The 57,671-nt window shown below is 53.1% G+C and carries 54 protein-coding genes and 2 tRNA genes (2 of these 56 cut by a window edge); 17 read left to right on the forward strand and 39 right to left on the reverse strand.

Annotated features, from left to right (window positions below):
- Nucleotides 1–445: the final stretch of an acetate--CoA ligase gene (gene acs, locus E0F26_RS00250; RefSeq protein WP_279242040.1), read on the forward strand. 1,490 nt of this gene lie to the left of the window's left edge; only the last 445 of its 1,935 coding nucleotides appear in the window; the start codon falls outside the window, past its left edge; its stop codon occupies nucleotides 443–445.
- Nucleotides 446–577: 132 nt separating this feature from the next.
- Here acs and pnp read toward each other — a convergent pair whose 3' ends face one another.
- From pnp to E0F26_RS00295, 9 genes are all read right to left on the reverse strand, one after another.
- Nucleotides 578–2,863, reverse strand: a complete 2,286-nt coding sequence (pnp, locus tag E0F26_RS00255) for a polyribonucleotide nucleotidyltransferase (RefSeq protein ID WP_279242041.1) — start codon at nucleotides 2,861–2,863, stop codon at nucleotides 578–580.
- A gap of 51 nt (nucleotides 2,864–2,914) precedes the next feature.
- Nucleotides 2,915–3,184, reverse strand: coding sequence for a 30S ribosomal protein S15 (gene rpsO / locus E0F26_RS00260; RefSeq protein ID WP_279242042.1), 270 nt, complete (start codon nucleotides 3,182–3,184; stop codon nucleotides 2,915–2,917).
- A 59-nt stretch (nucleotides 3,185–3,243) separates the two neighbouring features.
- Nucleotides 3,244–4,173: a tRNA pseudouridine(55) synthase TruB gene (truB, locus tag E0F26_RS00265; protein ID WP_279243234.1), complete on the reverse strand. Its 930-nt coding sequence runs from the start codon at nucleotides 4,171–4,173 to the stop codon at nucleotides 3,244–3,246.
- A gap of 1 nt (nucleotide 4,174) precedes the next feature.
- Entirely contained in the window at nucleotides 4,175–4,570 is a 396-nt protein-coding gene (gene rbfA / locus E0F26_RS00270; RefSeq protein WP_279242043.1) for a 30S ribosome-binding factor RbfA, read from the reverse strand.
- A gap of 16 nt (nucleotides 4,571–4,586) precedes the next feature.
- Nucleotides 4,587–7,295, reverse strand: a complete 2,709-nt coding sequence (gene infB, locus E0F26_RS00275; RefSeq protein ID WP_279242044.1) for a translation initiation factor IF-2 — start codon at nucleotides 7,293–7,295, stop codon at nucleotides 4,587–4,589.
- Between the two features lie 55 nt (nucleotides 7,296–7,350).
- Nucleotides 7,351–8,850, reverse strand: coding sequence for a transcription termination factor NusA (gene nusA, locus E0F26_RS00280; protein WP_279242045.1), 1,500 nt, complete (start codon nucleotides 8,848–8,850; stop codon nucleotides 7,351–7,353).
- A gap of 3 nt (nucleotides 8,851–8,853) precedes the next feature.
- Nucleotides 8,854–9,411, reverse strand: a complete 558-nt coding sequence (gene rimP / locus E0F26_RS00285; RefSeq protein WP_478210047.1) for a ribosome maturation factor RimP — start codon at nucleotides 9,409–9,411, stop codon at nucleotides 8,854–8,856.
- Nucleotides 9,412–9,490: 79 nt separating this feature from the next.
- Nucleotides 9,491–9,567 (reverse strand) — tRNA-Met (locus E0F26_RS00290).
- Nucleotides 9,568–9,903: 336 nt separating this feature from the next.
- Nucleotides 9,904–10,899: a P1 family peptidase gene (locus E0F26_RS00295; protein WP_279242046.1), complete on the reverse strand. Its 996-nt coding sequence runs from the start codon at nucleotides 10,897–10,899 to the stop codon at nucleotides 9,904–9,906.
- Nucleotides 10,900–11,207: 308 nt separating this feature from the next.
- Here E0F26_RS00295 and E0F26_RS00300 point away from each other — a divergent pair, with 308 nt between their 5' ends.
- Complete coding sequence (locus E0F26_RS00300) at nucleotides 11,208–13,778, forward strand: GcvT family protein (RefSeq protein ID WP_279242047.1); 2,571 nt, start codon at nucleotides 11,208–11,210, stop codon at nucleotides 13,776–13,778.
- A gap of 62 nt (nucleotides 13,779–13,840) precedes the next feature.
- Here E0F26_RS00300 and E0F26_RS00305 read toward each other — a convergent pair whose 3' ends face one another.
- From E0F26_RS00305 to E0F26_RS00330, 6 genes are all read right to left on the reverse strand, one after another.
- Complete coding sequence (locus tag E0F26_RS00305) at nucleotides 13,841–15,856, reverse strand: ASKHA domain-containing protein (RefSeq protein ID WP_279242048.1); 2,016 nt, start codon at nucleotides 15,854–15,856, stop codon at nucleotides 13,841–13,843.
- A 9-nt stretch (nucleotides 15,857–15,865) separates the two neighbouring features.
- Nucleotides 15,866–16,762, reverse strand: coding sequence for a methyltetrahydrofolate cobalamin methyltransferase (locus tag E0F26_RS00310; RefSeq protein ID WP_279242049.1), 897 nt, complete (start codon nucleotides 16,760–16,762; stop codon nucleotides 15,866–15,868).
- Between the two features lie 140 nt (nucleotides 16,763–16,902).
- Nucleotides 16,903–17,208, reverse strand: a complete 306-nt coding sequence (locus tag E0F26_RS00315) for a virulence factor (RefSeq protein ID WP_279242050.1) — start codon at nucleotides 17,206–17,208, stop codon at nucleotides 16,903–16,905.
- A gap of 2 nt (nucleotides 17,209–17,210) precedes the next feature.
- Nucleotides 17,211–17,816, reverse strand: coding sequence for a DUF1638 domain-containing protein (locus tag E0F26_RS00320; protein WP_279242051.1), 606 nt, complete (start codon nucleotides 17,814–17,816; stop codon nucleotides 17,211–17,213).
- A 5-nt stretch (nucleotides 17,817–17,821) separates the two neighbouring features.
- Nucleotides 17,822–18,517 (reverse strand): corrinoid protein, encoded by a 696-nt coding sequence (locus E0F26_RS00325; RefSeq protein ID WP_279242052.1) that lies wholly within the window; start codon nucleotides 18,515–18,517, stop codon nucleotides 17,822–17,824.
- A gap of 24 nt (nucleotides 18,518–18,541) precedes the next feature.
- Complete coding sequence (locus E0F26_RS00330) at nucleotides 18,542–20,083, reverse strand: trimethylamine methyltransferase family protein (protein ID WP_279242053.1); 1,542 nt, start codon at nucleotides 20,081–20,083, stop codon at nucleotides 18,542–18,544.
- 237 nt (nucleotides 20,084–20,320) lie between these two features.
- Between E0F26_RS00330 and E0F26_RS00335 the strand changes: the two genes are divergently transcribed.
- From E0F26_RS00335 to E0F26_RS00345, 3 genes are all read left to right on the forward strand, one after another.
- Nucleotides 20,321–21,430: a glycerol-3-phosphate dehydrogenase/oxidase gene (locus E0F26_RS00335; RefSeq protein WP_279242054.1), complete on the forward strand. Its 1,110-nt coding sequence runs from the start codon at nucleotides 20,321–20,323 to the stop codon at nucleotides 21,428–21,430.
- A 102-nt stretch (nucleotides 21,431–21,532) separates the two neighbouring features.
- Nucleotides 21,533–21,919, forward strand: a complete 387-nt coding sequence (locus E0F26_RS00340) for an MAPEG family protein (RefSeq protein ID WP_279242055.1) — start codon at nucleotides 21,533–21,535, stop codon at nucleotides 21,917–21,919.
- A 49-nt stretch (nucleotides 21,920–21,968) separates the two neighbouring features.
- Complete coding sequence (locus tag E0F26_RS00345) at nucleotides 21,969–22,415, forward strand: nuclear transport factor 2 family protein (RefSeq protein WP_279242056.1); 447 nt, start codon at nucleotides 21,969–21,971, stop codon at nucleotides 22,413–22,415.
- Between the two features lie 72 nt (nucleotides 22,416–22,487).
- Here the strand turns inward: E0F26_RS00345 and E0F26_RS00350 are convergent.
- From E0F26_RS00350 to rlmE, 6 genes are all read right to left on the reverse strand, one after another.
- Nucleotides 22,488–22,573, reverse strand: a tRNA-Leu gene (locus E0F26_RS00350).
- A 14-nt stretch (nucleotides 22,574–22,587) separates the two neighbouring features.
- Nucleotides 22,588–22,956: a preprotein translocase subunit SecG gene (secG, locus tag E0F26_RS00355; protein WP_279242057.1), complete on the reverse strand. Its 369-nt coding sequence runs from the start codon at nucleotides 22,954–22,956 to the stop codon at nucleotides 22,588–22,590.
- Nucleotides 22,957–23,049: 93 nt separating this feature from the next.
- Nucleotides 23,050–24,390, reverse strand: coding sequence for a phosphoglucosamine mutase (gene glmM, locus E0F26_RS00360; protein ID WP_279242058.1), 1,341 nt, complete (start codon nucleotides 24,388–24,390; stop codon nucleotides 23,050–23,052).
- Nucleotides 24,391–24,400: 10 nt separating this feature from the next.
- Complete coding sequence (gene folP, locus E0F26_RS00365) at nucleotides 24,401–25,225, reverse strand: dihydropteroate synthase (protein ID WP_320416191.1); 825 nt, start codon at nucleotides 25,223–25,225, stop codon at nucleotides 24,401–24,403.
- 56 nt (nucleotides 25,226–25,281) lie between these two features.
- Nucleotides 25,282–27,183 carry an ATP-dependent zinc metalloprotease FtsH gene (gene ftsH / locus E0F26_RS00370; RefSeq protein WP_279243237.1) on the reverse strand — a complete coding sequence of 634 codons (1,902 nt, stop codon included), beginning with the start codon at nucleotides 27,181–27,183 and terminating at the stop codon, nucleotides 25,282–25,284.
- A gap of 156 nt (nucleotides 27,184–27,339) precedes the next feature.
- On the reverse strand, nucleotides 27,340–27,963 hold the full coding sequence (gene rlmE / locus E0F26_RS00375) for a 23S rRNA (uridine(2552)-2'-O)-methyltransferase RlmE (RefSeq protein ID WP_279242059.1): 624 nt from the start codon (nucleotides 27,961–27,963) through the stop codon (nucleotides 27,340–27,342).
- 20 nt (nucleotides 27,964–27,983) lie between these two features.
- On the opposite strand from rlmE, the gene E0F26_RS00380 reads away from it, so the two are divergent.
- Nucleotides 27,984–28,343 carry a YhbY family RNA-binding protein gene (locus E0F26_RS00380; protein WP_279242060.1) on the forward strand — a complete coding sequence of 120 codons (360 nt, stop codon included), beginning with the start codon at nucleotides 27,984–27,986 and terminating at the stop codon, nucleotides 28,341–28,343.
- Nucleotides 28,343–28,681, forward strand: a complete 339-nt coding sequence (locus E0F26_RS00385; protein WP_279242061.1) for a hypothetical protein — start codon at nucleotides 28,343–28,345, stop codon at nucleotides 28,679–28,681. Before E0F26_RS00380 ends, E0F26_RS00385 begins: the two co-directional genes overlap by 1 nt.
- Here E0F26_RS00385 and feoB read toward each other — a convergent pair.
- The 5 genes from feoB to carA are packed head-to-tail and all read right to left on the reverse strand — an operon-like array spanning nucleotide 28,678 to nucleotide 35,637.
- Complete coding sequence (gene feoB / locus E0F26_RS00390) at nucleotides 28,678–30,501, reverse strand: ferrous iron transporter B (RefSeq protein ID WP_279242062.1); 1,824 nt, start codon at nucleotides 30,499–30,501, stop codon at nucleotides 28,678–28,680. The genes E0F26_RS00385 and feoB overlap by 4 nt on opposite strands.
- Nucleotides 30,498–30,755: a FeoA family protein gene (locus E0F26_RS00395; RefSeq protein WP_279242063.1), complete on the reverse strand. Its 258-nt coding sequence runs from the start codon at nucleotides 30,753–30,755 to the stop codon at nucleotides 30,498–30,500. Before E0F26_RS00395 ends, feoB begins: the two co-directional genes overlap by 4 nt.
- 22 nt (nucleotides 30,756–30,777) lie before the next feature.
- Nucleotides 30,778–31,254 carry a transcription elongation factor GreA gene (gene greA / locus E0F26_RS00400; protein ID WP_279242064.1) on the reverse strand — a complete coding sequence of 159 codons (477 nt, stop codon included), beginning with the start codon at nucleotides 31,252–31,254 and terminating at the stop codon, nucleotides 30,778–30,780.
- Complete coding sequence (gene carB, locus E0F26_RS00405; RefSeq protein WP_279242065.1) at nucleotides 31,247–34,471, reverse strand: carbamoyl-phosphate synthase large subunit; 3,225 nt, start codon at nucleotides 34,469–34,471, stop codon at nucleotides 31,247–31,249. Before carB ends, greA begins: the two co-directional genes overlap by 8 nt.
- Nucleotides 34,471–35,637: a glutamine-hydrolyzing carbamoyl-phosphate synthase small subunit gene (gene carA / locus E0F26_RS00410; RefSeq protein WP_279242066.1), complete on the reverse strand. Its 1,167-nt coding sequence runs from the start codon at nucleotides 35,635–35,637 to the stop codon at nucleotides 34,471–34,473. The genes carB and carA overlap by 1 nt, the downstream gene beginning before the upstream one ends.
- A gap of 259 nt (nucleotides 35,638–35,896) precedes the next feature.
- Here carA and E0F26_RS00415 point away from each other — a divergent pair, with 259 nt between their 5' ends.
- Nucleotides 35,897–36,721, forward strand: a complete 825-nt coding sequence (locus E0F26_RS00415) for an SDR family NAD(P)-dependent oxidoreductase (RefSeq protein WP_279242067.1) — start codon at nucleotides 35,897–35,899, stop codon at nucleotides 36,719–36,721.
- Nucleotides 36,708–37,943, forward strand: a complete 1,236-nt coding sequence (locus E0F26_RS00420; protein WP_279242068.1) for an MFS transporter — start codon at nucleotides 36,708–36,710, stop codon at nucleotides 37,941–37,943. The genes E0F26_RS00415 and E0F26_RS00420 overlap by 14 nt, the downstream gene beginning before the upstream one ends.
- On the opposite strand, the gene E0F26_RS00425 is transcribed toward E0F26_RS00420, so the two are convergent.
- The 7 genes from E0F26_RS00425 to E0F26_RS00455 form a co-directional block, all read right to left on the reverse strand.
- Nucleotides 37,940–38,374: an acyl-CoA thioesterase gene (locus E0F26_RS00425; RefSeq protein ID WP_279242069.1), complete on the reverse strand. Its 435-nt coding sequence runs from the start codon at nucleotides 38,372–38,374 to the stop codon at nucleotides 37,940–37,942. The genes E0F26_RS00420 and E0F26_RS00425 overlap by 4 nt on opposite strands.
- Nucleotides 38,371–39,519: an iron-containing alcohol dehydrogenase gene (locus E0F26_RS00430; RefSeq protein ID WP_279242070.1), complete on the reverse strand. Its 1,149-nt coding sequence runs from the start codon at nucleotides 39,517–39,519 to the stop codon at nucleotides 38,371–38,373. The genes E0F26_RS00425 and E0F26_RS00430 overlap by 4 nt, the downstream gene beginning before the upstream one ends.
- 3 nt (nucleotides 39,520–39,522) lie before the next feature.
- On the reverse strand, nucleotides 39,523–40,503 hold the full coding sequence (locus E0F26_RS00435; RefSeq protein ID WP_279242071.1) for an NADPH:quinone oxidoreductase family protein: 981 nt from the start codon (nucleotides 40,501–40,503) through the stop codon (nucleotides 39,523–39,525).
- Between the two features lies 1 nt (nucleotide 40,504).
- Nucleotides 40,505–41,683, reverse strand: a complete 1,179-nt coding sequence (locus tag E0F26_RS00440; RefSeq protein ID WP_279242072.1) for an acetyl-CoA C-acyltransferase — start codon at nucleotides 41,681–41,683, stop codon at nucleotides 40,505–40,507.
- 76 nt (nucleotides 41,684–41,759) lie between these two features.
- Entirely contained in the window at nucleotides 41,760–42,677 is a 918-nt protein-coding gene (locus E0F26_RS00445) for an SDR family NAD(P)-dependent oxidoreductase (protein ID WP_279242073.1), read from the reverse strand.
- Nucleotides 42,678–42,702: 25 nt separating this feature from the next.
- On the reverse strand, nucleotides 42,703–43,137 hold the full coding sequence (locus E0F26_RS00450) for a MaoC family dehydratase (protein WP_420887709.1): 435 nt from the start codon (nucleotides 43,135–43,137) through the stop codon (nucleotides 42,703–42,705).
- A 50-nt stretch (nucleotides 43,138–43,187) separates the two neighbouring features.
- Nucleotides 43,188–44,435: an acyl-CoA dehydrogenase family protein gene (locus E0F26_RS00455; protein ID WP_279242075.1), complete on the reverse strand. Its 1,248-nt coding sequence runs from the start codon at nucleotides 44,433–44,435 to the stop codon at nucleotides 43,188–43,190.
- A 277-nt stretch (nucleotides 44,436–44,712) separates the two neighbouring features.
- On the opposite strand from E0F26_RS00455, the gene E0F26_RS00460 reads away from it, so the two are divergent.
- Nucleotides 44,713–45,132 carry a VOC family protein gene (locus E0F26_RS00460; protein ID WP_279242076.1) on the forward strand — a complete coding sequence of 140 codons (420 nt, stop codon included), beginning with the start codon at nucleotides 44,713–44,715 and terminating at the stop codon, nucleotides 45,130–45,132.
- Between the two features lie 23 nt (nucleotides 45,133–45,155).
- On the opposite strand, the gene E0F26_RS00465 is transcribed toward E0F26_RS00460, so the two are convergent.
- Complete coding sequence (locus E0F26_RS00465; RefSeq protein WP_279242077.1) at nucleotides 45,156–45,869, reverse strand: YebC/PmpR family DNA-binding transcriptional regulator; 714 nt, start codon at nucleotides 45,867–45,869, stop codon at nucleotides 45,156–45,158.
- A gap of 163 nt (nucleotides 45,870–46,032) precedes the next feature.
- Here E0F26_RS00465 and E0F26_RS00470 point away from each other — a divergent pair, with 163 nt between their 5' ends.
- The 4 genes from E0F26_RS00470 to E0F26_RS00485 are packed head-to-tail and all read left to right on the forward strand — an operon-like array spanning nucleotide 46,033 to nucleotide 49,668.
- Nucleotides 46,033–47,241, forward strand: coding sequence for an Nramp family divalent metal transporter (locus tag E0F26_RS00470; RefSeq protein ID WP_279242078.1), 1,209 nt, complete (start codon nucleotides 46,033–46,035; stop codon nucleotides 47,239–47,241).
- Entirely contained in the window at nucleotides 47,241–48,032 is a 792-nt protein-coding gene (locus E0F26_RS00475; RefSeq protein ID WP_279242079.1) for a 5-oxoprolinase subunit PxpA, read from the forward strand. Before E0F26_RS00470 ends, E0F26_RS00475 begins: the two co-directional genes overlap by 1 nt.
- Nucleotides 48,033–48,040: 8 nt before the next feature.
- Nucleotides 48,041–48,793, forward strand: coding sequence for a 5-oxoprolinase subunit B family protein (locus E0F26_RS00480; RefSeq protein WP_279242080.1), 753 nt, complete (start codon nucleotides 48,041–48,043; stop codon nucleotides 48,791–48,793).
- The gene (locus E0F26_RS00485) at nucleotides 48,790–49,668 is read left to right on the forward strand and encodes a 5-oxoprolinase subunit C family protein (RefSeq protein WP_279242081.1); all 879 of its coding nucleotides are present in this window, start codon (nucleotides 48,790–48,792) and stop codon (nucleotides 49,666–49,668) included. The genes E0F26_RS00480 and E0F26_RS00485 overlap by 4 nt, the downstream gene beginning before the upstream one ends.
- 47 nt (nucleotides 49,669–49,715) lie before the next feature.
- Here the strand turns inward: E0F26_RS00485 and E0F26_RS00490 are convergent, their stop codons facing one another.
- Nucleotides 49,716–50,093 (reverse strand): hypothetical protein, encoded by a 378-nt coding sequence (locus tag E0F26_RS00490; protein ID WP_279242082.1) that lies wholly within the window; start codon nucleotides 50,091–50,093, stop codon nucleotides 49,716–49,718.
- A gap of 310 nt (nucleotides 50,094–50,403) precedes the next feature.
- Here E0F26_RS00490 and E0F26_RS00495 point away from each other — a divergent pair, with 310 nt between their 5' ends.
- Nucleotides 50,404–51,138, forward strand: coding sequence for a TorF family putative porin (locus tag E0F26_RS00495; protein WP_279242083.1), 735 nt, complete (start codon nucleotides 50,404–50,406; stop codon nucleotides 51,136–51,138).
- A gap of 110 nt (nucleotides 51,139–51,248) precedes the next feature.
- Here E0F26_RS00495 and E0F26_RS00500 read toward each other — a convergent pair whose 3' ends face one another.
- Nucleotides 51,249–53,306, reverse strand: a complete 2,058-nt coding sequence (locus E0F26_RS00500; protein WP_279242084.1) for a DUF3604 domain-containing protein — start codon at nucleotides 53,304–53,306, stop codon at nucleotides 51,249–51,251.
- Between the two features lie 233 nt (nucleotides 53,307–53,539).
- Nucleotides 53,540–54,094: a pyridoxamine 5'-phosphate oxidase family protein gene (locus E0F26_RS00505; protein ID WP_279242085.1), complete on the reverse strand. Its 555-nt coding sequence runs from the start codon at nucleotides 54,092–54,094 to the stop codon at nucleotides 53,540–53,542.
- A gap of 97 nt (nucleotides 54,095–54,191) precedes the next feature.
- Here E0F26_RS00505 and E0F26_RS00510 point away from each other — a divergent pair, with 97 nt between their 5' ends.
- Nucleotides 54,192–55,616, forward strand: coding sequence for a serine hydrolase domain-containing protein (locus tag E0F26_RS00510; protein ID WP_279242086.1), 1,425 nt, complete (start codon nucleotides 54,192–54,194; stop codon nucleotides 55,614–55,616).
- Nucleotides 55,617–55,807: 191 nt separating this feature from the next.
- Nucleotides 55,808–56,005, forward strand: coding sequence for a hypothetical protein (locus E0F26_RS00515; protein ID WP_279242087.1), 198 nt, complete (start codon nucleotides 55,808–55,810; stop codon nucleotides 56,003–56,005).
- Here the strand turns inward: E0F26_RS00515 and E0F26_RS00520 are convergent.
- Together E0F26_RS00520 and E0F26_RS00525 are read right to left on the reverse strand one after the other, a co-directional pair.
- Complete coding sequence (locus E0F26_RS00520; RefSeq protein ID WP_279242088.1) at nucleotides 56,002–57,201, reverse strand: acetyl-CoA C-acyltransferase; 1,200 nt, start codon at nucleotides 57,199–57,201, stop codon at nucleotides 56,002–56,004. The genes E0F26_RS00515 and E0F26_RS00520 overlap by 4 nt on opposite strands.
- A protein-coding gene (locus tag E0F26_RS00525) for an acetyl-CoA acetyltransferase (protein ID WP_279242089.1) crosses the window boundary here: on the reverse strand, nucleotides 57,198–57,671 show its final stretch. It continues 762 nt past the right edge of the window; the window shows 474 of its 1,236 coding nt (coding positions 763–1,236); the start codon falls outside the window, past its right edge; it ends in the stop codon at nucleotides 57,198–57,200. Before E0F26_RS00525 ends, E0F26_RS00520 begins: the two co-directional genes overlap by 4 nt.

The raw sequence follows: 57,671 nt of genomic DNA on the forward strand, positions 1-57,671 counted from the left end.
CGCGCTTCGCGATGCGGACGGCTACCTCCGCATCACGGGCCGCGTCGATGATGTTCTGAACGTATCGGGTCACAGGATGGGTACGGCTGAGGTTGAAAGTGCGCTGGTTCTTCACAGTGACATCTCGGAAGCCGCGGTCGTGGGATATCCACACCCAATTAAAGGCCAAGGGATTTATTGCTACGTGACACCGGTCACCGGTGTTGAAGACAGTCCTGAACTTCGGGCCGAACTAATACAGCTCTGCGTCAAAGAGATAGGCCCGATAGCAAAACCTGATGTCATACAATGGGCGCCGGGACTCCCCAAAACTCGCTCAGGAAAAATTATGCGACGGATCTTGAGAAAGATCGCCGAAAACGAGCTCGACAGCTTGGGCGATACCTCTACCTTGGCTGATCCATCTGTCGTGGCGCAACTCATTACAGGGCGTAGCGACCAATAACACCATCGCGTCAGTTCGGGTCACAGACCACCAACAGAGCAATAGCAACTCGCCAATTCGCACCGCGAAAGTTCAACCAAAAAAAAGGCCCGCATCAGCGGGCCTTTTTAGGTCACAAGTCAGCTAGCGTACTTACTTAGCTTCCTCTTCCTCATCACCATCATCATCAGATGCGTCATCTGATGCGTCATCAGCGCTATTCGCTTCATCGGCATCTACGTCCTCTGCAGGCGCTTCCTCAGCGACGTCAGCTTCAACAACCTCAGCTACCTCTGGCTCAGCAGCCGGCTCGGCAGCCTCTGCTGCTTCCGCTACCGGTGCTTCCTCGGGCGCTTCATCTTCGAGCAGCTCTTTGATAGAGAGCTTGATACGACCACGTTGATCAACGTCAAGACACTTAACCGTCACTTCTTGACCTTCAGTGAGGTAATCGCTCACATTTTCAACACGCTCATTTGCGATTTGAGAAATGTGCAACAAGCCGTCTTTACCCGGAAGGATCGTAATGAACGCACCAAAATCAACGATGCGCGCAACCTTACCTGTGTAAACAGCGCCCACCTCAGCTTCAGCCGTGATGGCCATGATCATTTCAACCGCCGCATCACGCGCCGCCTGATTCTGACCAAAGACTTTTACAGTGCCGTCATCATTGATGTCGACCGTCGCGCCAGACTCTTCTGTGATCTGACGAATGGTTGCACCGCCCTTACCAATAATGTCGCGGATCTTGTCGGAATCGACCTTTAACGCAATCATGCTTGGCGCATTTTCAGACGTAATTTCCCGCGCTGAATCAAGGACCGAATTCATTTGGCCAAGGATGTGTAAGCGCGCATGCAGAGCCTGCTCAAGCGCCACTTCCATGATCTGCTCGTTGATACCTTCGATCTTGATATCCATTTGCAGTGCTGTAACGCCTTCAGCGGTACCCGCTACTTTAAAGTCCATATCACCAAGGTGATCCTCGTCACCAAGAATATCGGTGAGTACGGCAAACTGATTTCCTTCTTTCACCAGACCCATGGCGATACCCGCAACCGGCGCCTTTAAAGGTACGCCCGCGGCCATCATTGCCAGAGAACCTACGCAGACGGACGCCATAGAACTCGAACCGTTTGACTCGGTAATCTCTGATACAACCCGAATGGTGTAAGGGAACTGCTCCTCGTTGGGAAGCACTGCTGCCAATCCGCGACGTGCCAAGCGGCCGTGACCGATTTCGCGACGTCCGGTGAATCCCATGCGTCCCGCTTCACCTACAGAATAAGGAGGGAAGTTGTAATGCAGCATGAATGGATCACGCCGCTCACCCTCGAGCGCATCGATAATCTGTGCATCACGCGTAGATCCGAGCGTTACAGCACCAATGGCTTGGGTCTCGCCACGCGTGAACAATGACGAACCGTGCACGTTATCAAGTACGTCAACTTCACAAGCGATTTGACGAACCGTGCGGCCATCACGACCATCGATACGAGGCTCTCCAGCGAGAATACGCTGACGAACAATGCGCTTCTCGAGCGCTTTAAACTCGTCCTTGATATCGTCTGCAGAGGGACCTTCGTCCGATGCAAGTTGCTCGATAACGGCATCTCGCACCTGTCCGACACGCTCGTAGCGCGCTGCTTTCTCGGTAATGCGGTACGCCTCACCCAAGTCTCCACCAGCGGCCTCTTCAACTTGTGCACGAAGCGCTTCGTTAACCTCAGCGGCTGACCAATCCCAACGCGGCTTACCTGCCTCTGCAACGAGCTCGTCGATCGCCTTAATAACCGTTTGCAGTTCTTGGTGAGCAAACAGTACGGCGCCCAACATTTGGTCTTCCGACAGCTCTTTTGCTTCCGATTCAACCATCAGTACCGCATCGCGTGTACCGGCTACCACCATATCCAGCTTGCTATCTTTCAATGCCGTATAGCTAGGGTTGAGTAAGTAGCCGTCGGCCTCGGTGAAACCAACACGCGCACCGCCAATCGGACCATTGAAAGGGCAACCCGATATCGCTAGGGCGGCTGAAGTACCAATCATCGCGGGGATATCGGGATCCGTCTCCAAATCGGCAGACATGACTGTACAGACAACCTGTACCTCGTTCATGAATCCATCGGCGAACAAGGGGCGAATAGGACGATCGATCAATCGTGATGTCAGCGTCTCTTTTTCGCTGGGTCGAGCCTCACGCTTAAAGAAACCACCGGGAATTTTACCTACCGAATAGGCTTTCTCGATGTAATGGACCGAAAGAGGGAAAAACGCCTGTCCAGGCTTTTCCTTTTGTTCTGCTACGACGGTGCAAAGCACAGACGTTGTGCCCATGGTCACCATAACGGCACCAGAGGCCTGGCGCGCGATACGGCCAGTTTCCAGCGTGACTTCTTGGCCACCATACTGGAACGTTTTTGTAACTACATTCACTTAACTATCTCCAAAATAAATCGGCCGGCATATAGCCGGCCCTAAGTCGTTTTATCGGCGCAAGCCAAGACGCTTAATCAACGATGCGTACCGACTGGTATCCTTGCGCTTCAGGTAATCCAACAGTTTACGGCGCTGGTTAACCATGCGAATGAGACCACGACGTGAATGGTGATCCTGCGCATGCTCTTTAAAGTGCTGCTGTAATTGCTCAATATTTGCGGTCAACAAGGCAACCTGTACTTCCGGTGAACCTGTGTCACCCTCTGCCTGCTTATAGTCTTCTACGATTTGAGCTTTTCGTGCTGCATCTAGTGCCATGATATTTCTCCAACCTGCGTTACGCTTCGCCCACCCGTGCAGGTTTACAGGGGGGTTGATTAATGACTGTCAACAAACAGTCGCTTCGGAGCGACACGTCCATCGTCGAGCATCTCTCCGATGCCCAAAAACGGACCTCCCGCTTCAGCGACGCGCACCATACCATTTAGCGGCGCGTTTCGCACTACTACAGCCTGACCTTGTTTTAGGTAGAAAGCCGCAGAATTCTCAACTTCCACGCGTGGCAAATGATCCACAGCCAACTCTGGATCCATGAGAAATGTATCCAGAGCAGTGGGACCCTCGGCTTCAGCTACTTGAGTCAGTGTGTCGAGACTCACTGCCTGAGCCAGCGCAAAGGGTCCCGTTGCAATCCGTCTCAAGGCGCTCATATGCCCCGGCAATCCGAGTGACGCTGCCAAATCCTCCGATAAGGTCCGAATGTACGTGCCCTTACTGCATCGAACGCTAATAGACGCCTCTGCTCGGGTACCGGCTTGGAAGTTAAAAAGATCGATCTCTCGAATCGACACTGCGCGGCTTTTCCGCTCAACCTCTTTCCCCTGCCGGGCCAACTTATAAAGCGGCTGACCATCGACCTTTAATGCCGAGTACATTGGCGGCACTTGCTCTATATCACCGACAAAACCACTTAGCGCAGTGCTCAAAGCCGCTTCACTCAGAGCAGTTGCGTCAGCTTCAGCTACGATGTCTCCCTCGCTATCACCTGTTGTCGTACTGCAGCCAAACAGCACGCGCGCTTCATAGGCTTTGTCGGAGTCTAGGAGATACTGTGAGAGCTTCGTGGCCTCGCCAAGGCAAATAGGTAAGACGCCGCTCGCAAGTGGGTCTAAATTCCCGGTGTGACCCGCTTTTGCCGCACCGAACAAATGACGAACGCGCTGCAAAACCTGATTCGACGAGGGACCAATCGGTTTGTCCAGCACAAGAATTCCAGTGACCGGTCGACCTTTTCGACGCCGAGCCATCTCAGCTGTCGTCCGCCTCTGCTTCATTGCCGCGAAGCGCGTCTGACGCCCGGGCTCGCCCAAGTAGATCTTCCATGTGTCGGCCGCGGCCAACACTTTCGTCGAACTTGAAAGTGAGTTTAGGCACGGTACGAAGACTCGAACCTTTAGCGACCTCAGTTCGTAAAAAACCAGCCGCTTTGTCTAAGACGCGGGTAACATCGGTAGCCGCCTCAGCGCTTTCAACACCTAGCTTGGTGTAATACACCTTGGCGTAGCGTAGATCGCGACTAACGTCGACCGCAGTAATGTTCACAAACTCTGCACGCGGATCACGAACGCTATGCAACAGGAGCTTTGCAAGCTCCTGTTGAAGGTAATCGGCGACGCGCTCTGTGCGACTGAATTCTTGTGGCAAACCGTTACCTACTTACCTACAAAGAGCGAGCAACTTCATTAACGTCAAATACTTCGATGAGATCACCCACCTTGACGTCCGTGTAGTTCTTCACACCGATACCGCATTCCGTACCATTACGCACCTCGTTCGCATCGTCTTTGAAGCGGCGCAACGACTCTAGCTCACCCTCGTAAATCACAATGCTGTCACGCAATACGCGAATAGGCTTGGAACGGAAAACCGTTCCCTCGGTCACCATACAACCGGCGATTAACCCAAACTTTGGCGATCGGAATACGTCACGCACTTCGGCAATACCCACGATTTCTTCGCGAAGCTCAGGCGAAAGCATGCCTGAGAGCGCAGCCTTAACGTCATCGATAATGTCGTAAATAACGTTGTAGTAACGAACTTCGACACCCTCATTCTCCGCCATACTCCGAGCCTTCGTATCGGCGCGTGTATTAAAGCCAAAAATCACCGCGTTACTGGTCATCGCGAGCGAAACATCTGTCTCGGTAATACCGCCGACGCCGCCGGCAACCACATTGACCTTGACCTCGTCGTTGCCCAGGTCAGAAAGCGACGATTGGAGTGCCTCCAACGAGCCGCGAACATCAGCCTTAATAACGACATTCAGGGTTTGAACCTCTCCAGCCGTCATCGTTTCAAACATGGAGTCCAATTTGGCCGCCTGCTGCCGCGCTATTTTGCTAGAACGCTGCTTTTCTTGTCGGAAATCGGCAATTTCACGAGCGCGCTTTTCGCTCTCAACGGCTACAAAGGGATCACCCGCATCGGGCGTGCCATCGAGGCCCAAAATCTCCACAGGAATACTCGGGCCAGCCACTTTTATTGGCTGCCCGTTCTCATCGAGCATGGCTCTGACGCGACCGTACTGAAGTCCTGCTAAGACAATATCGCCCTGGTTGAGCGTGCCCTGCTGAACTAATAACGAGGCCACGGGACCACGACCGCGATCCAGACGTGACTCAATTACAAGTCCGTTTGCGGGAACATCTGCCGGGGCTTTCAGCTCAAGCAACTCTGACTGCAGCAGCAAAGCTTCAAGCAGCGTATCAATACCCTCGCCTGTGTGCGCAGAGACAGGAATGAACTGCGTATCGCCACCCCAATCTTCAGGAATCACTTCCTTGGCGGACAACTCATTTTTGACGCGATCTGGATCGGCGCCCTCTTTATCCATTTTGTTGATCGCAACGACCAATGGCACACCGGCAGCCCGAGCGTGCTGAACTGCTTCTTCGGTCTGCGGCATGACTCCGTCATCTGCCGCAACGACCAAAACCACAATATCGGTCGACTTTGCACCGCGAGCACGCATGGCGGTAAACGCCGCGTGACCCGGTGTATCGAGGAAGGTGATCATCCCCATATCAGTCTTCACGTGGTAAGCACCAATGTGCTGGGTAATACCGCCCGCCTCGCCCACGGCAACACGTGAGCTTCTGATGTAATCCAAAAGTGACGTCTTACCGTGGTCGACGTGACCCATCACGGTAACCACGGGCGCACGCAACTCTGGCGTACCCTCATGATTCGCCATGGTCTCTTCAAGCCGCTCTTCCAGCTCATCGTCTGACTTTAGCTTGATCCTATGGCCTAACTCCTCAACCACAAGGCTCGCTGTATCCTGATCGACCATTTGGTTGATGGTTGCCATGACACCAAGCTTCATGAGCTCCTTGATAACAACACCGGCTTTCACCGCCATCTGTTGCGAGAGATCGCCCACGCTGATGTTTTCTGGGAGCTCAACGTCGTAAACAATTTTCTCGGTTGGCTGCTCAAACGCATGCTGATTTTGGTCGTCACCCGAACGTCTGCGCTTTCCGCCGCGCCCGCGACCTCTTCCAGACTCGGCCGCCTCAATATCACTGAGCGACAAATTATGGCCACGCTGCTTACCACGGGCACCCGACATATTTGACCGGTCAAGTCGTCCCCGACCAGGCTTGCCACGGCGGCTATCGTCGTTATCACGTCCACCGGCGGGCTTGGGTGCGTCATGAAGCCGCTTAGGCCGCTTATCCCCCTGCGTTGCAGCTACCTTCTCAGCCGTGGCGGCCTTTTGTGCTGCTTCTTGCTCGGCCTTCTTACGCTCTTCATCAGCCTTGCGCGTAGCAACCGCCTCGTCCATTTTGCGTTGCCGCTCTTCTTCCTCGGCACGCCTACGGGCTGCAGCACGCTGGCGAAGAACTTCAGGGTCAAGATTACGAGGGTCTTCCTCTGGCTCGGGTTCGGGTTGAACCTCCACCTCGGGTGCGGCTGCCACTTCCTCAACAACCGGCTCCTCTACAATGGGCTCCGGATCTGGCGTGGGCTCTTCAACCACTGGCGAGATAGGTTCTGGCGTCGCCGTCACTTCGGCGTCGGCAACCGCGTCTGACTCAACTGACTCAAGCTCAGCTGTCTCTTCAATTTCTGGCCGCTTCACGTAAGTGCGCTTTTTGCGCACTTCGACGTTAACTGTCCGCTTACCGGAGCTTCCACCTGTCTTGAGCGTGCTAACTGACTTGCGCTTCAGCGTAATTTTTCTCGGCGCCTCTTCATCACTGCCGTGGCTTCGCTTCAAATGCGAGAGCAGTGTGCGCTTATCATCGTCCGATACCGTTTCATCGGCCTTTTTGTGGGGCAAACCCGCGTCCTTCATCTGCGACAGCAGTTTCGCCGCATCGGTACCCACGGTTTTTGCCAACTGCTCTACGGTTACTTCAGCCATTTCGTTTCTCTCTAATCTCGCTGTTGATCGTCTACCCTTCTGCTTTTGAAGTCAGTTAGGCAGTCTCTCCCTCTTCCGCAAACCACGGTTCGCGAGCAGTCATAATGAGCTCGGCCGCCCATTCCTCGGTCATGCCTTCAATCTCCATGAGCTCATCAACACTTTGCTCAGCAAGATCTTCCATCGTCACCACTTCCATACTGGCGAGGACGTAGGCGAGTTGCTTATCCATGCCGCGCATCTCGAGTAGATCCTGTGCAGGCTCGGTCGAACCTATCTCTTCTTCAGAGGCAATAGCCATCGTCAACAGAGCGTCCTTAGCGCGCGCACGGAGCTCTTCGGCGATATCCTCGTCGAAGCCTTCAATGTCTGCCATCTCCTCCAAGGGGACGTAAGCCACTTCCTCAACCGTTGTAAACCCTTCTTCCACAAGAACACCTGCAACGTCTTCATCGACGTCCAGTGCTTTCATGAAGGTTTCCATCACCTCTCCTGCCTCGGCTTCTTGCTTTTCAATCGCCTCATCAGTGCTCATGACGTTGATAGTCCAGCCCGTCAGATCAGATGCCAAACGGACATTCTGGCCCCCTCGCCCAATGGCTTGCGCAAGGTTATCTTCGGCGACTGCAACCTCCATGGTATTGCTGTCTTCATCAACAACAATAGACTCCACTTCGGCCGGAGACATCGCGTTAATGACGAGCTGCGCAGGGTTGTCGTCCCACAATATGATGTCGACTCGCTCAGTGTCGAGCTCGTTTGATACAGCTTGAACACGAGAGCCTCGCATACCAACACAGGCACCAACGGGATCGATTCTCTGATCACCTGTCTTTACAGCAATCTTGGCCCGTGAGCCCGGATCGCGCGCAGCAGAACGAATTTGAATAACCCCTTCTGATATCTCAGGCACTTCAATCTTGAACAACTCGATCAACATCTCTTTGCAAGCACGCGACATGATGAGCTGGGGGCCACGCGCTTCCTCGTTGATCTCGGTGAGTATTGCCCGAACTCTGTCATTCATACGAAACGTTTCGCGGCCGACTAATTCTGAGCGCGGCAATAGGCCCTCGGCATTGTTGCCGAGATCCAAAATTATATTGTCGCGGGTGACTTTTTTGACGGTACCGGCCAGCAGCTCACCGAGACGGTCTTTGTACTGGTCAACCACCTGAGCACGCTCGGCTTCACGGACGCGCTGAACAATTACTTGCTTAGCCGTTTGCGCCGCGATACGACCAAAGCCTACGTTGTCGATCACCTCTTCATGCACATCACCAGGCACCAAGGACTCATCGACTTCGATCGCTTCCTCTGTGGTGAACTGAGTACCGAGTAATGCCAGCTCAGTGTCAGGAACCACTAGCCACTTGCGCTTTGTTACGTAATCGCCGGATGTTCGGTCAATTACCACCTCGATATCTGACTCTTCGTCGTACCGCTTTTTTGTCGCAGTAGCGAGTGCCAACTCAATCGCTTCAAAGATAATGTCTTCGGAAACGCCTTTTTCATTTGAAACGGCTTCGGCGACCATCAAAATTTCTTTGTTCATTCCCTATGTCTCACTTTGATTGTCGAGGACTGCATCGCCCTCTTTAACGCTTTCATTTAATTCAGTTACGGCTGCAGGTCTAGCCCGCTCAATCCACTCTGCCGTCGGCTGCACACGAGCCCTATCGATACTATTTAGGGGTAGGAGGTATTCATGTTTGTCAACGCGGACAACAATATCGTCGCCATCAAAACCCAAAAACCACCCTCTAAACTTTCTTCTTCCCTCGAAGGGAAATCGCAGCTTAACTTCCACAGGCTGCGCTTCATAATCCATGAACTGCTCTCGCTTAAAGAGCAAGCGATCTATTCCCGGTGAAGACACCTCCAAGGTGTACTCCCCGACGAATGGATCCTCTACATCCAACACACCCGCAAGATGACGACTGACTGAAGCGCAGTCATCAACGGTGACACCCAACGCTTTATCGATGTAGACACGCAACGTGGGTCTGCGATTTGGGCTCAGCAACTCCAATCCCCACAGCTTGTACCCCAACATATCAACCGTTGGTTCAAGCAGTTTGAGCAATTGGCTCTCTTTACCACCCATCGTATTCATCGCCGTCCTCGGCAAATTTCAGACACAAAAAAGGCCCAAACAAGGGGCCTCAAATGTAGCGCTAACCATCGCGCTATGTTGGTAGCGGGGGCCGGATTTGAACCGACGACCTTCGGGTTATGAGCCCGACGAGCTACCAGGCTGCTCCACCCCGCATCAAGTCTTTAATGCCCCTTGTATCGACGCCGGTATCGTCGAAGGCATTTAGACAGAACCCACGGCCCTGTCATCAAGGTGCGGGAGTCTAGGGATTCAGCGCTACTGCGTCAAGTAACAAAGCCATAAAAGCGTCAGTAATTGGCTGGGTTGAACACCTTAAGCACTTTTGGTCTCGGCCTGGTTCGAGGACACCCTAAGGCGGTATGAAACGCAGGGTTAGCTTTCAGCCCTTTCTGAACTGCCTACGCAGTGCGTCCCTTCTTTTTGAGCTCATTGCTCGTCGGTATGCCCTGGGCCATCTGTAGCGTCTTGCGGCTTTATATTTGCCTAGCCTTACCAATCCTTGGAAGCGACAACACCGAGCATGGATTCAGCGGCCTTGACACCATCTATGATCGCCAGCTCAAGCGCTTTTGCTGCAGCGACACCGATCGAATTAAGGCTTTTACCCGATGCGGGCGAACTGTCCTCGCTCGAGCCCTCAAAACCCGTCGAAACGGCAAAAACTGTATCCCCATCAAATTGGGTATGAACAGGTCGAATCGCTCGTGCGAGACCGTCGTGCGCCATTTCAGCCACTTTTTTAAGTTCCGACTTCGTAAGCGTCGCGTCGGTCGCCACGATCCCTATTGTTGTGTTAGTCGCAATGGGCCCTTCACGGTCCAACATGCCCATCGCCAGATCAACCGCAGATTGGTACTCACCTGCCCTCGAACTGCGCACACCAGCAACAACCGCGCCTGAACGACTATCCACGATTTCACCTACAGCGTTTACCGCCACCAACGCGGCAACCCTCGTTCCATTCGGTAAGACAATCACTGCACTGCCGAGCCCACCCTTCGTGACCAAATCTGGGCCGCCCAATTTACCCACTGTCGCGCCTGTACCGGCGCCTATATTCCCCGACTGGACGGGTTGCGACGAAGCGGTCGTAACGGCTTCTTTCCCCCAGTCGGCACTAGGCCGCACACCCGGGGAACCGATAGCCAAATCAAAAAGCACCGCAGCGGGCACAATCGGCACGACAACGCCCGGCATGACCTCCAACCCCTGCCCTTGGGCCTCGAGAACCGCCATAACGCCCGACGCCGCATCCAGTCCATAGGCACTTCCGCCCGTCAGAACAATCGCGTGGACTTTATCGACCAAGTTACCAGGATCAAGCAAGTCGGTCTCACGCGTACCGGGTGCAGCACCCTGAACCGAGACCGCGGCGGTCGCACCCTCTCCTGCAAAACGAACGACCGTCACGCCTGTCGCGTTTTGGGCATCGGTAACGTGGCCTACGGTTACGCCGTCAATCGCGGTAATGGTGCTATTTTCCATGGTCTTTACACCCTTTTGCTAACCTGCCTAATTTATTTTTCTTAAAAATAATGTGCGTGGCTATGGCAATGCACTACCCGTATTTCTAGGGCCGACACCAACACCAGAAATGTACGTTTTGGGCCCTATCCACCCTTAATATACCGCCGTGTGAAACGTCCCAAAGGCCACTCGGTAACACGTCAGGGGTAGACGTGAATTCATGCGTAAAAAGTACCTGTAAATCGGTCTGAATTCTATTTCGTTTCCCGCAATCAACGAATACACTCGCCACTTTTATAACAATAAGCTTGCCAGAGGAGACGTTCATGGCAGACCTACCAAAACATGCACGAGTCGTAGTTGTGGGCCAAGGCGGTATCGTTGGCGCATCGGTTGTTCACCACCTGATAGAAGAGGGATGGGACGACATAGTCGGACTCGAAAAGTCAGCGATTCCAACCGATATTGGTTCAACATCTCACGCCTCTGATTTTTGCTACATGACGTCTCATGACAAGCTCAATGTAGAAATCACCAACTACAGCAGAGAGTTCTATGCCAAGCGCGGTAACTACATCAAGACGGGCGGTCTTGAAGTAGCGCGTAAAGACGATGACGAGCGCATGTTGGAACTCATTCGCAAGGTAGGTTCGGGAAAAGCATTTGGTACAAATGCCTACATGATCTCGGCAGCGGAGGCGAAAGAGAAGTTCCCTCTGTTAGAAGAAGATCAAATTCAAGGCGCTATGTGGGACCCCGATGCGGGCCTCGTCACGCCTCGGTCGCAGAAGGTGGCCGGCGATTTGGTCGATGAGGCCGTCGCCTCCGGTAAGCTCAAGGCATTTGCCTACACGCCAGCGACTAAACTCATTGTTGAAGATGGCGTGATCAAGGCAGTAGAAACGCATAAAGGCACCATCACGGCCGATTACGTTGTTCTTTGTGTGGGCATCTGGGGAAACCTTGTTTCGCAGACGGCGGGTGTAAAACTCCCGTTGATGCCGCTAGAGCACCCGCTCTTATTCTTTGGACCTTGGGATCACCTCGAAGGCACGGGCAAAGATATCGTCTACCCACTCATGCGCGATCAAGGCAACTCTGCTTACGTTCGCGATACTGGCGATCCCACAACACCTGAAGGTGGATTACTCGAGTGGGGCTACTACGAGCCCTTTGACCCGCGGCTAGTAGACCCAACGGATATTGCGGAGCCCGGAGAGGCGCGACTTTCACCCTCAATGCGTGACATGACGCTTGACCAGGTAATGGAGGCGTTTGAGCGCGCAATTGAGCTCACTCCTGTTCTTGGAGAATTGGGATGGGAAGAGCGTCGGTCTTTCAATGGCCTTTTGTCCATTACACCCGATAGCAGCTCCATCATTGGCGAATCAACCGAGGTGAAAAATCTCTGGTTGTGCGAAGCCGTTTGGGTAAAAGAAGGTCCGGGCGCCGGAAAGTTACTTGCAGAATGGATGACACACGGGCGTACCAAGCAAGATATCCATAGTGTGGATTCTGCACGTCACTACCCGATACAAAAAGGTGATGACTACGTCCGCAGCCGCTGCTACGAGTCAGCACAGAAGATCTACACTCCTGCGGTTCATCCTCGCGAGCCTTTTGCTACCTCACGAGGCATGCGCGTAAGCCCGTTCTATGAGCGCGAAGTTGCCTTAGGTGGATACTTTATGGAGGTTGCCGGGTGGGAACGTGCTCACGGTTATGCCGCCAACGAGGCAACACTGCTCGAAAAATACAGAGATCAAGTGCCGGTTCGTGAAGCAGAATGGGACAACCGCCACTTCTGGGAGGTCTCGAACGCCGAGCAGCTTGCTATGAGCGATAGCGTTGGCATGATCAATCTGTCGCACTTTGCCATCTTCGATGTTGAAGGCTCGGATGCCGAAGCACTTATGGAGTATTTGTCGGTAGCTAAAGTGGGGGCCGATACGGCTATTGGAAAAGGTGTTTACACCCACTTCCTTGATCATGAGGGGGGTATTCGCTCCGACCTCACTGTCATCCGACTGACAGAGGATTGCTTCCGCGTCGTCTGCGGTGGCGATACAGGTCATCGCGACTACATCTGGATGCGTGACATGAGTGACCGGAAAGGTTTCCCGAACGTCACGTTCCATGACCGCAGCGAAGACCTTGCAACATTGGGTCTTTGGGGACCCGACGCGCGGACCACGCTCGCCAAGCTCATGGATGACCCCGATAGCATTTCCAATGAGGCCTTCCCTTTCGCGACTACCAAGGAGATTACAGTCTGCGGTGTGAAGGTTTGGGCATTCCGAATCAGCTATGTTGGTGAGCAGGGTTGGGAGCTCTATTTCCCCTTCTCGGATGGCTTGGCCATTTGGGACGCGCTCTTTGACCTCGGTGTAACGCCTGTGGGTATCGAGACCTATGCAAACAGTCGACGGCTGGAAAAGAGCCTTAGACTGCAAAATGCCGACCTCGAAACCGAGTACAACCTCTACGAGGCAGGACTTGCCCGTCCCAAAGTAAAAGCGGCGGACTTCCACGGCAAAGAAGCATACGTTCAACAACGCGAACTCGAGCAGCAGGCAGCTTACCTCTGCACCTTGGAGCTTGGGGACACAACCGACAGTAATGGCGTTGTTCGCTACCCAGTGGGCAACTGGCCAATCCTCGACGTCGAGTCGAAAGAGGTGATCATTGACTCCCACGGTCGTCGCTCCTACACCACGAGCATGGCCTTTGGCCCGAGCTTGGGCGTCAACATCGCGATGGGTTATCTACCGGCCGACAAAGCTGTCGAGGGTGACACCGTTCTCATTGAGTACTTTGGTGACCAGTACGAAGCGAAGATAATGAAAGTCGGTTACGGCGCCTTATTGGACCCTACAAACGAGCGGCCAAAAAGCTAGCAAATCCGCTATCAAAAAAAAGGGGCCTTGCGCCCCTTTTTCACTTCTTACGCTTATTCATTTTAACCACGACGCCGACGTCTTCGACTCTCCGTCTGCGGTGCAGCTTTCGGTTGCGGACGCTCTAACACCGAGAACAAATTGTCGAAAGGATCCATCTTGTGTGGAAACGCCATAGCAGCGACAAAGTAGTCCTGAAAATCCGTTTCAGTGGCCGTTTCAATGCGCTCTGCCTTATTGACCGTTCGCTGAATACCCCCACGTGCGTCGTGATCTAACAAGGCTATGCGAGCACCGACACCGGCTGCATTGCCCGCAGACGACACATGATCAAGCGAACAGTCAGGAATCAATCCGAGCACCATCGCATGCTCGACGCTGATATGACTCCCGAAGGCGCCAGCAAGACGGATACGATCGACCTCAGACACACCCATTTTGTCCATGAGCAACTTTATTCCGGCGTAGAGCGCAGCTTTTGCCAACTGGATCTGGCGAACGTCATTTTGGGTAATAACGATATCGCGTTGCGACGCATCCTCAGCAAAGTGCAACACATAAGACCACGTTCGACCGTGAGCTCTGACACGCGTCGTCCGCTCGGCAAGTGCACCGTCAACAATACCGTCCTCTGAGATAATGCCGGCGAGGAACATCTCTGCGATTACTTCGATAATTCCGGAGCCGCAAATACCGGTGATACTGAGCTCCTTCGTTGCCTCACCGAAATGGCTATCGGTCGACCAAAGCTCAGAGCCGATCACCCTAAACTTGGGCTCTAGGGTTGACCGGTCGATTCTCACGCGCTCGATTGCGCCCGCGGTAGCTCGCTGCCCCGCACTTATTTCCCCGCCCTCAAAGGCCGGCCCTGTGGGGCTTGAGCAAACCAAAAGACGATCTTTATTGCCGAGAACGATTTCTGCATTTGTGCCCACGTCCACAATCAAGCTCATTGCATCATCCGTATCCGGACTCTCTGCAAGGATCAGGCCTGCCGTATCCGCGCCAACGTGGCCCGCAATGCACGGCAAGACGAACAATCTCGCTTGATTGTGTGTATCGAGTCCCAAATCGCGGGCTCTTAGCGTCACAGCCTCATCGACCGTGAGCGCAAACGGGGCACCCCCTAGGTTGATTGGATTAATACCCAAAACCAAGTGATGCATGATGGGGTTGGCCACCAAGGAGATTTCAAGAATGTTATCGGTTGTCTCACCCAGCTGATCAGTTAGCTCAATAAACAGCTTGCTCAGCGCGGACTGAATCGCCGAACTCATTGCATCAGCACCCTCGGGGTGCATCATGATGTAACTAACTCGGCTCATGAGGTCTTCACCAAAGGGGATCTGAGGGTTCATGACGCTCGCGGACGACAAGACATCACCCGTAGTGAGGTCGCAGAGGTGCGCTGCAACCGTCGTCGAGCCCACATCGACTGCTACGCCTCTTGGCGACTCAAATAATCCCGACCAAATTCCTATAATTCTTCGCGACTCAAAAACAGCGACTGTCACGCCTCGATCGCCTGAGGCGAGTGCTGTCTGAAGCCTGATAAGCTCTGACGTCTCTATGGTTAGATCCGCAAGTCCCCAGTCAGCTTTGAGTGCCGCCAACAAAAGTTTCGATTCCCCGCGTGCGTCGTCTAGCGTCGACTCTGGCAGCGTTACAAAATAAAGCCTTGTTGCGGTGTTTAGCTGGATGTCACGATGTTCAGCGTCTTTTCGAATAATTTGTCGATGAACCTGACTCTCAGGTGGTACATCGATGATCACATCATCAAGCAGCTCAGCATGGCAGCTCAGACGCCGACCTTCAGGCAGCGGACCTTTACGTTCATTGAATTTTATTTCAGTGGCAACTGGCGCAGAGAGGTGCTCCGGTTTGGAGACCATCTCATGTTTTTGGAATGTTCCCGTCATGCAGGCAATCTGACAACGCCCACAGAGACCACGCCCACCACAGACGGAATCGATATCAACGCCTAACGTTCGCGCAGCCTCTAGCAATCGAGTGTGCTTAGGGAACTCACCGCGCTTGCCCGAGGGTAAAAAAAGAACTTTGACCTGTTCGACCGACACGCCCACTCGTTAGCCTCGTCGACGACCTGCGCGGCCGCGACGTCCACCTGCACCCTCGGGTGCGGGCTCGCGATACGCCCTGATCCAATTCGCACAGTCAGGATCGTGTCCCATCATGACATCACCCCCTCGCACCGCCTGCATAACCTCGGCGTGAAGTGGACTGGTAATAGCAGACGTCATACCTGCACCCATTGCCATGGTGAGAAAGGCCGCATTGACGCCATTTCTATTGGGCAGCCCGAAACTAACATTCGAGGCCCCGCAAGTGGTGTTCACCTTCAGCTCTGTTCGGAGCCGACGGACAAGCTCCATTACCTGAACCCCCGCCTGATTAATTGCACCAATAGGCATTACGAGCGGATCAACCACGACGTCTTCATGCGAAATGCCATAATCGGCCGCACGTTCAACAATCTTCTTTGCGACTTTAAAACGTTCGTTAGGATCCTCAGAAATACCCGTTTCATCATTTGAGATAGCCACGACCGCTGCACCGTACTTCGCGACGAGCGGAAGAACGCGCTCGAGGACTTCGTCTTCACCGGTAACCGAATTGACCAAGGCTTTACCCTGATAGACTGACAGTCCTGACTCTAGGGCTTCCACGATGGATGAATCGATACTCAATGGCACATCGGTCACTGACTGGACGAGCTGAATCGCTTCGGCGAGGATACGTGGCTCATCAGCGAGCGGAATTCCTGCATTGACGTCGAGCATGTGCGCACCCGCAGCAACCTGCGCAAGCGCATCCGCTTCCACACGACTGTAGTCGCCGTTTTTCATCTCCTCGGCGAGAATTTTCCGCCCCGTGGGATTAATACGTTCACCAATAACGACGAAACGTTGATCAAAACCGATGCGGACTTCTTTCGTGGCCGAGCTAATAATAGTGGTTGTCATGAGTGTCTCCGGTGCACTTATCGCGTGTGGGTGCGCACCTATTATTGTGTATTTTTCAGTAATCGAATATGTACCGTTCGACCGAATACCGAGGCGTTTTTGCCGAGCGTTTTTTAACGCCTGACAGCTTCTGATGCAAGCTAATTTGCTTCATCAAATCCTTTGTTTTTGACCCAGGTCTCGAGCATTGCATCGGTCACCTGAGCCTCGATTTCTTTGCCGATTGCCATAGCCAGCGCCTGAGCACTCTCATCCGACTCTATCGACGTCGTGTGACGACGCCATTCGTCCAAATACGCGTCGCTACCGCCTTTGCCAGCTCGCATTGCTGCGCGATCAATCGCCGCTTGAAACCGATGCTCAAGGAGGTACTTCCCGCGCTCTCGGCCCCGTTTAATCAGAATTTGCGAGGGTATGTCCCGCCAAAAAACATCGATTCGCTGCACCGCTAACCCCCTTGTGAGACAGTAATAACCTGCGCCTCTAAGCTCTCGCCTAGCAAACCATATCCGGTATCGATTATCTCAAGCGGAAGTCCGAGCCGAGTCGCCGCCAATCTGGCTGCGTCGCGCAATTTAGCGTCAACGGTTTGGGCGAGATAAACCACTTTGCGGTAATGACCAAAAAGCATCGCTTCGATCTCTGGATGTTGATCAAGTTTCATATCGTCAATAACCAATCGATTAAAATGGCGCACTAGAAAATCAGTCAGATAAAAGGTTCCGGGCTCAGACTCTGCCAGCACATTAAAGACATCACTCGTGGCAAAAAACTCATAGCAATGAGCGCCGGGTAGCCGGTGTGCACCGAAGCGCTCGGCCACACGGTCAATGCCACCGCCCGAACCACAGTCAGCGTAGGCGATGACAATTTTTTCGTAATCGTTGTGAAGTGTTAGGAGCACCCGCTCTAATTCACCAGCGATACGCTCAGGCCGATTGTGCAGGGCAGCGTCGAGGCACTGAACATCGACCTGCGACCAGTTATTGGCCTTTTTAAGCGCCGTAATCTCGGCCGCGAGTGCACCGCAACCAATAATTAAGACGCGCGACACGCCATTTAGCCTTGTGCCACGCGACGTTCTTCGACGAGGCGCACAGCTGACACTGCAGCCTCTGCCGCATCACGGCAGTAGGCATCGGCGCCGACAGCCTCGCCGAACTCTTCGTTCAACGGTGCTCCACCCACCATCACGATATAGTCATCGCGGATACCTTGCTCTTTCAGTGCGTCAATGACGACTTTCATATACGGCATCGTGGTTGTCAGTAGCGCAGACATGCCCAGAATATCTGGCTTATGGCGCTCTAGCGCAGCCACATAATCTTCCACGGAGTTGTTAATGCCGATGTCATACACCTCAAAGCCCGCGCCTTCCATCATCATCGCAACCAGGTTCTTTCCAATATCATGAATATCACCCTTCACCGTTCCGATAACCATAGTGCCCACAGGCTTAGCACCTGTCTCGGCCAGCAACGGACGCAAAATCGACATGCCGCCTTTCATCGCGTTCGCTGCGAGTAATACCTCGGGCACGAACAAAATACCGTCGCGAAAATCGATGCCAACAATGGTCATGCCATCAACTAGCGCCTTACTCAGAACCTGTTCAGCTGACCAGCCACGCTCGAGTAAAATGTGGGTACCTTCTTCTATCTCCTCTTTCAGACCATCGTATAAATCGTCATGCATTTGTACGATGAGGTCGTCGTCAGATAGTTCGGAAAGGATGATGTCTTCTTCGTCGGACATTGGTTTTGTCTCCCCTAAATTCGCTTAATAATCTCTATCAGCAAAGGATGCTTTTTCACGCGCCATAAAGTCCAAAAGCGCCTCGTCAATCGCTGAATCCAAAGCGGGCGCTTCGTAGTCCGCCAACATCTTCTTCCAAATACCGTTTGCTCGCTGGGCTGCATCAAGGCTGCCCTCAGCCGACCACTGCTCAAAGCTGTTGTTGTCGGCAATAGTCGATCGATAAAACGCAGACTCGAAATTACTGAGCGTGTGCGCTGAACCTAAGAAATGCTTTCCCGGGCCCACTTCGTGGAACGCATCCATTGCTTGGGCGTTTTCCGACAGGTCCATGCCCTCCAGCAATACGGCGATCATGCTTGCCTGGTCACAATCCATTACGAACTTCTCATAACCCACAGCAAGACCACCTTCGAGCCAACCCGCTGTATGCAGCATAAAGTTAACACCCGCGAGTGCCGCCGTTTGCAACGTATTAGCTGCCTCGTAGGCCGCCTGAGCGTCGGGAAGCTTTGATCCACAGAGCCCGCCGCCACTCCGATAAGGCACACCTAGCCGACGTGCAAGTGCCGCCGTCGCGTAAATAACTTGACTGGGCTCTGGTGTACCAAATGTTGGCGCACCGGTGGCCATGGACACAGCAGCCGCAAAGGTCCCAAAAACAACCGGACAACCTGGGCGAATTAACTGAGTCAGCGCGATACCTGCCATCGCCTCGGCCAAGATCTGTGTACAGGTTCCCGCCACCGTTACCGGCGACATCGCCCCTGCCAAAATGAAGGGGGAGACAACGCAAGATTGATTATTGCGAGCGTATACCTTCAAGGATCCGAGCATGGTGCCGTCAAACACCATAGGCGAGTTGACATTAATCAGACTGGTAAGAACACAGTTTTGGTCGACAAACTCGTCACCAAAAACCAGCTTTGCCATATCCACCGTGTCTTGCGCGCGTCGGTAATGGGTGACCGAACCCATGAGTGGTTTGTCACTGTATTTAAAATGGCTGTAAACCATATCGTAGTGACGCTTGTTGACTGGCAAGTCAACGGGCTCACACACCGTGCCACCCGAGTGATGAATGCCCGGCGCCATATAAGCGAGTTTCACGAAATTACGAAAATCTTCGATGGTTGAATAACGACGACCCTTGTCTAAGTCATGAGCGAATGGCGAGCCATAGGCTGGAACGAGAACCGTATTTTTGCCACCAATGACAACACTGCGTTCAGGATTACGCGCGTGCTGTATATATTCAGAGGGCGCAGAAGCCTGAATGATCTGACGACACATCCCCCTTGGAAAACGGACACGCGTTCCATCGACGCTCGCACCTGCTACCTGAAATAGCTCGAGCACCTCGGGATCATCAAGAAAGTCTATGCCTACCTCTTCCAAGAGCTTATCCGCATTGTCCTCAATGAGCTGCAGGCCTTCTTCGCTGAGAATTTCAACGTAAGGGATCTTTCTCTGGATATACGGAGCTGCCGCTTTTACTGAGCTGGCTCTCGCCTCCCGCCGACCCGCACGACCTCCGCCTTTTCGTCTTCCCGCTCTCTCAGACATACGAATTTCTCACTAAATTTTTACCCTGAATTTCGGTGTCATTTTTAATTCATAAATGCCGGTTACGCCAGAAAAATCGTCAGTAAATCTTGGCGAAGAACTAACACTTTTTGGTAGTAAATTAGACGGGTGCTTGAACTCAAGAATCTCCCACGCAAAGCCAATGTTATGCGTGGTAAATATGGCGCTGGAAAACCCATCACAAAACGGCAACACCAGACGATGTACACTGTTTAAATGAACGAAGTTGAGGGTGATCAGTTGGTTGCTAAACGCATTGCTGTCGTGGGCGCAGGCGTAAACGGAACGTCCATTGCAACCGCGTGCGCAAAACGGGGCTGCGAGGTTGTGCTTTTCGATGCGGGCAGTCCCTTTGCAGAAACAAGCAGTAAATCCTCTCGCATGCTTCACGGCGGTATTCGTTACCTAGAGCAAGGTCATATTAAGCTTGTGAGAGAAGCCCTAAAAGAGCGCGAGGAATGGCAGCGTATTGCGCCAGATGCAACGCGCGTCGAGAGATTCTTCTTTCCAATTTACAATGACTCTCCGCGAGGTCGTACCACGTTATTCGCAGGGGCGCTGTTATATCAATGGCTAGCAGGACGGTACTCCCTAGGTCGAAGTCAGCTTCACAGCAAAAACGAGCTATTGGAGGCCTTCCCGACCCTGAGTCCAGAAAATCTAAAAGGCGGTATTAGTTATTGCGACCTCGTAATGGATGATCAAGTGATGGCCGAGCATTTACTGGCAGAGGCTCAATCATCAGGTGTCACTCTTCATTCCCACAGCCGCGTGTCTCATTTAACAACTGAAGGATCCCTCAGGGTAAATGACGACACCTTGCAATTTGATCGAGTCATCAACGCCGCGGGACCCTGGGCGAGTGAAATTTTGATGGAATCGAATATTGCTTCGAAATTCACGATTAGCCACGTGAGAGGCTCTCACCTTTTGCTCGATCTAACGCTGCCTCATGCCTTGGTTTTTCAAGTGCCTGACGATGGACGCATCGTTTTTTGCATTCCTCAGTCGAAAAGCAAAGTGCTCCTAGGCACGACCGAATGTGCCCATGACCTCAAAGACCCCATAAACTGCACTGACGCTGAAACTGACTACCTCCTAGCCATCTTAAATAAACACATTCAACCCGCCGTTAGTCGGGAGCACATAACCGCAACGTTATCGGGTGTCCGCCCCATAGCTAAAGCCCGAAATGCGCAGCTTCAGAACATGAGCAGGGCAAGCCGAGACTCGGAAATAGAAGTGGTTAACTCATTGATCAACGTCTTTGGAGGTAAGTGGACCTCCGCGAGACACCTCGGTCGTAAAGTGGCCTCTGTCATTTGAGCCTTTGCTCCTGACCTTCTGCTCAGGCAGGCTGTGCAAGCGACTCAAAAGACAAAAAAACTAAGATAGAAAAACCAGCATGAAGATGGAGAGTTCTTAACGATGATCACCTCGCTCTACGCCAGTCTACTCACCTTTTGGCTTGTCCTATTATCGTTTCGTGTTATCGCACTCAGAGGTAGTCCTGTCTTTAGATTTTTAAATATCGATACGTCTGACGACGACATGCTCCAGCGCGCAATTCGGGCCCAGGGCAATCTGACCGAATACGCACCGATGATGTTGATCTTGCTTTATCTACTTGAAGTTAACGGTGGCGATACAACGATCTTACACAGCTTGGGGCTGAGTTTTCTTATCGGTCGTTTAATGCACGGCGTTTGCTTTGGTTTTATGAAATCGAGTATGCCGCTACGAATAGGTGGTACGGTACTAACGCTCACACCGCTGTTGGTAGCAGCGGTCATGTTGGGAGTGGTGGCGATCTAAGCGCTGTTGCACTCTGCGAAATACCGCAGTGCCAATCGAGGACTAAGACATGACACTATCGCTCCAAGAAATCTCCGACCGCTTAGAATTGCAAGATCTCGTGACACGCTACGCCGACATCATCGACAGGAAGGCATTTGCCGAACTGAGCACGCTATTCACCGACAATGCCGTGATCGACTATGAAGCGACTGGCGCCCCTAAGTGCAGTGTGCAAGAGATGGTTACGTTTCTTAACGAGGCAATGTCGCTTTTCCCGAATCATCAACACCTTGTAAGTAACACGCAATTTAAAGTGAATGGCGACACTGCGACAGGTCGCGTCATGTGTTTCAACCCCATGGAGATGGCTGTAGAGGGCGGAACTCAAACGTTCATTTTGGGGATTTGGTATGTTGATGAATTCGTCCGAGTCGATGATCGTTGGCTGTTCGCTTCTAGAAAACAAGAAGCGAGCTGGAACCTAAATTTTCCTGATGAACTTCGACCGAATTAGAGAGACCAAAGGCGTAATAAAGACACACAAAAAAGCCCCTATCGCGGGGCTTTTTTGTGTTTACCTAGTATTTGGTGCGGAAGGGGGGACTTGAACCCCCACAGCCATAGGCCACTACCCCCTCAAGATAGCGTGTCTACCAATTCCACCACTTCCGCAAGTCGTGTAGCGCTCAGTCGATCGGTAGATCGCCTGAGCCTGAATTTTCGTTTGGCTCATCGGCTAGCGGTAGATCGCCAGCAGGTGCCAGAGGTGCCGCCTCAACGGCCCCTAGAGGAACTTCAAAACCTAAATCGTCCGTTTCAGCGTATTGCTGATCCGCAATCATCGCCAAACCGATGCTCGTCGCAAAGAAAATGGCCGAGAGCCAACCTGTCGTGGACGTCAAAACATTGCTGCCGCCCGAGGAGCCAAATACGGTTTGTGACGCACCACCACCAAATGACGCGCCTGCATCGGCACCTTTGCCGCGTTGCAGCAAAATAAGACCGATAATTGCCAGCGCCACCAAGAGGTGAACGACCAAAATAACCTGATTCACGTGTTTCTCCGAATAGGGCGCACGCACTATGCGAACACCACCACTAAGGGTGCGCGAGTCTACCCAAGAGGCGCGCGCGGAGCAAGACTCTTGTTACGCCGCCTGGCGAATTGCCTCTGCGACCTCATTTGCCAATGCGTCGATAGCCACGGTTTCATCTCCCTCCACCATGACTCGTATCACAGGCTCCGTTCCTGATGGACGCAGCAATAGTCGGCCACGTCCAATAAGCGCTTGCTCTACCCGCTCACAGGCATCGTTAATGGCCTGGTGCGCTGCGATATCAAAACCCTTCTTAATACGCACGTTAACCAACACCTGAGGCAAGGGTGTGAAACCGGAAGTGAGCTGGCTCAAAGAACGCCCCGACGCGACGACAGCCGCCAAAACCTGAAGTGCGGCTATTACGCCATCTCCCGTCGTGCTGAGATTGCCGCAAATAATGTGCCCCGAGGACTCACCGCCCAGACTCCAGCCCTCGGCCACCATTAATTCTTTCACGTAGCGATCACCGACTTTGGCTCTCGCCAGACGCAATCCGCTTTGCTCCAACGCCAGTTCAAGGCCCATATTCGTCATCAGCGTGCCCACTACACCCGAGTCGCTACCACCAGTGGATAATCGATGCATAGCAAGAATATAGAGTACATCGTCACCTGTAAGGAGCTGTCCCTCGCGATTCACCATCTGAAGACGATCACCGTCACCATCAAAAGCGACGCCCAGATCCGCGCCTTCCTCCATTACCCGTTGCTGAAGCGCCTCAGGTTCAGTCGAACCAACACCCTCGTTGATGTTATACCCATCGGGTTCGGCACCCATCAAGGTCACGTCGGCGCCAAGCTCTGAGAAAACACCCGGGGCGATGTTATACGTCGCACCATGCGCGCAATCGATCACTATTTTTAGCCCTTTCAGGCTGAGCTCGTCGGGGAAGGTGGACTTGCAGTATTCAATGTAACGCCCTGCCGCATCAGCGATACGACTCGCCTTACCGAGCTGGTCCGAGTCGACCGTTTCCATGGGCGAATCAATCATAGCCTCGATCTGAAGCTCTAGTTCATCCGATAACTTACTACCCTGGCCATTAAAGAATTTAATCCCATTGTCGTAGTAAGGGTTGTGCGATGCGCTGATAACAATGCCTGCATCGGCCTTCTGGCTGCGGGTTAACAACGCGATACCCGGTGTCGGGAGTGGACCCACCAACTTCACATTTGCACCTGCTGCAACTAAGCCAGCCTGCAAGGCAGATTCGAGCATATAGCCCGAGACGCGGGTGTCCTTTCCAATAACGACGGTGGGTCTGGAACCATCTGTGGCGGCGAATACTTTTCCTGTCGCCCAACCAAGCTTAAGCATGAAATCGGGTGTTACGGGCGCATCACCAACCCGCCCTCTAATCCCATCCGTTCCAAAATATTTACGCGTCACAACCTCTCCCCTAGTTGGCGCTTAGCGAAGCACCATTCATTGCCGCCCACACTCCAAGCGCGTCAGCGGTCTCAGCGACATCGTGTACTCGGACGATAGAGGCCCCATTTTGCGCGGCCATAGCAGCCAGTACAGCGCTGGGGACTACACGTTCATTAGCCGGTCTTCCTGTCACGGCCCCGATCATAGACTTTCGCGACAAACCAACCAAGATCGGCAGCTCAAATGCGGCAAATTCGGCAAGACGGCGTAACATTTCATAGTTTTGCGAAACGGTCTTGCCAAAACCAAAGCCCGGATCAATCACAATCTGCTCGCGGTTTATGCCCGCCTCGATACACGCAGCGATACGCCCTTCTAAAAACCGCGATACATCGTCCACAACGTCTACATAATCGGTGTGGGATTGCATTCGATCCGGCTCCTCAGACATGTGCATCAGTGACACAGGCAAACCCGTCGCCGCTGCCGTTTGCAATGCACCGTCGCGGCGAAATGCGCGCACGTCGTTGAGCAGGCCTCCGCCGGCGCTCGCCGCGGCGCTCATGACCTCTGGATTACTGGTATCGACCGAAAGAACAACGTCCACGTGGGCCGCAATCAGATCTATAGCACCCATAACACGATCGAGTTCTTCCTGAGAGGAGACAGGCGCTGCACCGGGACGGGTGGACTCACCGCCGATGTCCAAAATAGACGCGCCGGCGACCACCATACTCTCAGCTCTCTGAAGCAGGCGATCGGCGTGGACTTTCGAGTCGGCAAACAATTGCCCGCCGTCTGAAAAAGAGTCGGGCGTCACATTGAGGACGCCCATGATCTGTGGCGTGGTCAAAGCCAAACGCTTTCGACCACACTGAAGTGAGGTGACCACTCTACGCAGCCAACCGCTTAGTGCGTGACGGGGTCACCCACCGCATCGTCCCCCGAAGATGACTCAGGGTCAGACGGTGGTTCCGTTGGGCCGCTGGTCCAGTCAGAAGGTGGGTTGGGCTTTTTACCTTCCATAATGGCATCGATCTGCTCGGAGTCGATTGTCTCGTACTGCATCAGGGCATCAGCCATCATATCCATCTTACTGCGGTGTTCCTCGAGAATGCTGCGGGCTTTTTCGTAGCATTCGTCGATAATCGAGCGAACTTCTCTATCGATCGACAGTGCGGTCTCATCCGACATGGCTTTTGACGGTTGTGCGGCTGAGCGTCCTAAAAAGACTTCTTCACCGCCCTCGTCGTACATCAAAGGCCCCATTGCGTCGGAGAGCCCCCATTTGGTCACCATATTCCGTGCAATCTCTGTCGCACGCTGAATATCATTCGATGCACCCGTTGTGATGCCTTCTTTGCCAAGCGTCATCTCCTCGGCAACTCGTCCACCAAACAGACTCGTGATCTGACCGATAATATGGCGTCGACTGTGGCTGTAACGGTCTTCCTCCGGTAGGAACATGGTTACACCCAAAGCGCGACCGCGAGGAATAATCGACACCTTGTAGACTGGGTCGTGTTCTGGCATCAATCGTCCAACAATTGCGTGACCCGCTTCGTGATACGCCGTGTTGAGCTTCTCTTTCTCGGACATGACCATTGATCGACGCTCAGCGCCCATCATTATCTTATCCTTTGCCAATTCAAACTGTTGCATTCCCACTGTGCGCACGCCGGCACGAGCTGCAAACAACGCAGCCTCGTTGACCAAGTTCGCAAGGTCTGCACCGGAAAACCCGGGAGTGCCCCGTGCAATCTTTGAGGCCTCGACATTCTCGGCCAATGGAACCTTACGCATGTGGACTTTCAATATTTGCTCTCTACCGCGAATATCGGGCAGACCTACAGTGACCTGGCGATCAAAACGACCGGGGCGCAGTAACGCAGGGTCAAGCACGTCAGGGCGGTTTGTTGCCGCAATGACAATAACGCCATCGTTTCCACCAAAACCGTCCATTTCCACGAGAAGCTGGTTGAGGGTCTGCTCTCGCTCGTCATGACCGCCGCCTAAGCCTGCGCCACGATGACGGCCGACGGCATCGATTTCGTCAATAAAGATGATACAGGGCGACTGCTTCTTTGCCTGGTCAAACATATCGCGAACACGCGAGGCACCGACACCTACGAACATTTCGACAAAGTCAGAGCCCGATATGGAGAAGAAAGGAACTTTGGCCTCACCGGCTATGGCTTTTGCTAACAGCGTTTTACCCGTACCCGGCTGGCCCACCATCAGTACGCCTCGCGGAATGCGACCACCCAGCTTCTGGAAGCGACTCGGGTCTCGCAGAAATTCCACCAACTCCTGAACATCCTCCTTCGCTTCGTCCACACCTGCCACGTCCGCAAACGTGGTTGTGATCTGATCCTCGCCCAAAAGTTTTGCTTTGCTTTTTCCAAAGCTCATCGGACCACCGCGACCACCGCCGCCGCCCTGCATTTGACGCATGAAGAACATAAACACGGCAAGAATCAAAAGAATGGGGAAGCTTGCGACGAGTAATTGCGTCCAAACCGACTGCTGCTCAGGCTTTTTACCCTCTACAACAACATTGTGTGTCAGTAGATCATCCATCAACTTAGGATCTTCAACCATCGGCCTCACTGTTTCGAAGGAAGAGCCATCCGTGCGCTCGGCCGTGATCGTAAGCCCGTCCACCACAACCTTTGAGAGACGATTGTTCTGCACCTCTTGAATGAAGGCCGAGTAACCCAGCTGCTCTTTTTGGCCCTGAGTATTAAAGTTGTTAAAGACAGACAGCAGCACAGCTGCGATCGCCAGCCACAACAACATATTCTTCGCCATATTATTCAAATCACCATCCTCCGGCTCGACGTGGGCGCTTTTCGGCCCAACATTATAGCGGGCTCTTCACACAACACGCATTTTTACCACGTGGAGACGCCTTAGTGATAATTCAAGGGTCTGTCTAGGCTTTACGTGAGTTTCGTCGTAATGGCTCTATGCACGGAAACCTTTAGCGACGACATAAACCTCTTTAGAGCGCGGTCTCGAGGCGGCTGGTTTACGACTATTTACCACCTGAAAGTGGCTCCGGACAGACTTAAGCCAGTCGTCAAAGCCTTCCCCATGGAAGACCTTTGCGGCAAAAACGCCGCCCTCGGGCAACATTTGTACGGCCAAATCGAGTGCAAGCTCAACCAGATACATTGCTTTTGGCTGATCAACCGAAACGATACCACTCATATTAGGCGCCATGTCTGACAACACCACTGACGGCACCGAATCACCAATAACCGCCTGAATCTCGTCAAAGACAGATTGCTCTGTAAAGTCACCCTGAATGAAGTCCACACCCGCCACTGCATCCATCGGCAAAATATCGCTGGCGATGACTCTACCCTTGTGACCTACAAGTTGCGCAGCAACCTGAGACCAACCACCGGGCGCACTACCAAGGTCGACAACCGTCATTCCCGGTCGAATAAACTTGTCTTTATCATTGAGTTCTAGGAGCTTATAGCAGGCTCGGGAGCGGTAGCCGTCAGCTTGAGCACGCTGCACGTAAACATCGTCTCGATGCTCTTTGAGCCATGCTTTACTCGAACCGCGCTTCTTTGCCATTTATAAGGACTCCTGAGTCGATGAAGGATAGAATACCATTTCACGACCCTTATATTTTACTGACCGAGAGCCTCACTTTGGACAATCGACTACTTAAGCAATACCGTGCGATCGCGCACAAACTCAATCCTATTGTCACGGTTGGGGGCCAGGGTTTAACCGAGGGAATTCAGACCGAGCTTGAACGCGCACTCAATGACCATGAGCTTGTGAAGATTAGGGTAAACGTGGGTGATCGCGAAACGAGAGACGACGTTATCAAGGCGTTGGTCGAGGGCTGCGGTGCAGAGCTCGTGCAGAAAATCGGCCATACGGCGACGCTACTGCGACATGTGCCAAATGCCGACCCTCGAAAATCGAACCTTCAACGTCCACTTTAATGACCAACGTTCTCGAGTTCCCCAGTCGCGAAAAACAGGCCTATCAATTTTTGACCGAGCAACTCAGCACGCTGCTTCGCGACAAGGGCGCTGACCAGGAACTCATTGATCATGCAACGCTGCTATTAAATAAAGTCTACGGAGAATTGGAGGACGCCGATTTTTCTTTCTCCGTGGATCTCCCCTCTGATATTGCTATCGACGAAGCTGAGCGGCTTCAACAGCAAATCGGGTCTGGTATCGAGGCGCTACGTAAGCACCATCACAGCTTGACACTGAAGCTTGCTGCAAAGCTTCTTCTGACTGAGCTAAGGCTTTATCAGCAAGCACGAAACTAGAGTAGTAAAAGACTTACCAACGAATACACAAGCCACGCAACCAGCCACGCAAGCACCAGGTAGCCCAGCAATAATTGCACAGCAAATCGCGCAGATTTTGCTTCGCGAGCCAGCAGCGCAACTGTGGACACACACTGCAGCGCAATCGTAAAAAAGACCACCAGGGCAACACCTGAAGCGGCGGTCAAGCCGGAGGCCGCAATTTGATCTGCGAGGGACGCAGGGTCTTCGTCAGCACTCTCAATCCCAAAGATTGTGCCAAGGGTGCCCACAAAAACTTCTCGCGCCAAGAACGACGCAATGATCGCAACACCGTAGCGCCAATCGAGACCAAGCGGTGAGAAAACGGGCTCAATGAAGCGACCAAGGGCTGCCAACCATGAAGACGATAGGTCCTCTCCGCCATTAGGGAAATATCCCAAAAACCACACAACGACCGTGACAGCAAAAATCACGCTACCGGCTTTTCGAATAAAATGAACCACGCGGTCAAGCGACTTACTCACAATAGGCTTCAAGGCGGGCATACGATATGCCGGCAGCTCGAGGATGAAGGCCTGACTCGATGTTGCAGTGTCGCCCATGCGACTGACGACAGCGGCCACAATCAGCGCTGTCATAATGCCGAAGAAATAAATACCCGACATAGCAAGACCCTGCCACCCAATGATGCCCCCTAACACGGTCTCATCGGGTATCAGAATAGCAATCAGCAGCGCATAAACAGGCAGTCTTGCGGAACACGGCATGAGTGGAATTGCCACATAAGTCAGCAAACGCTCTTGCCGAGAGGACATGGTTCTCGCGGCGTAAATTGCAGGAATTGCGCAAGCAACCCCCGACAACAATGGCACAAAGCTTTTGCCTGACAAGCCAAAAAAGCTCAACGGGCGGTGGCAAATCAACGCAGCACGCGCGAGATATCCAGAGTCCTCAAGCGCACCGACAATCATCGTCAAGATGAAAACCAGCGGCGCAAAAACCAAAAAGGCGCCTAGCCCCCCAAAAATCGCGTCGTTAACAAAGTCTGCCAACACCCCGTCAGGGAGCACGGAAGAGGCCCAGCTGCCGATAGCTATCACAATCGACTCAACGCCATCCATCAACGGCGCCGCCCAAGTGAAAATGGCTTGGAAGAAGAGCGTCATGATCATCACGAAGGCCACACCTCCGCTTAAGGTCCCTAATAACCAGTTATCCAACTTGGCTTGTCGCCGAACCAGTAGGTCGCCTTTTGGTGCAAACCGCTCTGCAATTTGAGTGGCGGTACCGCTAATCAAAGCATCCGGCGTATCACCCCAAGTGGAAATCTCAGGCGTTGAGCTCACAAGCACAGCTTCCACTTCCGATAAACCTTTACCGGTACGTGCACTGACTGGAAACACGGGTACACCCAGGGCCTTTGACAGTCCCTGCACATCCATATCTAACCCGTCACTTTCAATGACATCCATCATATTAAGAAGCACGAGGAAGGGTTTTTGAGCCTGGGCACACTCCCGCGCGACCTGTAAGCAGTAGGTGGCACTTTTCTCAAGTCGCGTCGCATCACAGACCATCGCTACGACTGCCTGCTCCTCACTTTTTAACGCTGTTCGAAGCGTGTCGATCGCAACCTGCTCCTCACCCGATACGGCAGTAAGGGAGTAAGTGCCCGGGAAATCCCAAACAGTCAGGCGGGCATCAGCTCTCAGTGCACCGGTCCCAACGTCCACCGTAATACCCGGATAGTTGGCTACTTTGTGGCTCAAGCCTGTGAGCTGATTGAAAAGAGCGCTTTTACCCGAGTTGGGCGCGCCCACGAGCAAGATATTCTTCATGCTGAAGGCTCACACGTCTGAATACGTTCTGCCGTGGCTCGATCGAGGCTGTAGGTGGCGCCACCGACCGCATAGACTCGCGGCGCACCGAATCCCGGTGTCATCAAACAGGTGACACGCTGTCCCGCCCGAAAGCCAATGTCCATCAACCGCCTCGTAGCGGCATCGATCTCACTGCTGTCAAAATCGTGAATAACGGCGGATTCGCCTGAGGAGAGCGACCAAAGCGATGTCTGATTTGAGGGGATCGACATGGATACGGGTTAACGCAGCGCGTTAAACGTGACGCACACTGTCAATTTCGTAGTAAATGTCACCGCTAGGTGCCTTAACAACCACCTCATCGCCCTCGGACTTACCTACGAGTGCTCTAGCAATCGGGGAGCTGACTGAAATCATATTCTGTTTAACATCCGCCTCGTCTTCACCGACGATGCGGTAAGACACTTCCGTATCATCATCGCAGTTAATCAGATCAACAGTCGCACCAAAAAGAACACGTCCACTGTGCGCAAGGGTAGTAATGTCAATCACTTGAGCATTGGATAATTTGTATTCCAGTTCCTTGATGCGCCCCTCAGCAAAACTCTGCTGCTCACGCGCTGCGTGGTACTCAGCATTCTCTTTGAGGTCGCCGTGTTCACGTGCTTCAGCGATTGCCGCAACAATCCTTGGTCGGTCGACCTTCTTGAGTCGCTCTAGTTCTTCACGAAGCGCCGCCTCACCTGCGACGGTCATTGGGACTTTATTCATTTGCCAAACTCACATGCAGATCCTGTAACCTGCGAACTTGCCCATCGGGCTCCCGTTCCATCGACATGCAGATTGCCTCTGCTGCCGCCAGCGTCGTAGTGTAGAACACCTGGTGCTGTTCAGCACTCGACCGAATTGACGCAGAGTCTAATATCGCGGTTCGCCCCTCAGTGGTGTTGATAATCATCGATGCCTCATCGTTTTTAATGAGGTCGACAATGTGCGGGCGGCCCTCGGCTACTTTATTGACAGACCTAACCGTCAAGCCCGCAGCACTGAGTGCTTTCGCGGTCCCTTTGGTCGCTGCCAGCGTAAAACCAGAGTCGACAAGCCGCTTCGCAACGTCAATCGCCGCGGGCTTATCCGCATCTCGCACACTAAAAAGTGCCAAACCCGAGGTTGGCGTGACATCGCCCGCGCCGAGCTGGGCTTTGGCAAAGGCGTCGGCAAACGTCGGCCCTGTTCCCATGACCTCTCCAGTCGACTTCATTTCTGGGCCGAGAATCGGGTCAATGCCAGGGAATTTATTGAACGGCAAAACCGCCTCTTTCACACTGTAATAGCTAGGGACTACTTCCGAGGTAAAGCCTTGCGATGTGAGCGACTGGCCTGCCATACAGCGGGCCGCAATCTTCGCTAATGAAATACCGATAGCTTTAGAGACGAATGGGACAGTTCGTGACGCTCTTGGATTCACCTCGATAACGTAAATCTGGCCGTCCTGCCACGCAAGCTGAACATTCATAAGGCCCTTCACTTCGAGGGCAACCGCCATGGCTTTCACCATATCCCGCATTTTGTCCTGGACGTCAGCGGGAAGGCTGTAAGGGGGAAGCGAGCAGGCCGAATCGCCCGAGTGAACCCCTGCCTGTTCGATATGCTGCATGATTGACCCAATGACAACGTGTTTACCATCAGAAACCGCGTCGATATCAACCTCAATAGCCGCATTTAAGAATCGGTCGAGTAATACCGGTGAGTCGTCAGAGACCTGGACCGCATCGCGCATGTAGCGCAATAGGTCTTCTTCTCGGTAAACAATTTCCATAGCCCGACCACCCAAAACATAAGAGGGGCGGACCACGAGTGGGTAGCCAATGCTGCGCGCGGCTGCCACCGCTTCATCAACACTGCGCACTGTCGTATTCGCTGGCTGCAGTAAGTTCAGTTCCTGAATCATTTTCTGAAACCGCTCACGATCTTCCGCTCGATCGATCTGATCAGGTGTGGTTCCAATAATAGGTACACCTGCGGCCTCAAGCGCTCGAGCAAGTTTCAAGGGCGTCTGCCCACCAAATTGCACGATCACCCCTTTGGGCTGCTCCAGATCGACAATCTCGAGTACGTCCTCTAACGTGACCGGCTCAAAAAATAGTCGATCGGACGTATCGTAATCCGTCGATACGGTTTCAGGATTGCAGTTAATCATGATGGTTTCGTAACCATCCTCCGCCATTGCTTGCGCGGCATGCACACAGCAATAGTCGAATTCAATTCCCTGACCAATGCGGTTCGGTCCACCACCTAAGACGATAATTTTATCTCGGTCACTGGGCGCGGATTCGCATTCTTCCTCGTAGGTCGAGTACATATAAGCGGTCGCAGAGGAAAACTCTGCTGCACAGGTATCAACGCGTTTGTAAACAGGGCGCAGGCCCTTAGTGTGCCGGTATTCTCGTACCTCAGCCTCCGATAGCGCCATCACCGCGGCAATGCGCTGATCAGAGAAGCCTTTGCGCTTTAACTGTCTGAGCTCAGCGTAGCTGACATCGGCAAGCGAGCGGCCCACAAGCGTACTCTCGAGTCGGACAATGTCCTCAATCTGCACGAGGAACCAGGGGTCGACACCGGAGTACCCATAAATTTCTTCAAGCTCAAACCCCGCTCTGAAAGCGTCTGCCAAATACCAAATTCGCTCTGCACCGGGATGCGTCAGCTGCTTTACGAGCTCAGCACGCGAGTCATCATCTGTCACCGTCAGTCTCGACTCAAATCCAGCCGAGCCCACTTCAAGACCCCTCAATGCTTTTTGAACAGACTCCTGGAATGTACGGCCTATCGCCATCACCTCCCCAACTGACTTCATTTGCGTGGTGAGCTTCGCATCGGCGGTTGCGAACTTCTCAAAAGCAAAGCGTGGAACCTTGGTAACCACATAGTCGATCGACGGTTCGAATGACGCTGGCGTGACACCGCCTGTAATGTCATTTGCCAATTCATCGAGGGTATAGCCCACCGCCAATTTGGCCGCGACTTTTGCTATGGGAAAGCCAGTCGCCTTTGATGCCAGCGCTGAAGAACGTGACACGCGTGGATTCATCTCAATGACCACAATTCGACCCGTATCAGGGCATTGCCCGAACTGCACGTTCGACCCACCCGTCTCCACACCGATTTCTCGAAGCACCGCCAGCGATGCGTTTCGCATCAACTGATATTCTTTATCGGTCAGTGTTTGCGCGGGGGCAACCGTTATGGAATCGCCCGTATGAACACCCATGGCATCCAAATTTTCGATCGAGCAAACAATGATGCAGTTGTCATTTTTATCCCGGACAACCTCCATCTCAAATTCTTTCCAACCAATTAACGACTCGTCAATGAGCAGTTCGTTGGTTGGTGATAGCTCCAGACCACGCTTACAAATGGTCTCGAATTCAACTCGGTTGTACGCGATGCCACCACCTGAGCCACCCATTGTGAATGAGGGCCTTATGATGCAAGGGAAACCCATCCTCTCTAGGATATCGAAGGCTTCCTCAAGCGAATGTGCGATCTCGGCACGTGGCGTATCGAGTCCAATTTTTTTCATCGCGACGTCGAACTTCTCTCGATCCTCGGCTTTGTCGATCGCCTCCTGTGTCGCCCCGATCATCTCAACGCCGTATTTCTCAAGAACCCCCTCTGCGTCGAGCTTTAGTGCGCAGTTAAGCGCTGTTTGGCCACCCATTGTCGGTAGCAACGCACTGGGGCGCTCTTTCTCAATAATCTTGGCAACGGTCTGCCACTCAACGGGCTCGATGTAGGTCGAATCTGCCATAGCAGGATCCGTCATAATCGTCGCCGGATTTGAGTTCACCAAAATGACTCTGTAGCCCTCCTCGCGGAGCGCCTTACACGCTTGCGCACCGGAGTAGTCAAACTCGCAGGCTTGTCCGATAACAATCGGGCCCGCACCCAGGATCAAGATACTTTCTAAATCAGCTCTTTTTGGCATTAGACGGCGCCTCCCTTCACAACCTCGACAGCAACGTCGTCGCCCGTACCCTCACCCGCCATCGCTTCAATAAAGGCGTTAAACAAATACTTCGCATCGTGAGGCCCAGGACTGGCTTCAGGGTGCCCCTGAAAACTGTAAGCGGGGGTATCGACTCGCTTGATACCCTGCACAGTACCGTCAAAAAGCGATCGGTGTGTTACTGAGAGCGTCTCGGGCAAATCTTCATCCGAAACCGTGAATCCGTGGTTTTGGCTCGTTACCAAGACAGTCTTATTGCTTAAGTCCTGCACCGGGTGGTTTGCCCCGTGGTGACCGTGGCTCATCTTTTCGGTCTTCGCGCCACTGGCGAGCGCCAAAATCTGATGTCCGAGGCAGATCCCGAACAAAGGCTTGCCCGACGCCATCACTTTTTGAGCGAGATCAATCGCGTAATCGCATGGCTCTGGGTCACCCGGGCCATTTGACAGGAAAATACCGTCCGGCTCGAGTGCCATAACAGCGTCGAAGTCCGTTTGAGCGGGCACAACGGTCACTCGGCAACCAAGATCAACAAGAATGCGGAGGATGTTTCTTTTTACGCCAAAATCAAGTGCGACAACGTGGTGGTGCGCTTCAGGGCGTTCAGGTGCGTCCGCCCCTAACTGCCACGTCGGTTCGCTCCAATCGTACGTCGAGGAGGTCGTAACTACTTTTGCCAGGTCCATACCTTTAAGGCCGGGAAAGGCATTGGCTGCGGCAATCGCCTCGTCTGCAGCATCGCCCGTCAAAATGCACCCTGACTGGGCCCCTTTCTCTCGAATAATTCTCGTTAGCTTTCGTGTATCGATGTCCGCGATACACACTGTGTTGTTCGCAACAAGGTAATCACTCAAATTTTGCTCAGAACGGAAATTCGAAGCAACCAGCGGCAGGTCGCGAATAATGAGGCCCGCTGCATGTACTGCGCTCGATTCCGCATCTGCGCTATTGGTTCCTGTATTGCCGGTATGAGGATAGGTGAGCGTTACGATTTGCTGGGCATAGGATGGGTCAGTCAAAATTTCCTGATAACCGGTCATCGCCGTATTAAAAACAACCTCTCCCACAGTCTTCCCGTCAGCGCCAACTGAGCGCCCGTGAAAAACTGTGCCGTCTGCAAGTGCCAAGACAGCGGGTTTGTCCACTCGATATCCTCCAGAGAGTCTTCGTACCCACGTCTGCGAGGCCCCTCTTTGCCTCCGTTTTCACTAAACGTCGCGACGTCGGATGTGTTATTGTCTCGCGCACACAACAAAGCGCCGAACTGACCAAAAAGTCGCCGACTATTTCAAGAATGCGCTAAGACTCAATTGTACGTTTACGGTCGTTTAGTGTCCATGAAAAAGGCACGACAGTGTTCCGTTTCATCGACAAAAATCCAGACAACGGGCAAGGGCCAGAAAAATGACCCAAAAAGTAGAGACTGCAGTGATCACTGGGGCAGGTGATGGTATAGGCCGCGCCCTCGCGCTGAACCTAAATGCGCGCGGCATCAATATTTATATGTGTGATATCAGCCCGGAACGGTTAGCCGAGACTGAGGCGCTTTTGAATAGCTCGCTCAGCAGTGTTTCAACCGCCATCGTGGACTGTGGCAAGCGCGAATCTATCGAAACATGGGCACAAGAGATCGCTAAAGAGGTCACCACGGTTGAATTTTTGTTCAACAACGCCGGCGTCGGTTACGCCTCTGAGTTTCGCAATGCCGATTTAGATAACTTTGAATGGCTTATGAACATCAATTACTGGGGTGTTGTCTGGTCAACCAAAGCGTTTTTGCCCCTGCTTGAAGCGTCCCCCAACGGACACCTGGTGAACATATCGTCCATTTTTGGGATGATTGGCATTGCTACCCAAAGCGCTTACAACAGCGCTAAATTCGCTGTTCGGGGCTTCACTGAGTCATTGCAGGCGGAGTATCTCGATACGTCGCTCACCGTCACCTGCGTTCACCCGGGTGGCATCTCGACAAATATTGCGCTTCGCGCACGTGCCGACGGCGAGCATGCTGATACGTCCGCAGAGGAGCGCGACGCGTCATTCCGACAGGTTGCGAGAACATCGCCAACCAAAGCCGCTGAGATCATTATGAAAGGGGTTTTAGCCGGTCGAAAGCGTGTTTTCATCGGTTGGGATGCGTGGTTCATGCAGACCCTGACTAAGTTTCTACCAACGTCGTACCATCGCGTAACGGCCCGGATGGCATCGAAGAATAATGAGCTCAGCTGACGCGACTCCCTCATCAGCGCCGAGCCGACTTAGCAGATCTTCTTTTTTCATTCTCATAACCGGCCTGCTAGCAAACGCCATTGGCCAAGCGTTTATCTTTGCGATCCTGCCACCGTTGGGTCGCGAAGTTGCGCTTAGCGAGGTGCAAACCACCTCTATCATCTCGACCTCCGCCTTAGTCTTCACCTTTTGTTCGCCGTGGTGGGGCCGACGGTCAGATCAAATAGGTCGGAAGATTGTCATCGTCATTGGCTTGACGGGCTATGCCGTTGGTACGGTGATCTTTGCCGGTGTTTTCGCACTAGGTATGAAAGGTATCCTCTCAGGGTGGACACTTTACTTCACAGCGCTGTTTTTTCGCTGCCTGCAATCTTCTGTCATGGCCGCCACCAGCCCGGGGGTTACCGCCTATGCCGCAGACCACAGCTCACGCGCGTTCAGAACACAAACACTGGCTCGCCTGGGAACAGCCAACAGTCTTGGCGTCATAATTGGTCCGGTGCTGGCCGGCTTATTGGCTGGGTTAGGGCTTCTTTTCCCACTCTATGTCGCCGCACTTTTTACGCTCATCGCTGTCTTTACCGTATGGAAATACCTGCCTGAGGGTGAGTTCTCTGGCGTCGCACGCAAGCGTGCGCCCCGATTGTCCTTCCTCGACTCCCGCCTGCGTGTTTATCTTCTCAGCGCCATCGGTACTTTCACGGGGTTTTCAGCTATCCAGCAAACGCTCGGATTTCGAATTCAAGATAGCCTGTCACTCAGTGGGGTGGAGACCGCACAATACACAGGCGCGGCCCTCATGGTCTCGGCCTTCTTCACACTCGCACTTCAGTTATCGGTTGCACAACGGTATGCCGGTCCTGCACTCAACTTAGTGCGAATGGGGCTAGTTTGTAACTTATTCGCGGCCAGTTTTGTCGCATTAGCCCAGGGACTGACAGGCCTCATCATTGGGATGGCGTTTATGGGGGCTGGCTTGGGCTTAATTGGACCGGCCATTGCAGCGGGTGCATCGCTGGCAGTGAGTCGCGACGAGCAAGGCGGTGCTGCGGGCCTGATCACCGCCTGCCCTGCCGCCGGATTCGTTATTGGTCCCATTTTGGGAGGTGCGTTGTATCAATTGAATGCGGCGTACCCACCTATTTTTGCCGGCATCATCACTTTTTGCGTCTTGCTATATGCGCTGAAGTCTCGCGTTATTAATATCGCGCCTGAAGACTAGCCAAGCATCGATATGGCGCGCCGAATGGCGACAGGAATACTTGCCGATTTGTTCAATTCGCGATCGACAAATGCGTGAGTAAACTGACCTGTGACGCTACTTAACTCCGCGCCTTGACCAAATACACCGATCTCCCATGTGACTGATTTCTCACCCAGGCGTGCAACCCGCAAACCAAGTTCAAGCTCTTGTGGGTAGGTCAATGGAGAAAAATAGTCCGCTGAAGAATTAACGACATAACCCACTACATTATCGTGGCCAGGGCGCATACCGCCCTCTTCAATCAAGAATCGGTTCACCACCGAATCAAAAAAAGCATAGTAGGCGACGTTGTTAATATGCCCGTATATGTCGTTATCTGCCCAACGCGTGTTTAGCGGATAAAAAATGGCAAAACCGTCCCGAGGCGCGGGCGTTGCTCTCTCGCTCACGACCAACCACTCCAAGCTTCTCGGTAAAGTCTAAGCGCCGTGGCCTCATCGACTTCCCGAGGATTGTTTATCAATAAACGCTGCTGAAACATGGCGTCCTTGGCCAACATGGGCAAATCTGTCTCGGGGATTTTTGCCTGCGCCAAAGTTGCCGGAAGGCCGCTCTCATCGATCAATACCTTGAACCAATCGATCAGGCCCTCGGAAGATTGCGTTGCGCCGGGTATGACTCGAGCTAACTCTGCGTAGAGCTCCGGGCAGGCCTCGGCGTTAAATGATAAGACGGCAGGGAGCATCAGCGAATTACTCAGACCGTGCGGTATGTGGTAGTGCCCGCCCACCGGATACGCCAGGGCATGAACCGCACCTACAGGTGCGTTGGCAAATGCCTGTCCGGCAAACATAGAACCCAACAACATCGCCTCGCGCGCCGCAACGTCTCCCGGTGTTGCGAGCACCGTACGAATGTTTTCCGAGAGTAGCTTAAGTGCACGAAGAGCAAGCATATCTGAAATGGGGTTCTTTTTGATCTTAGAGGTGTAAGCCTCGATCGCATGAACCATGGCATCAATGCCCGTCATTGCGGAGATACTCGCCGGCAGCCCCAGCGTCAGAGAAGCGTCCAAAATGGCAACGTCGGGCAGTAAAACAGGTGAGCTCACGCCCGCTTTGGTGGTCTCACCTGTGGTGATAATCGCCACAGGGGTGACTTCAGAGCCCGTACCCGCCGTCGTAGGTGCTAAAAAGAGGGGTAAACGGTCACCGCTCACCATACCAACACCATAGATTTCAGAGAGATCCTGCTGACCTCTCGCGAGAACGGACACAACCTTTGCCACATCCATGGAGCTACCGCCGCCCACGGCAATTACTGAATCACAGTCCCCGGCTCTAAAGGCTTCAAGACAGGCAAAAACCACCCGCTCTGAAGGGTCTGGTTCAATACCATCAAAAACAACAACCGTATCGGCAGAAAGCTGCAAGGCGTCGATAGCGGGAGAAACCACATCCAGCTTGATGAGCTGGGCGTCCGTTACGAACAACGGTCTGCTCAAACCCCGCTCTGCCAATAGCTCGTTGAGGTGCAAGACCGCACCGGATTGAACCCGTGTGGTCTGCACTGACTGGAAGGAGTAGCCGTCCATCGATCAGAAGGTAAAGATAACTTTACCTTTGGCGCGACGCTCCATCATGGCAGCGTAGCCAGCTTCATACTCCTCGATGGGGAAGACATCCGTAACCACTGGATTTAACTTACCCTCATTGAACAAGCTCCAAAGCTCTTCCACATTCTTCTGTTGCTCTGCGGGCTCCTCGCCAAGGAAACGACCCCAGAAAACCCCGATAAGGGCACAACCCTTAAGCAAAGTGAGATTGAGTGGAATACTGGGAATAGGACCGGACGCAAAGCCAATAACGAGATAGCGTCCGTTCCACGCCATGCTCCTTACCGCCGGCTCAGCATAATCACCGCCTACGGGGTCGTAGATAACATCCACCCCTTTTCCGCCAGTGATCTCTTTGATGCGATCTTTCATCGACTCATTGCTGTAGTTGATGACTTCGTCGGCGCCCAGTTGCTTACAAAGCTCCAGCTTTTCATCGGAGCTCGCTGCCGCAATGACTTTGGCCCCCATAACCTTACCCAACTCAACCGCCGTACTGCCCACACCACCGGCAGCGCCCATGACAAGCAGGGTCTCACCGGCTTTGAGTTGGCCGCGCTGCTTGAGCGCGTAGTACGAGGTAAAGTAAGTCATCCCCACGCCCGCCGCCGCTGAAAAGTCGATACCTTCAGGCTTTGGCAGAAGTGCATTTTCGTTAACTACCGCCTCACTGGCGAAACCACCGACTCCACCGAGTTGGATCACGCTGTCACCAACAGACCAGCGCGTCACCGCCGAGCCAACTTCGGTCACAACACCGGCAGACTCACCGCCCGGAACAAAGGGCATAGGCGGTTGCATTTGGTACTTCCCTTGAATGATGAGAACGTCAGGAAAGTTAAGACCAGCTGCCTTAACGTCCATTCGCACATCATTGGGACCCAGTTCTGCAGTCTCCCAGTCATGAACGAGGTTCAACTTATCTGGAAGGCCGTGCTCACTACATACAACCGCTTTTACCATCTTAGTAGACCTCGAATAAGCCAGCTGCACCCATACCGCCGCCCACACACATGGTGATGACAACATACTTAACACCACGGCGCTTTCCTTCGATTAGCGCGTGACCAATCATTCGCGAGCCACTCATGCCGTAGGGGTGACCAATCGCGATAGCACCGCCATCGACATTGAGCTTGTCGTTGTCAATGCCCAGCGTATCTCGGCAGTGAAGCACCTGAACCGCAAACGCTTCATTGAGCTCCCACAGACCAATATCGTTTACCGTTAAACCGTGCTGTTTGAGGAGCTTTGGCACAGCGAAAACGGGGCCAATACCCATTTCATCTGGCTCACAACCCGCTACAGCCATACCGCGGTATGCCCCGAGCGGCTCCAAGCCGAGTGAAGTAGCCAAATCACTGCTCATTACTACCTGCGCCGAGGCGCCATCGGAAAGCTGCGAGGCATTTCCCGCTGTAATCGTTCCACCTTCAATAACGGTACGTAAACTCTTAACACCCTCTAGGGTAGAAGGACGCACGCCCTCGTCAGCTGTCACCGTTACCTCTGCGGTAGACTGCTCGCCGGTTTCCTTGTTGTAAACGATCCGCTCACAGGTTACCGGCACCAACTCTGCATCGTAGCGACCCGCAGCATAAGCCGCGGCCGTACGCTCCTGAGACGCGAAGCCATACTCGTCCATCGCATCGCGCGAGACGCCGTAGCGAGCCGCGACTACCTCTGCAGTTTGCAGCATAGGCATGTAAATATCTTTGTGCATACCTACCAACTCATTATCGACGAGTCGGTGACCATTCATATGCTCGTTTTGAACGAGAGAAATAGAGTCCAAACCACCCCCGACAACACAGTCCATACCGTCGTGCATAACTTGCTTCGCTGCTGTCGCAACCGCCATAAGGCCTGATGAACACTGACGATCGATGGTCATGCCCGATACCGTGACAGGTAGACCCGCACGGAGCGCCGCGTTTCGACCAATATTCATACCGGACGTACCCTGAGTAAGTGCCGCACCCATGATGCAGTCTTCGACACGATCGGCTTCAATGCCCGCACGCTCAACGGCGGCGCGAATGGCGTGCCCACCCATGGTTGGCGTTTGTAAATTATTAAAACCACCACGGTACGCCTTACCAATGGGTGTCCGTGCTGTTGATACGATGACTGCTTCTTTCATTTTCTTCTCCGTATGCCCGTCGACGGGCTCTTAACGCTATTTGAATGTGAGGTCGACCAAAAAAGCCGTGTTTCTGTTATTCGAGTGAGATTCCCTTTGCCTGAGCGGCCTTGCCAAGAAACTTGAAAGTTTGCTCGAAGCCAGCCTGCAGTTGCTTAGGCTCACTGTTGGCAATGGCATCCCAATTTGCTGCGATCGCCTCTGGCGTTTGATCCGCATCGTCGAGGTAAATGCCGTCTGTCTCAACAATCTTTGCCACTGCATATCCACCTGCACCTGCCGCTAATATTGTTCGCGTCGGCGCATCTTTTGATACGAGGTAAAGCACGGCGGGTGTCACCGTCTCGGGGGTCATTAAATCAAATGCCTTCTCGGGAATCAGGCCCTCGGTCATACGTGTCCCAGCCGTCGGTGCCAGCGCGTTGATTTTCACATCGTTCTTAGCACCTTCCTGTGCAAGCGTGTTCATCATGCCGATGACACCCATCTTCGCAGCGCCGTAATTAGACTGCCCGAAATTACCGTACAGGCCGCTCGATGAGGTCGTCACAACAATGCGACCATAATTTTGCGCGCGCATAATTTCCCAAACAGCCTTTGTGCAGTTAACACTGCCCATTAAGTGCACGTCGAGAACCAGCTTGAAGTCGTCAAGCGAGCCTTTACCAAAGCTCTTGTCACGCAATATACCGGCGTTATTAATGAGGATGTCTACTCGCCCCCAACGCTCCATGGTCTTTGACACCATGTCTTGTACTTGGTCAAAGTCGGCAACATTAGCGCCGTGAGCCATCGCCTCACCACCCGCCGCTTCAATCTCCGCAACAACCGCTTGTGAGGCATCGCTACCGCCGCCGCTCCCATCGACTGTGCCACCCAAATCGTTGACAACGACTTTTGCACCACGTGCCGCCAATTGAAGCGCATGGCTTTTACCCAAGCCGTTACCTGCACCTGTAACGATCGCAACTTGACCGTCATACCGAATTGTCATTCTCTATCCCTTTCGTTGTTTTGTATTAAGCAATGAACTGCATACCCAGCCACTCTGCATAGAGTGCTGGCGTCTCTTCACCTTCGATTTCAACAGTGACCGCCGTCTTAACTAAGAAACGATTGGCATCTTTGCGATCAACACTGAGTACTTCTGTGTGTGCGCGAATACGCTTCCCAGCTCGGACAGGCGCCAAAAAGCGAAGCTTGTCGATACCGTAGTTCACTCCCATCACGATGCCCTTAACCCCGATAGAGTTCTCAGAACTCAACTTGGTCAACAGAGACAAGGTCAAGAAACCGTGAGCGATCGTCCCGCCAAAGGGCGACTTGGCCGCCGCCTCCTCGTCAATATGAATAAACTGATGGTCCTCAGTGCAATCAGCAAACGTGTTAATGCGGTCCTGCTCAACTGTCATCCAGTCGCTCGAGGGCAACTTTGTTCCTGCCATGCTGACCATGTCGTCAGGTTCAACCCAATGTGTAGGCACGTCTAATCTCCTTGTAGTTATTAACCGTCTCTGAAGGTCGCACCGGTATCTTCTACCGCCGTATAACCTTTGAGTTCATGACGCCCGACGACCATCCGGTGCACGGCATCCGGGCCATCTGCGAGTCGCAGTGTTCGCTGCCCCGCCCACATATTTGCCAGCGGTGTGTCGTTCGAGACACCAATCCCGCCGTGCATTTGAATAGCGTCATCAATGACCTTCAATGCCATATTGGGTACGACAGTTTTAATCATAGAAATCCAGATGCGCGCTTCTTTCGGGTCGGTCGTATCCATCATCCACGCGGTTTTAAGTGTCAATAAACGCGCCTGCTCAATGTTCATGCGAGCGTCGGCGATAATGTCGATATTGCCGCCCAGCTTTGAGAGTGGACGACCGAACGCTGTCCGGGTTGTCGCGCGCTTGCACAGCAAATCCAGGGCCTTCTCCGCCGATCCAATAGAGCGCATGCAGTGGTGAATTCGGCCTGGGCCCAATCGCCCTTGTGAAATTTCAAAGCCACGACCGGCACCCAAAATCATGCAATCTTTGGGTACGCGAACGTTATTTAGTTTGACCCGCATGTGTCCGTGCGGCGCGTCAACGTTATTGAAAACCGTGAGCGGGCGAACGATTTCCACCCCGGGTGTATCCATTGGCACGAGAATCTGAGACTGCTGGAGATGCTTAGGTGCCGTGGGGTCAGTTTTAACCATGCAGATCATGACCTTACAACGAGGATCGCCGGCACCACTGGTCCAGTGCTTCTCGCCATTAATAACCCACTCTTCCCCTTCGAGTACTGCCGTCGTGCAGATGTTCGTGGCATCGGATGATGCAACATCGGGCTCAGTCATACCAAAACATGACCGAATCTCCCCGTTCAGGAGCGGCTCGAGCCACTGCTTCTTTTGCGCCTCAGTGCCGTACTTATGGATGACTTCCATGTTCCCGGTATCCGGCGCGCTGCAATTGAAAACCTCGGCACCAATATAAGAACGGCCCATCTCTTCAGCGAGGTATGCGTACTCCACCGTGTTGAGGCCTGTGCCGTTTTTATCTGTCAGGAAGAAATTCCATAGCCCTTGTGAGCGGGCTTTTGACTTCAGACTCTCCAAGATTTCGGTTTGCCGTTGGGTAAACTCCCAGGGCGACCCTATTTCGATTTGGGCCTTGTACTCCTCCTCGAGCGGAAGCACCTCGTCGTTGATGAAATTGCGAACACTTTCGAGAATGGGCGCTACTTTTTCGGAGACACCTAAGTCCATGACCTACCCCTTTTTATGACGTTTTATGTGGCTTTTGAATGAGTAGATGACATTGACTGGAACGCGGTTCGAGCCGCCATCAAACTGTGATTTGAACATACAGTATGTTTTTTTGACGGACAAGAATGTTTTGGATCGACTGGGTGAATTATGGTGAGACTGCACTGGCTGCCAGCCGCCAACTCGCGCCCCCTATTAAAGTGAAATGGCGTATCCTGTACGACACGCAAACGCCAAATACGGGCACTGTCGAGTCATTGAGAACGAGGGATTATCCGTGAAAATCAGACCTTTTCACCTAGCCTTGCCTACGGCCAAGCTTGATGAAACACAAACCTTCTACTGCCAAACCCTCGGCTGTACGCTTGGGAGAACAAGCAGCGAATGGATTGACCTGAATTTATTTGGCCATCAGCTCGTGTTTCACGTGACGGGGTCGGACCCTCTGCCAGAATCGTACAACCCAGTCGACGCTCACAGCGTGCCCATCCCACACTTTGGCGTCGTGCTTACGCCAGATCAGCACCGAGAACTTTGCCGCCGAATCACGGGTAAAGTGGAAATGATTATCGAGCCTTCAGTTCGGTTTGAGGGAACACCTGGGGAGCAACGAACCGTCTTTTTCAGAGACCCTAATGGCTACGCGCTGGAGTTCAAAAGTTTCGCCAACGACAACGATCTATTCGCCCCGTTTTAGGGGCCTAGGCTCCAGCGAAAACCCTAATATTTGGCATCGTGATAGATGTTTTGTACGTCCTCACATCTATTAAGAAGGTCGAGTAGTTTCTCAAATTGTTCCAGTGCCTCCCCGGTGATCACCGTCTCCCCCTTGGGAACAAACTGAATCTCATCGACCTCAAAATCAATGTCGGCAAACTCATCGGTTAACGCATTGCGCGCTTTAGCAAACTCGGTATTTGGGGCCATCACAGTCACCATGCCCTCTTCGCACTCCACTTCGAGCACATCGACGTCTGCCATCACCAAGCAATCTAAAACAGCTTCCTCATCACCCTTAAATACAAATACGGCCGCATGCTCAAACATATGAGCCACCGTACCGGGCGTTCCAAATTTACCTTTACCCTTTGTGAACGCTGGCCGCACTTCACCGATGGTTCGGTTCGCGTTATCGGTCAAGCAATCAACTAGCAGCATTGTCCCACCCGGACCAAATCCCTCGTAACGGGCAATCTGGAAGTCCTCACCCACACCCGAGCCCGCTTTATCGATCGCTTTTTCGATGACATGCGAGGGAACCTGATCCTTCTTTGCTCGGTCTATTAGTGACCGCAAGGAAAGATTTGCAGAGGGGTCTGTACCGCCGGCTTTCGCCGCCATGTAGATTTCACGGCTATATCGCGAGTAAACCGCAGTTTTCATCGCGGCCGTTTTAGCCATTGAGTCTTTGCGGTTTTGGTAGGCGCGCCCCATGCCTCATTCCTCCAAGTTGAAAGTGGCTAGTTTAAACCAGAACCCTCCCTAATGCGGAGCCTCTTTATCACGAGGTCTGTTTTTCAGCTCCGGAGAGTTCACGATACACTTACTGCCAATATCGACTCTCAACATCTTAATTTGAGGCTGCGAAAAATCCCTCATGGCAAATAAAGTGAAAGGCTTTGGCCCCGGCGCGATGATCGCAGCCGCTTTTATCGGACCAGGGACCGTCACCACCGCGACACTCGCGGGGGGTAACTTCGGTTTCACCTTGCTGTGGGCGATTGGTTTCTCTGTCATTGCCACGCTTACATTGCAAGAGATGACTGCCCGCCTTGGAGCCGTTGCCCAAGTTGGTTTGGGTGAGGCCATCGCGGCGCGCACAAACAACACTCCCTTACGGTGGCCCGCCGCGCTTCTGGTGATTGCTGCCATCGTTGTAGGAAACGCCGCCTACGAGGCAGGCAACATTACCGGCGCCGGCGCCGGTCTGCCCAGCTGGACATTAAGCGCAGTAAATATTTGGCCACTCATCATTGGTTCGGCGGCGTTTTTTATTTTGAACAAACAAGGCTCGTATTTCTTAGAGCAAACGCTCGGTGCACTGGTCGTGGCAATGGCTTTGGTGTTTGTCGGCACTGCTTTGTACCTACAGCCGAGCGTCTTAGCAATTGCAAAGGGTCTGTTTGTACCCTCGCTTCCAGAGAATGCGAGCCTCCTAATACTCGGAATCATTGGCACAACGGTGGTCCCCTATAATCTTTACCTGCACGCATCCGTCATTAAACGCCACAGTAAAGAGGGCATGACACTGGCAGATGCGCGGCGAGACATTCTGGTTTCAGTTATCGGGGGTGGTGTCATTACACTCTGCATCGCCGTAACCGCCGCCGTCGTCATGCACGGTGCGGCCATAAAGACCTCGTCGTTTACACAGCTTGCACCCACATTGGCCCCGGTGCTTGGATCCGCATCGCCTCTTGTTCTTGGGGTCGGCTTTTTTGCTGCAGGCCTATCCTCGGCCATAACGGCCCCGCTCGCTGCGGCTTATGCCGTTACTGAGGTGCTTAATCTCGATGCAAAAAAACGCGATCGAGCCTTTAAATGGTCATGGCGACTCGTGCTCGCCTTTGGCGTTATTGTCGCGTCACTGAGTCTGCGCCCTATCGAGCTTATCGTTTTCGCCCAATTTACTAACGGTATTCTTCTGCCTATCACGGCGGCTTTTATATTGTGGATTGCAAATGATCAGGCACTGCTAGGTAAACATCGCAATACACCTTTCAATAATGCCATGGGGCTTTTTGTGCTCACCGTCACCTGCGCACTCGGATTACGAAGTGTACTAATGGCCACAGGGTGGCTCTAATGCAGAGATCCATCGACATCAACTGTGACATGGGTGAGTGGGAAACGAGTGAGACGGCTCAAACTGCGCAATGCACGCAATCGAGGGCACAATCAGACCTTGAGCTTATGTCCTTCATCAGCAGCTGCTCCATCGCCTGCGGTGGGCACAGTGGCGATGCGCAGTCTATGCAAACGACGCTTCGAAATGCCGTCGCTAACGGGTTGCGGGTGGGCGCTCATCCAGCCTATCCAGACAAGACCGACTTTGGCCGTCGCAGCTTGGATCTACCGCTAGACGCGCTCGCTGCGTCGCTTGAGTTACAAATCTCAACGCTAAGGGCAATCGCCATTGGTGAAGGTGCACAGCTCGCTTTTGTGAAACCGCACGGCGCGCTTTACAACGACATGGTGAGCGATAAGTCACTTGCCGATACCGTCATTCGAACAGTAAAAGCAATCGATCCAACCCTCGCCCTGATGGGGCTTGCTGGTAGCCACCTCAAAGCCTCTTGCGAAGCGCAGGGCGTGAGGTTCATTGCTGAAGCCTTTGCGGACCGCCGATACAGCGACGATGGACAACTCACTCCACGCAATCTCCCGGGCGCAGTGATAGAGAGCCCGCAGGCCGCCACACAACAAATTATGTCGCTCCTTGAACACGGCTCAGTTGTTTCAATTGACGGAAAGTCGATTCCATTGATTGCGGATTCGATTTGCGTTCACAGCGACACACCCGGGGCGTTTGAGCATGTTGCGACGATCAATACGCTACTGCACCACCGCAACATTAAGGTGATTGCGGGTCGATGACACGGGACATGACAAATCGCATAGCAGCGAATATCCGACTTCTTGCGTTCGGGGAGAGGGGGCTGCTCGTTCAGTTCGAAGAGACCGAAAAAACACCGGCGATACGCGCGGTTTCGGCACTCAACCAACAACTACTGGCCTTGAAACTACGAGGCCTTATCAGTACGACACCCAGCTATGCGAGCTTGCTTGTCACCTTTGAGCCAGCTGCCATTTCAGGCGATCGCTTGAGTACGATTATCAGCGAGTTGTTTCAGAGCCCCTCCTCGGATTTCGTGAACGCGGGGTCAGAGGTCGACCAAGCCTGTTGGCAGCTACCCACACTTTTTGTTGATGAACGTGACGAGGATGCGTGCGAGCTACAGGAAGAATTGGGGCTTTCTTGGGATCGAGTCGTCGCAACATTTTGCAACGCCACATACCGTGTGAACGCCATAGGGTTTCTACCTGGCTTCACCTATCTTGGCGGCTTATCCGACGCGCTCCAGTGTCGACGTCTAGAGGTGCCAAAAAGTCGTATACCGGCCTCTTCCGTGGCCATTGCAGGTAACCAAGCGGGAATCTATCCGATGGACTCACCGGGTGGATGGCGCGTACTGGGCCGCTTACCCTTTGCTATCTTTGAGCCCACTCGCCCATCACCAGTCCTGTTCTCACCTCACGATCAAGTCACCTTTATCTCAGTATCGGCGTCGTACTTTAACGAGCTATTGGCGAGTGCCGAGCACGGTGAGCTCAGACTGGATGACTTCAAACAGTGATTGTCACCTTCATAACCAGTGGGTTTCGAACGACCACACAAGATGCGGGACGACCAGGATATACGCACCTTGGCATTCCCGTGAGCGGCGCGCTCGATGCGCCATCGATGGAATTTGCCAACTCTTTGGTGGGCAACACACGTCATACGCCGGTGTTGGAGATCACCTTGAGTGGACCGAGGATTCGCTGTGAAACAGACGGCTCGATTGCCTTAGCCGGCGCTAATTTTGGCCTCCATATAAATGACAAAGAAGTGGATAGTGCTCGTCGAATCGTTGTAAAGGCCGGCGATGAGATCAGCTTCTCCCCCCCCTCTAATGGCTGTCGTGCCTATTTAGCCTTGGAGGGTAATTGGCAAGTCCAACGTTGGCTTGGCAGCGCCAGCGCACTACTCATCGGTAGTTATGAGCTCCTACCCAGCGCCGTGTGGAAATCTGGTGACGCCTTGACGACATTGCCAAGGCGAGTAGATCCATGGCCCTCGACTCACCTCGCACCACAACCTCTCACAAATAAAATAAGAGCATTCAGAGGCCCCGAGTTCCACTGGCTGTCCGAGGGCGCTCAGACGGCACTGTTCAACACCGAACTCATAGTCTGCGAACCATCAAATCGGGTTGGACTGAGAGCGAACACGCCCTTCGGTTTCAGCGACGATTACGAAAATATTGAAATGCAATCATCCGGCGTTATGCCGGGTACGGTGCAGCTGACACCGGGTGGCCAGGCCATCGCATTACTCGCAGACGGACAAACAATTGGAGGCTATCCCCGAATCCTTCAATGCAGCCAGTCATCAATGCGCAGACTGGGACAGCTCCGGGTGGGAGATGCCTTCTTTTTCGAAGTTCTCCCCACACCGTGTTTGACTTAGCACGAGACCGCGTCCACCGCTCAAGCAAGCTGCGAGTTGATACTGTCTCACTGTCCCCCTTTTTTTGCCCGCACGCGCTCATACGGTTTCTTACTTCCTGCGCCGGATAGGGGGCGGAAACTTAAACCGGGGGACGGGTCTTTTAGCGATTCGCCTTGTGCTGAATCTGATGGGTCAGAGTCCGCTTCCTCCCGATCACCGCCAGACTGGTCGCGGTAGGCAGAGGCGGCTTTAAAACACGCGGCCATAGCGGACATGCCGGCTATTTTCTCTACATCCTCTGACCACCAAGACGCAGCACCAATACGCAGCTCGCTTACGGTCTCGTCGATAATCGAGGCACAGTCAATTTCTAGCGCCGATGCCTGAACTGACAACGCTGAAGCAATAAGGGCTATCGATAAATGTGAGAAGCGATTACTCATGGGGCCTCCTTCTGGTGTGTTTTTTTAATTACGGCTCATAGTGTTCGCAGATCACGCTACGGGGGACCACGATTACGGCTGTAAGCGCCCCAAAATCGAACTCATGCGCACCATCTCGGTGCGATGACTCAATTGCATGAGGTAAATATCGCGAATGGATCAACGCAAAATAATAATAAACTCAATAAAAACAACATCTTGAATATTTTGGCCCGCTTGTTGCTCTAGTAGCGATGACCACCTCCAACGCGCTCATCGCATAGACCGAATGGCGCACTGGTCTCTAATTTCGTTATTACTAGGAGTAAACATGAAGACAACCATTTCCCGAACTACCAAGACTGCTGTCATCCTTCCTGCAGCGTTAATGTGCGCTCTCGCATCAAATGCTAACGCAGGCGAGTGGTCTGCGAACGCATCGGTGACCAGCAACTACATTTGGCGTGGCCTCACCCAAACTGAGAACGAGTCGGCTGTTCAAGGCGGCATTGACTACGCAGCAGACAGCGGCTTTTACGTCGGCACTTGGGCGTCTAACGTTAACTATGGCGCGGGTGACGTTTACTCGTACGAGCATGACGTTTACGCAGGCTATGCGTTTAGCACGGGCGACATCAGCTGGGATGTAGGTTACCTCTACTACAACTACGACAGTGAAGCCGAGTTTGATTTTGGCGAAGTGTATGTGGGTATGGGTCTTGGGGACTTCAGCATCCAGTACAACTTATTGGCTAATACAGAAGCGGACGAAGCTGAAGGCCAAGACTTTGGTTTTGGCGAAGCCTATTATCTGTCACTTGATTACGGCTTTGAGTTAACAAACGGCGTTGGTGTTGGCTTGCACATAGGCCATCATGACGGTGACTTCGCCGAAGCGTTTAACGGCAACGCGAGTGGCTACACTGACTACAATGTTACGTTCAGCAAAGATGGGTTTACCTTCATGATTTCTGATACGAACGTGAAAGGTGGCGCAGCCGAAGGTGGATACGATAACGACAGCGTTAAATTTGTTGTGTCCTACGCAGTCGACATCGCGATGTAACTACTGACTTCACACACCTCACTTGAGTGAGGCTGTTGTCTAAAGAAAAAGCGCTCCTTGGAGCGCTTTTTTTTCTGTCAATTCCAGAAGGAAGTACCACCCGCAGGAGATTACCCTTCAGCAGGTATGACATTAATGGGTGAAGACCACGCACGCTCCTGCAGCGTTTTAGCCAAATCGGGACGGGGGGGAACGCCTGCTCGGACCGCATCCCAGGTTGACCAACGGCAGGTCGGGTTTTCGATCACGCGCGCGTAATAAAAGGCCCTCGCTGTTGGATCAAAATTTTGATCTGACCACATCGCAGAGAGCTGTGCAGCACCGGTCTCAGGGTTAATTGAGCAGGTCGAGATGTCGACGCGAGCACCATTGTCAGGACAGCGATTAGTCTCAGGGTTAACCGCAGCGCCACCGGCACACGCTATATCCATCACTTCCTCATGGGTTTCACCTTGGGCATCAATCCAGCCCTTGATGACTTGCAAACGCTGCAGTGGTGCGCTCAAAGGATCGGCGGACGCCATGACAAGGAAATTAGGTGCGCGGGTGTCATCAGCAGATAACATGATGTCTCCCCCCATGGTCACGCCACTTTCATAAGCTCGTTCGATACCATCGGCCGCATCGAGCATGCTCTCGTCGAGGTCAGCACCCGCAAAAAAGCGAACTTTGATGCGAGGGCCAGAGGTCGCAAACACTTCTTTCCGCCTGAAAGCTTCGTACAGCGAATCGCGGGTATTTTCCTCCGCCCATGCAGCCGCGAGACCAGAGGCGCCAAATGTAGGTGTTGCACCGTTTATGTAGACCTCGCCATTAAGCTTTGAATAAGCCGTTCCACCTCTGGGCGACGGATTGGTTATCGCCAGAATACGACTACCCCAATAGAATGTTTGCGCATCTAAGCCTGTGTAGGGAACGGAGCCTCGTTGAACGGCTTCGCTTGAGAGCAAACCTAACTTGGAGACGTAATTGTCCTCCTCCACCGCAGCTGCACCGGAGTGAGTATCACTTGAGCCAATAAAACCAAACTTGTAGGGATTGGTGATGCCTGATTGCTCGAGGCTAAGACCGTTAAGGAGCGCCTCTCTTACATAAGACCCGTTAATCGCGCTCAGCGCGTTGGTTGCAACCCGATAAGGCATGATTTCAAAGCCCGCAAACTCATCCCGGTTCGAGAGCAGTGGGTGTGTCTCCGACGTACCTTTTACCTGTGTGATCTCTACGATAGGCTCATTGCGCATACGCTGTTCTGCATAAGCGTCGTCAAGGGGGTTTCCAGCCCAATCCTCGAGCTTGAACATCTGTCCGTTTGAACCGTTTGAATTATGGGGAATCGACATGCTTTCAATGCCCATCTCACGAAGCTCATCCATCCAGTCCCATAAATCTTCAGGGTTGACGGAGTGAAAACGTGAAAAAGGCTCACGCGGTAGTTTATCGCTGCCCCTAAAAATCACATTTCTGTGTAAGTTGCCCATATCGAGCGTAGACGCCGTGTACTCGTAGGCCACAAAAGTGGTGAAGTTGCCGGGATCATTAAACTCTTCGGCCGCGTCAACGGTGTCTTCCCAAGCCGAGCGAACAACCTTTAGAACCGCGTCCCTATCGATGTCCCCCGAACGAATACCGGCAACCGCACTCGGTAAGAAGCTGGCGAAGGTGCCAAGCCGGCTCACCATACTCAAGAAATCGGTATCATAATTATGCGGGTCGTTCAGACCGTGATAAGACGCTGCAAAATCACTTTGAGAAAACTCCGTCACAGTCTCAGCGGAGGCCTTAACCAAGCCCAAAAACATCGCGTGGTCCGTCACGGCATAAAAGTCCAAGGGCCGCGAGAGCTGCATGTCAAAACCGCCCGGATTCGAGATCGCCTCGCCTTTGGCAAATCGGTAGGCATCGTATGGCGTAGCCTGCGTTCCCATAGCGTAGCCATCGAAAGAGTATTCGGTATGGACGTGAAGATCCCCGTAATAGGGTGACCGTTCACCGGGAGAGACAGCCTCATTAACCACTGTCTTGTTCTCGCTACTTTCCCTTTCTAGCAAAACCGTATCAGGATCAAAAACACTGGCTGACCAGTTTCCATCAGGGTCTTGCTCAATCAGTAGTTTGTCTATCTCAACTGTGCCCTGAATTACCGCCGGGTCAGTGTGCACGTCAGCCATTGCGCTGAACGCCTCACTCGATTGTTCAACTGTCTCATCGGCGCAGGCGGTTAATAGAGCAAAAAAACAAATCGTGGGCGCTAACAACCGCCCCCCAAAACTCGATTGCGGACTCGAAAACATAGATAGCGGACCTTTTACACATCGTTATTATTGGGCCTAGCATAAAACAAAAGTGATCAGACGCCACCTCTAATCAGCCAAGAAAGGTACCCACTTTTTTTGAGCCGCCATCACGGATTCAGTCTTTGCTCTGACCAAACACCCGCTTTAATCAGACTTTTAGTTCGTATTTGCTGCTTCGATAAAATCAGATGATCGACGGAAAAAGGCTGGAAGCCAATGACCGCAAAGGTGTCAGGGGGCGTCTCAGCGAGCGGCGGCGCATCGCCTGATCCTTCAGCCTCCCCGGGTGTCTTCCAGAAAAACTGAGCTCTCGCCGCCTCGGACAACCGCGACCAGACAAGCCCTCTCTGCTCTTGTGGTCCTTTGGATCCCAGAAAGATCTCACTATTGCATCGAAGCCTATACTGCTCGCGTGTATGAGTGAAATACCATCCTATCTCAACCCGCGGACAGCTTTTTAACTCGCTGATCTTCTGACTGCGCGTATCGGTAATGATGAGGAGCGACGACTCCTCAGATCCAGCAAATCCGCGGAAGACCACCATGCGCACACGAGGCGTTCCATCATCTGCGACAGTGGCCAACTGAAAGTAACGGCTGTGCGCATCTCGTTTGTTTTTTGATATCGACTTTTCAAGTCGCTCTTGCCATGCAGGCTTCATGTCGCTGGACCTTTAATCGCTGCGGATAACGTCGAAATTCGAGGATTTAAAAATACCTGATAATCTGCAGAGATTATCAACACATTGGAACATCAAGATGCGAAAGATTGGTCAAAGTCTCGTTGTCATGCTGCTAGGTATCAGTTCTATCGCACATGCGAACTTCGATTACTTTGAGAACAATCGTCAGACGATTCGAAACGGCGTGCAAGCCGTGTTGAGCTGTAACGGTCTTTTCACCTCTAACCGCAGCATCGATCAAGTATTTAAAAGCGAGCTCGCTTATCTGGGTGACCGGGTTGTTGGCAACTCGGATGCAGGAAACTATGCCATTGATACAGCGGCTAAATGGGTAGGTGTTGGTGGTGGCGACGGCCACCGCGTTCATGCTGTGTTTCGCGAGGGTATCGGCTGTGTCGTGGTTCCACCGGACTGGGATTTAGCCGATAACACGTCGCTACCGACAATCGACCTAAGCTACCGGACACCGACAAGCCATTTGCCCTGGCCCATGGGCGATGTAACCGAAAGCAAGGTCCTACCGAGCTACGTCAACGAGACCGCGCTTCAAGCCGCAGAGCGATGGGCCTTTGAGCGCAATACAACAGCACAAAATACCGTAAGCCTGCTGGTCGTCCATAAGGGCGATATCGTCCTTGAGCGCTATGCCGATGGCTTCGATAGAACAACCCGGACACGCACTTGGTCCACCGCTAAAAGCATTGCAGCAACGCTTATTGGCATGAAAGTCGATGCCGGCGAATTGTCGCTCGACGCGCCACTCGGGTTCGACTGGCTGCCCGAGGCCACAGCCGCTGAGACCGACCCAAGAAACAAGATCACTCTGCGCCACGCCTTGCATATGAGCTCAGGACTCTACCCTGTCGACAGTTTTGGAATGGAATACGCTACGGGCTCGGGCCTTGCCTACTGGGCCGGCGCCAGCTCAATCGAGGGCATGCGTAATCGCGGATTAATTCGCGAACCCGGCACCTTTTGGGATTACGAAAACTATGACACCTTACTCGCCGTTTACGCGCTCAAGAAAACCTTTAAGAGCCCTGAAGAGTACCTGACTTACCCCCACAGGGCGTTATTCGATCAACTTGGAATGACTAATACATTGCCGTCGACAGATCGTTTTGGCGATTTCATTTTCTCCTCGCAGGTTTACACCAATGCACGTGATCTCGCGCGCTTTGGCATGCTCTATCTTCAAAATGGTGTCTGGCAAGGTAAGCGCTTACTATCAGATGAGTGGATAGACTTCGTAAGAAAACCTGCGCCTGCCTCATCTATTAGAGGGAATGACTACGGTGGCCATTGGTGGCTAGTGCCCGACGACAGAAAGGGAGAGGTACCGCCTGACGCCTACAGCACGGCCGGCAACCGCGGTCAGTACGTCATTGTTGTGCCCAGTCATGATCTTGTTATTGTCCGTCGTGGTCTCGACTTTGGAAAACAAGGATTTAACCGCTGGGATCTCTTGCGCGAAGTTCTGAAAGCATTTCCCGCTCCCTGACCCGAGAATAAACTCTCGATGACACGTCTTTTCAGAAACCAGGCTTGGCGCTAATGAACCGGGTTCTCTGCGCGCGCGTTCCTCTCTCTAAACGGAAAGTCCAAATAGCGACCAAGTAGATAGCGGCTGGACTAGTCGCGATTTCTGAGGCTCTCACACATTATCGCCACTCAGGTTATTAGGAGTCTCTCATGACCCGCCGAACTTACGAGCGCGACGGTAAAGACATTGAATCGGCAAGTGATGTCGACGAGCTCGTCTCCGATAAACGAGCTGGATGGCGCGCCAGTGCCGCAAAAGCGAGAAGACGACAGCGCCGCTACAAAAAAAGACTGACTAACGAGATCATCCACAACGATTATGCAGAGCCCCTAACAGCGGAGGATTAACTGCAGCGCTTAAGCAACATTGCGCTTCCACTTCCCGCTGCACCACTTGCCGCGACGACGGCAAGCTCGCCCCCCGAACGGTAAAGCTCATCGATAGCGGTACCAATCATAATGACCCCGGTCGCACCCATTGGGTGGCCCAGTGCAATACAACCCCCATTCACGTTGACGCTATCTGGTTCGATGCCTAACTCATGATGCAACTTAACGATTGTTGCGGCGAAAGCCTCGTGGATCTCCAAGACATCAACGTCTTCCGGTGTGAGCTGATTACGCTTAAGTATCTCCGATGTGGCAGCCACGCAGCCACCTACGACCTCTAGCGGCTCCCCGCAACAGGTTACCGAGTCTAAAATCTCTACCTTGGGCCGCACTGACAGGTCGCTCTGTAGTTGCTCATCGCCGACCAGTAAGACACCGGCGCCATCACACATCGAGGGTGAGTTTGCCGCCGTATGCACATGCGAAATACCACCAATGTCATTAAAAGCGGCGCGCTGAACACTATCGGAGCCCTCAGCCCCCAGCTTGGCAAAAGCCGCGGGCATTTCCGCCAAACGCTCGCGCGTCAGACTAGGGCGTATGCATTCATCAAGTGAGACATCACCCGATGATGTTTCCACGGGCACAATCGAGGAAAATCGCGCCTGAGCCTGTGCAGCAAGTGCCCTTTGATGGCTCAAATAAGCTACCTCGTCACAGGCTTCTCGCGTGGCACCTGTCCGAGTTGCAATGAGGTCGGCGCCCGCACCCATCAACAACATCTGATGCATTACCCCAAAATCGTGATCGGCAAAAACGCGAGCCCTGTCTGCCATTAACGGTACACGTGACATCATCTCGACGCCCCCAGCAAGCACTGCTGAGGACTGTCCGGCGCCCACCTTCAATGCGGCAATTGCAACGGCATCGATACTCGACGAGCAAAAACGATTAATCGTAAGCCCGGCAATACTCGAGGGCCAGCCGGCCAACAGTGTCGAAGTTTTTGCAACGTTCGCCGCTTGCTCACCCTGTTGTGTCACACAACCCAATACCACCTCCGATATCAGGCTGGGATCAAGTTGCACTCGCTGAGCCAGCGTCTGGTGGAGCTGCGCTAACAGTTCCGTAGGCGTTATCTCGTGCAAGCCCCCAGAGTCTTTTGCTTTCGTGCGGGGGCTTCGAATCGCGTCATAAATGAACGCCTTTTTCACTGCCCAACACCCACCACCAAACTTGCGCAGGTGGTAGTACTCCCACCCACATTAAACGTCAGCAGATTCTCCGCCCCTGCGATTTGATACTCGCCAGCCCTACCCGACACTTGCTTTGCACAATCAAGCGCCATCCTCACGCCGGTCGCTCCTACAGGGTGTCCGAGACCAATCAGCCCACCGCTGGCATTAATAGGGAAGTCTCCGTCGAGCGCGATACGGCCCTCTTCGATTGCCTTCCAGCTCTCACCGGGTGCCGTCAGACCCGAGTGATCAATCGCCATGTATTCGGTAATGGTGAAACAGTCGTGCGTCTCTAGGCCATCGACAGATGTCACTGCCTTCATATTGGCGCGACCGAGTGCCTCGCTAATGGTGGCAGCCGCGTGCGGAAATATGACGCCATTGCCCCGCGAGCTTGTAAGCTTTGTATCGAGTGAAATAGGCGCGGAGCGGTGCCCCCAACCTTT

Source organism: Candidatus Paraluminiphilus aquimaris (genome assembly GCF_026230195.1).
Classification (GTDB): Bacteria; Pseudomonadota; Gammaproteobacteria; order Pseudomonadales; family Halieaceae; genus Luminiphilus; species Luminiphilus aquimaris.

Bases quoted from the DNA above. Each gene is read 5' to 3' on its own strand.
- E0F26_RS00500 (WP_279242084.1), bottom strand. From the start codon at position 53,306: ATGGCTGACGTGCACACTGACCCGGCGGTAATTCAGGGCACAGTTGAG.
- E0F26_RS00340 (WP_279242055.1), top strand. From the start codon at position 21,533: ATGATCACCTCGCTCTACGCCAGTCTACTCACCTTTTGGCTTGTCCTA.
- E0F26_RS00450 (WP_420887709.1), bottom strand. From the start codon at position 43,137: ATGGTCAGCATGGCAGGAACAAAGTTGCCCTCGAGCGACTGGATGACA.
- E0F26_RS00380 (WP_279242060.1), top strand. From the start codon at position 27,984: ATGAAGGATAGAATACCATTTCACGACCCTTATATTTTACTGACCGAG.
- E0F26_RS00325 (WP_279242052.1), bottom strand. From the start codon at position 18,517: ATGTCCGACGAAGAAGACATCATCCTTTCCGAACTATCTGACGACGAC.
- E0F26_RS00435 (WP_279242071.1), bottom strand. From the start codon at position 40,503: ATGGTAAAAGCGGTTGTATGTAGTGAGCACGGCCTTCCAGATAAGTTG.
- E0F26_RS00465 (WP_279242077.1), bottom strand. From the start codon at position 45,869: ATGGGGCGCGCCTACCAAAACCGCAAAGACTCAATGGCTAAAACGGCC.
- rlmE (WP_279242059.1), bottom strand. From the start codon at position 27,963: ATGGCAAAGAAGCGCGGTTCGAGTAAAGCATGGCTCAAAGAGCATCGA.
- E0F26_RS00470 (WP_279242078.1), top strand. From the start codon at position 46,033: ATGGCAAATAAAGTGAAAGGCTTTGGCCCCGGCGCGATGATCGCAGCC.
- E0F26_RS00440 (WP_279242072.1), bottom strand. From the start codon at position 41,683: ATGAAAGAAGCAGTCATCGTATCAACAGCACGGACACCCATTGGTAAG.
- E0F26_RS00330 (WP_279242053.1), bottom strand. From the start codon at position 20,083: ATGTCTGAGAGAGCGGGAAGACGAAAAGGCGGAGGTCGTGCGGGTCGG.
- E0F26_RS00505 (WP_279242085.1), bottom strand. From the start codon at position 54,094: ATGAAGCCTGCATGGCAAGAGCGACTTGAAAAGTCGATATCAAAAAAC.
- E0F26_RS00510 (WP_279242086.1), top strand. From the start codon at position 54,192: ATGCGAAAGATTGGTCAAAGTCTCGTTGTCATGCTGCTAGGTATCAGT.
- truB (WP_279243234.1), bottom strand. From the start codon at position 4,173: ATGGCTCGGCGTCGAAAAGGTCGACCGGTCACTGGAATTCTTGTGCTG.
- E0F26_RS00395 (WP_279242063.1), bottom strand. From the start codon at position 30,755: ATGTCGATCCCCTCAAATCAGACATCGCTTTGGTCGCTCTCCTCAGGC.
- E0F26_RS00430 (WP_279242070.1), bottom strand. From the start codon at position 39,519: ATGGACGGCTACTCCTTCCAGTCAGTGCAGACCACACGGGTTCAATCC.
- rimP (WP_478210047.1), bottom strand. From the start codon at position 9,411: ATGAATACGATGGGTGGTAAAGAGAGCCAATTGCTCAAACTGCTTGAA.
- E0F26_RS00385 (WP_279242061.1), top strand. From the start codon at position 28,343: ATGACCAACGTTCTCGAGTTCCCCAGTCGCGAAAAACAGGCCTATCAA.
- nusA (WP_279242045.1), bottom strand. From the start codon at position 8,850: ATGAACAAAGAAATTTTGATGGTCGCCGAAGCCGTTTCAAATGAAAAA.
- E0F26_RS00515 (WP_279242087.1), top strand. From the start codon at position 55,808: ATGACCCGCCGAACTTACGAGCGCGACGGTAAAGACATTGAATCGGCA.
- E0F26_RS00345 (WP_279242056.1), top strand. From the start codon at position 21,969: ATGACACTATCGCTCCAAGAAATCTCCGACCGCTTAGAATTGCAAGAT.
- feoB (WP_279242062.1), bottom strand. From the start codon at position 30,501: ATGAAGAATATCTTGCTCGTGGGCGCGCCCAACTCGGGTAAAAGCGCT.
- E0F26_RS00495 (WP_279242083.1), top strand. From the start codon at position 50,404: ATGAAGACAACCATTTCCCGAACTACCAAGACTGCTGTCATCCTTCCT.
- E0F26_RS00480 (WP_279242080.1), top strand. From the start codon at position 48,041: ATGACAAATCGCATAGCAGCGAATATCCGACTTCTTGCGTTCGGGGAG.
- E0F26_RS00455 (WP_279242075.1), bottom strand. From the start codon at position 44,435: ATGGACTTAGGTGTCTCCGAAAAAGTAGCGCCCATTCTCGAAAGTGTT.
- E0F26_RS00490 (WP_279242082.1), bottom strand. From the start codon at position 50,093: ATGAGTAATCGCTTCTCACATTTATCGATAGCCCTTATTGCTTCAGCG.
- E0F26_RS00295 (WP_279242046.1), bottom strand. From the start codon at position 10,899: ATGGAAAATAGCACCATTACCGCGATTGACGGCGTAACCGTAGGCCAC.
- E0F26_RS00300 (WP_279242047.1), top strand. From the start codon at position 11,208: ATGGCAGACCTACCAAAACATGCACGAGTCGTAGTTGTGGGCCAAGGC.
- E0F26_RS00310 (WP_279242049.1), bottom strand. From the start codon at position 16,762: ATGACAACCACTATTATTAGCTCGGCCACGAAAGAAGTCCGCATCGGT.
- E0F26_RS00335 (WP_279242054.1), top strand. From the start codon at position 20,321: ATGAACGAAGTTGAGGGTGATCAGTTGGTTGCTAAACGCATTGCTGTC.
- greA (WP_279242064.1), bottom strand. From the start codon at position 31,254: ATGAATAAAGTCCCAATGACCGTCGCAGGTGAGGCGGCGCTTCGTGAA.
- E0F26_RS00420 (WP_279242068.1), top strand. From the start codon at position 36,708: ATGAGCTCAGCTGACGCGACTCCCTCATCAGCGCCGAGCCGACTTAGC.
- infB (WP_279242044.1), bottom strand. From the start codon at position 7,295: ATGGCTGAAGTAACCGTAGAGCAGTTGGCAAAAACCGTGGGTACCGAT.
- E0F26_RS00445 (WP_279242073.1), bottom strand. From the start codon at position 42,677: ATGACAATTCGGTATGACGGTCAAGTTGCGATCGTTACAGGTGCAGGT.
- E0F26_RS00415 (WP_279242067.1), top strand. From the start codon at position 35,897: ATGACCCAAAAAGTAGAGACTGCAGTGATCACTGGGGCAGGTGATGGT.
- carB (WP_279242065.1), bottom strand. From the start codon at position 34,471: ATGCCAAAAAGAGCTGATTTAGAAAGTATCTTGATCCTGGGTGCGGGC.
- rpsO (WP_279242042.1), bottom strand. From the start codon at position 3,184: ATGGCACTAGATGCAGCACGAAAAGCTCAAATCGTAGAAGACTATAAG.
- ftsH (WP_279243237.1), bottom strand. From the start codon at position 27,183: ATGGCGAAGAATATGTTGTTGTGGCTGGCGATCGCAGCTGTGCTGCTG.
- E0F26_RS00475 (WP_279242079.1), top strand. From the start codon at position 47,241: ATGCAGAGATCCATCGACATCAACTGTGACATGGGTGAGTGGGAAACG.